Origin of the sequence: Clostridioides sp. GD02404 (genome assembly GCF_045898275.1) — a bacterium.
Lineage (GTDB): Bacteria > Bacillota > Clostridia > Peptostreptococcales > Peptostreptococcaceae > Clostridioides > Clostridioides difficile_A.
This window is the reverse complement of sequence record NZ_JBJOCA010000021.1, coordinates 1-57671: the sequence shown is the minus strand read 5'-3', so window position 1 is coordinate 57671 and position 57671 is coordinate 1. Positions and strand designations below refer to the sequence as shown.

General features: G+C 29.0%; 61 protein-coding genes and 4 tRNA genes (1 of these 65 running past the window's edge). 17 read left to right on the top strand and 48 right to left on the bottom strand.

Annotation, left to right across the window (positions count from 1 at the left end):
* From Q3287_RS13325 to Q3287_RS13285, 9 genes are all read right to left on the bottom strand, one after another.
* On the bottom strand, nt 1-291 hold the beginning of the coding sequence (locus Q3287_RS13325) for a PTS ascorbate transporter subunit IIC (RefSeq protein WP_054272056.1). 981 nt of this gene lie to the left of the window's left edge; the window shows 291 of its 1272 coding nt (coding positions 1-291); the start codon lies at nt 289-291; its stop codon lies off the left edge, out of view.
* Between the two features lie 26 nt (nt 292-317).
* On the bottom strand, nt 318-605 hold the full coding sequence (locus Q3287_RS13320) for a PTS sugar transporter subunit IIB (protein ID WP_054272057.1): 288 nt from the start codon (nt 603-605) through the stop codon (nt 318-320).
* A gap of 14 nt (nt 606-619) precedes the next feature.
* Nucleotides 620-2707, bottom strand: coding sequence for a BglG family transcription antiterminator (locus tag Q3287_RS13315; protein WP_407815030.1), 2088 nt, complete (start codon nt 2705-2707; stop codon nt 620-622).
* A gap of 479 nt (nt 2708-3186) precedes the next feature.
* The gene (locus Q3287_RS13310; protein WP_407964187.1) at nt 3187-3714 is read right to left on the bottom strand and encodes a cysteine hydrolase family protein; all 528 of its coding nucleotides are present in this window, start codon (nt 3712-3714) and stop codon (nt 3187-3189) included.
* A gap of 273 nt (nt 3715-3987) precedes the next feature.
* Nucleotides 3988-4836 carry a hypothetical protein gene (locus Q3287_RS13305; protein WP_054272059.1) on the bottom strand — a complete coding sequence of 283 codons (849 nt, stop codon included), beginning with the start codon at nt 4834-4836 and terminating at the stop codon, nt 3988-3990.
* Between the two features lie 36 nt (nt 4837-4872).
* Nucleotides 4873-5385 (bottom strand): DUF1097 domain-containing protein, encoded by a 513-nt coding sequence (locus tag Q3287_RS13300; RefSeq protein ID WP_054272060.1) that lies wholly within the window; start codon nt 5383-5385, stop codon nt 4873-4875.
* Nucleotides 5378-5587, bottom strand: coding sequence for a hypothetical protein (locus Q3287_RS13295; RefSeq protein ID WP_407964186.1), 210 nt, complete (start codon nt 5585-5587; stop codon nt 5378-5380). Before Q3287_RS13295 ends, Q3287_RS13300 begins: the two co-directional genes overlap by 8 nt.
* A gap of 48 nt (nt 5588-5635) precedes the next feature.
* A complete protein-coding gene (locus Q3287_RS13290) occupies nt 5636-6592 on the bottom strand; it encodes an NAD(P)H-dependent oxidoreductase (RefSeq protein ID WP_219674270.1) in 957 nt (318 codons plus the stop codon).
* Nucleotides 6593-6618: 26 nt separating this feature from the next.
* Nucleotides 6619-8007 (bottom strand): LVIVD repeat-containing protein, encoded by a 1389-nt coding sequence (locus Q3287_RS13285; RefSeq protein ID WP_407964185.1) that lies wholly within the window; start codon nt 8005-8007, stop codon nt 6619-6621.
* Nucleotides 8008-8277: 270 nt separating this feature from the next.
* Between Q3287_RS13285 and Q3287_RS13280 the strand changes: the two genes are divergently transcribed.
* Nucleotides 8278-9159 carry a LysR family transcriptional regulator gene (locus Q3287_RS13280; protein ID WP_219674272.1) on the top strand — a complete coding sequence of 294 codons (882 nt, stop codon included), beginning with the start codon at nt 8278-8280 and terminating at the stop codon, nt 9157-9159.
* Nucleotides 9160-9266: 107 nt separating this feature from the next.
* Here the strand turns inward: Q3287_RS13280 and Q3287_RS13275 are convergent, their stop codons facing one another.
* Nucleotides 9267-10160: a helix-turn-helix domain-containing protein gene (locus Q3287_RS13275; protein ID WP_407964184.1), complete on the bottom strand. Its 894-nt coding sequence runs from the start codon at nt 10158-10160 to the stop codon at nt 9267-9269.
* Between the two features lie 168 nt (nt 10161-10328).
* Between Q3287_RS13275 and dpaL the strand changes: the two genes are divergently transcribed.
* On the top strand, nt 10329-11546 hold the full coding sequence (dpaL, locus tag Q3287_RS13270) for a diaminopropionate ammonia-lyase (protein WP_407964195.1): 1218 nt from the start codon (nt 10329-10331) through the stop codon (nt 11544-11546).
* 169 nt (nt 11547-11715) lie between these two features.
* Here the strand turns inward: dpaL and Q3287_RS13265 are convergent, their stop codons facing one another.
* The 6 genes from Q3287_RS13265 to Q3287_RS13240 all read right to left on the bottom strand — a co-directional run bounded on the left by Q3287_RS13265 (nt 11716) and on the right by Q3287_RS13240 (nt 17498).
* Nucleotides 11716-12339, bottom strand: coding sequence for a hypothetical protein (locus Q3287_RS13265; protein WP_407964183.1), 624 nt, complete (start codon nt 12337-12339; stop codon nt 11716-11718).
* Nucleotides 12340-12359: 20 nt separating this feature from the next.
* Nucleotides 12360-13289, bottom strand: coding sequence for a ParA family protein (locus tag Q3287_RS13260; protein WP_407964182.1), 930 nt, complete (start codon nt 13287-13289; stop codon nt 12360-12362).
* 150 nt (nt 13290-13439) lie between these two features.
* Entirely contained in the window at nt 13440-13919 is a 480-nt protein-coding gene (gene rlmH, locus Q3287_RS13255; RefSeq protein WP_054272067.1) for a 23S rRNA (pseudouridine(1915)-N(3))-methyltransferase RlmH, read from the bottom strand.
* Nucleotides 13920-13986: 67 nt separating this feature from the next.
* A complete protein-coding gene (locus Q3287_RS13250; protein ID WP_054277829.1) occupies nt 13987-16086 on the bottom strand; it encodes an EAL domain-containing protein in 2100 nt (699 codons plus the stop codon).
* 12 nt (nt 16087-16098) lie between these two features.
* Nucleotides 16099-16896 carry an MBL fold metallo-hydrolase gene (locus tag Q3287_RS13245; protein ID WP_407814379.1) on the bottom strand — a complete coding sequence of 266 codons (798 nt, stop codon included), beginning with the start codon at nt 16894-16896 and terminating at the stop codon, nt 16099-16101.
* A gap of 137 nt (nt 16897-17033) precedes the next feature.
* Complete coding sequence (locus tag Q3287_RS13240; protein WP_054272069.1) at nt 17034-17498, bottom strand: GyrI-like domain-containing protein; 465 nt, start codon at nt 17496-17498, stop codon at nt 17034-17036.
* A gap of 335 nt (nt 17499-17833) precedes the next feature.
* Between Q3287_RS13240 and Q3287_RS13235 the strand changes: the two genes are divergently transcribed.
* On the top strand, nt 17834-17995 hold the full coding sequence (locus tag Q3287_RS13235) for a MerR family DNA-binding transcriptional regulator (protein ID WP_407964181.1): 162 nt from the start codon (nt 17834-17836) through the stop codon (nt 17993-17995).
* A gap of 263 nt (nt 17996-18258) precedes the next feature.
* On the opposite strand, the gene Q3287_RS13230 is transcribed toward Q3287_RS13235, so the two are convergent.
* On the bottom strand, nt 18259-19722 hold the full coding sequence (locus Q3287_RS13230; RefSeq protein ID WP_054277830.1) for a M1 family metallopeptidase: 1464 nt from the start codon (nt 19720-19722) through the stop codon (nt 18259-18261).
* Nucleotides 19723-19846: 124 nt separating this feature from the next.
* Between Q3287_RS13230 and Q3287_RS13225 the strand changes: the two genes are divergently transcribed.
* Nucleotides 19847-20905, top strand: a complete 1059-nt coding sequence (locus Q3287_RS13225; protein ID WP_407964180.1) for a DnaD domain protein — start codon at nt 19847-19849, stop codon at nt 20903-20905.
* A gap of 8 nt (nt 20906-20913) precedes the next feature.
* A complete protein-coding gene (locus Q3287_RS13220; RefSeq protein WP_054277831.1) occupies nt 20914-21906 on the top strand; it encodes an ATP-binding protein in 993 nt (330 codons plus the stop codon).
* 348 nt (nt 21907-22254) lie between these two features.
* Here the strand turns inward: Q3287_RS13220 and Q3287_RS13215 are convergent.
* The 19 genes from Q3287_RS13215 to rstA all read right to left on the bottom strand — a co-directional run bounded on the left by Q3287_RS13215 (nt 22255) and on the right by rstA (nt 35090).
* A tRNA-Thr gene (locus Q3287_RS13215) sits at nt 22255-22329 on the bottom strand.
* Between the two features lie 32 nt (nt 22330-22361).
* A tRNA-Val gene (locus Q3287_RS13210) sits at nt 22362-22437 on the bottom strand.
* 4 nt (nt 22438-22441) lie between these two features.
* Nucleotides 22442-22516 (bottom strand) — tRNA-Glu (locus tag Q3287_RS13205).
* Nucleotides 22517-22520: 4 nt separating this feature from the next.
* A tRNA-Lys gene (locus Q3287_RS13200) sits at nt 22521-22596 on the bottom strand.
* 327 nt (nt 22597-22923) lie between these two features.
* Entirely contained in the window at nt 22924-24213 is a 1290-nt protein-coding gene (locus tag Q3287_RS13195) for an adenylosuccinate synthase (RefSeq protein WP_231301229.1), read from the bottom strand.
* Between the two features lie 81 nt (nt 24214-24294).
* A complete protein-coding gene (locus tag Q3287_RS13190) occupies nt 24295-24603 on the bottom strand; it encodes a hypothetical protein (protein WP_054272074.1) in 309 nt (102 codons plus the stop codon).
* Nucleotides 24604-24807: 204 nt separating this feature from the next.
* The gene (dnaB, locus tag Q3287_RS13185) at nt 24808-26136 is read right to left on the bottom strand and encodes a replicative DNA helicase (RefSeq protein WP_407964194.1); all 1329 of its coding nucleotides are present in this window, start codon (nt 26134-26136) and stop codon (nt 24808-24810) included.
* An 18-nt stretch (nt 26137-26154) separates the two neighbouring features.
* Nucleotides 26155-26604 carry a 50S ribosomal protein L9 gene (rplI, locus tag Q3287_RS13180; RefSeq protein ID WP_054272076.1) on the bottom strand — a complete coding sequence of 150 codons (450 nt, stop codon included), beginning with the start codon at nt 26602-26604 and terminating at the stop codon, nt 26155-26157.
* Nucleotides 26605-28599, bottom strand: coding sequence for a DHH family phosphoesterase (locus Q3287_RS13175; RefSeq protein ID WP_054272077.1), 1995 nt, complete (start codon nt 28597-28599; stop codon nt 26605-26607).
* Between the two features lie 10 nt (nt 28600-28609).
* Entirely contained in the window at nt 28610-29566 is a 957-nt protein-coding gene (locus Q3287_RS13170; protein ID WP_054277834.1) for a YybS family protein, read from the bottom strand.
* Between the two features lie 7 nt (nt 29567-29573).
* Nucleotides 29574-29894: a MazG-like family protein gene (locus Q3287_RS13165; RefSeq protein ID WP_054272079.1), complete on the bottom strand. Its 321-nt coding sequence runs from the start codon at nt 29892-29894 to the stop codon at nt 29574-29576.
* A 142-nt stretch (nt 29895-30036) separates the two neighbouring features.
* On the bottom strand, nt 30037-30264 hold the full coding sequence (gene rpsR, locus Q3287_RS13160; protein WP_003420527.1) for a 30S ribosomal protein S18: 228 nt from the start codon (nt 30262-30264) through the stop codon (nt 30037-30039).
* Nucleotides 30265-30282: 18 nt separating this feature from the next.
* Nucleotides 30283-30717 carry a single-stranded DNA-binding protein gene (locus tag Q3287_RS13155; RefSeq protein ID WP_021386628.1) on the bottom strand — a complete coding sequence of 145 codons (435 nt, stop codon included), beginning with the start codon at nt 30715-30717 and terminating at the stop codon, nt 30283-30285.
* A 36-nt stretch (nt 30718-30753) separates the two neighbouring features.
* The gene (gene rpsF / locus Q3287_RS13150) at nt 30754-31032 is read right to left on the bottom strand and encodes a 30S ribosomal protein S6 (protein ID WP_003420522.1); all 279 of its coding nucleotides are present in this window, start codon (nt 31030-31032) and stop codon (nt 30754-30756) included.
* 216 nt (nt 31033-31248) lie between these two features.
* Nucleotides 31249-32445 carry a PLP-dependent aminotransferase family protein gene (locus Q3287_RS13145; RefSeq protein WP_054272080.1) on the bottom strand — a complete coding sequence of 399 codons (1197 nt, stop codon included), beginning with the start codon at nt 32443-32445 and terminating at the stop codon, nt 31249-31251.
* Between the two features lie 102 nt (nt 32446-32547).
* Nucleotides 32548-32733, bottom strand: a complete 186-nt coding sequence (locus tag Q3287_RS13140; RefSeq protein WP_021386561.1) for a DUF951 domain-containing protein — start codon at nt 32731-32733, stop codon at nt 32548-32550.
* A 14-nt stretch (nt 32734-32747) separates the two neighbouring features.
* Nucleotides 32748-33011, bottom strand: a complete 264-nt coding sequence (locus Q3287_RS13135; RefSeq protein ID WP_054272081.1) for a DUF3343 domain-containing protein — start codon at nt 33009-33011, stop codon at nt 32748-32750.
* A gap of 79 nt (nt 33012-33090) precedes the next feature.
* Entirely contained in the window at nt 33091-33693 is a 603-nt protein-coding gene (gene yedF / locus Q3287_RS13130) for a sulfurtransferase-like selenium metabolism protein YedF (RefSeq protein ID WP_407964179.1), read from the bottom strand.
* Between the two features lie 104 nt (nt 33694-33797).
* Nucleotides 33798-35090 carry a toxin production/motility transcriptional repressor RstA gene (rstA, locus tag Q3287_RS13125; RefSeq protein ID WP_054272083.1) on the bottom strand — a complete coding sequence of 431 codons (1293 nt, stop codon included), beginning with the start codon at nt 35088-35090 and terminating at the stop codon, nt 33798-33800.
* Nucleotides 35091-35349: 259 nt separating this feature from the next.
* Between rstA and Q3287_RS13120 the strand changes: the two genes are divergently transcribed.
* Nucleotides 35350-35925: a GerMN domain-containing protein gene (locus Q3287_RS13120; RefSeq protein WP_054272084.1), complete on the top strand. Its 576-nt coding sequence runs from the start codon at nt 35350-35352 to the stop codon at nt 35923-35925.
* Between the two features lie 103 nt (nt 35926-36028).
* Here the strand turns inward: Q3287_RS13120 and Q3287_RS13115 are convergent, their stop codons facing one another.
* From Q3287_RS13115 to rpmH, 12 genes are all read right to left on the bottom strand, one after another.
* Nucleotides 36029-37174 (bottom strand): aminotransferase class V-fold PLP-dependent enzyme, encoded by a 1146-nt coding sequence (locus Q3287_RS13115; RefSeq protein WP_054272085.1) that lies wholly within the window; start codon nt 37172-37174, stop codon nt 36029-36031.
* 32 nt (nt 37175-37206) lie between these two features.
* Complete coding sequence (locus Q3287_RS13110; RefSeq protein ID WP_054272086.1) at nt 37207-38070, bottom strand: ParB/RepB/Spo0J family partition protein; 864 nt, start codon at nt 38068-38070, stop codon at nt 37207-37209.
* 1 nt (nt 38071) lies between these two features.
* Nucleotides 38072-38845 carry a ParA family protein gene (locus Q3287_RS13105; protein WP_054272087.1) on the bottom strand — a complete coding sequence of 258 codons (774 nt, stop codon included), beginning with the start codon at nt 38843-38845 and terminating at the stop codon, nt 38072-38074.
* Nucleotides 38846-38981: 136 nt separating this feature from the next.
* Nucleotides 38982-39767 carry a nucleoid occlusion protein gene (noc, locus tag Q3287_RS13100; protein WP_054272088.1) on the bottom strand — a complete coding sequence of 262 codons (786 nt, stop codon included), beginning with the start codon at nt 39765-39767 and terminating at the stop codon, nt 38982-38984.
* Between the two features lie 162 nt (nt 39768-39929).
* Nucleotides 39930-40649 carry a 16S rRNA (guanine(527)-N(7))-methyltransferase RsmG gene (rsmG, locus tag Q3287_RS13095; protein WP_054277837.1) on the bottom strand — a complete coding sequence of 240 codons (720 nt, stop codon included), beginning with the start codon at nt 40647-40649 and terminating at the stop codon, nt 39930-39932.
* Nucleotides 40642-42537 (bottom strand): tRNA uridine-5-carboxymethylaminomethyl(34) synthesis enzyme MnmG, encoded by a 1896-nt coding sequence (gene mnmG, locus Q3287_RS13090; protein ID WP_407964178.1) that lies wholly within the window; start codon nt 42535-42537, stop codon nt 40642-40644. The genes rsmG and mnmG overlap by 8 nt, the downstream gene beginning before the upstream one ends.
* A gap of 92 nt (nt 42538-42629) precedes the next feature.
* The gene (gene mnmE, locus Q3287_RS13085) at nt 42630-44009 is read right to left on the bottom strand and encodes a tRNA uridine-5-carboxymethylaminomethyl(34) synthesis GTPase MnmE (protein ID WP_054272091.1); all 1380 of its coding nucleotides are present in this window, start codon (nt 44007-44009) and stop codon (nt 42630-42632) included.
* Nucleotides 44010-44119: 110 nt separating this feature from the next.
* Nucleotides 44120-44749, bottom strand: coding sequence for an RNA-binding cell elongation regulator Jag/EloR (gene jag, locus Q3287_RS13080; protein ID WP_054272092.1), 630 nt, complete (start codon nt 44747-44749; stop codon nt 44120-44122).
* A complete protein-coding gene (locus Q3287_RS13075) occupies nt 44718-45425 on the bottom strand; it encodes a YidC/Oxa1 family membrane protein insertase (protein WP_021386599.1) in 708 nt (235 codons plus the stop codon). The genes jag and Q3287_RS13075 overlap by 32 nt, the downstream gene beginning before the upstream one ends.
* A gap of 31 nt (nt 45426-45456) precedes the next feature.
* Nucleotides 45457-45708, bottom strand: a complete 252-nt coding sequence (gene yidD, locus Q3287_RS13070; protein WP_021386578.1) for a membrane protein insertion efficiency factor YidD — start codon at nt 45706-45708, stop codon at nt 45457-45459.
* Between the two features lie 32 nt (nt 45709-45740).
* Nucleotides 45741-46085 carry a ribonuclease P protein component gene (rnpA, locus tag Q3287_RS13065; RefSeq protein WP_003420486.1) on the bottom strand — a complete coding sequence of 115 codons (345 nt, stop codon included), beginning with the start codon at nt 46083-46085 and terminating at the stop codon, nt 45741-45743.
* A 77-nt stretch (nt 46086-46162) separates the two neighbouring features.
* Entirely contained in the window at nt 46163-46300 is a 138-nt protein-coding gene (gene rpmH, locus Q3287_RS13060) for a 50S ribosomal protein L34 (protein ID WP_003420485.1), read from the bottom strand.
* 658 nt (nt 46301-46958) lie between these two features.
* Here rpmH and dnaA point away from each other — a divergent pair.
* The 11 genes from dnaA to Q3287_RS13005 all read left to right on the top strand — a co-directional run bounded on the left by dnaA (nt 46959) and on the right by Q3287_RS13005 (nt 57588).
* Complete coding sequence (gene dnaA, locus Q3287_RS13055) at nt 46959-48278, top strand: chromosomal replication initiator protein DnaA (RefSeq protein WP_054268626.1); 1320 nt, start codon at nt 46959-46961, stop codon at nt 48276-48278.
* Between the two features lie 241 nt (nt 48279-48519).
* The gene (gene dnaN / locus Q3287_RS13050) at nt 48520-49626 is read left to right on the top strand and encodes a DNA polymerase III subunit beta (protein WP_021408963.1); all 1107 of its coding nucleotides are present in this window, start codon (nt 48520-48522) and stop codon (nt 49624-49626) included.
* A gap of 137 nt (nt 49627-49763) precedes the next feature.
* Complete coding sequence (gene yaaA / locus Q3287_RS13045; protein ID WP_003420479.1) at nt 49764-49970, top strand: S4 domain-containing protein YaaA; 207 nt, start codon at nt 49764-49766, stop codon at nt 49968-49970.
* Nucleotides 49971-49986: 16 nt separating this feature from the next.
* Nucleotides 49987-51102, top strand: coding sequence for a DNA replication/repair protein RecF (gene recF, locus Q3287_RS13040; protein ID WP_054275543.1), 1116 nt, complete (start codon nt 49987-49989; stop codon nt 51100-51102).
* The gene (gene gyrB, locus Q3287_RS13035) at nt 51103-53004 is read left to right on the top strand and encodes a DNA topoisomerase (ATP-hydrolyzing) subunit B (RefSeq protein ID WP_054268628.1); all 1902 of its coding nucleotides are present in this window, start codon (nt 51103-51105) and stop codon (nt 53002-53004) included.
* Between the two features lie 19 nt (nt 53005-53023).
* Nucleotides 53024-55450: a DNA gyrase subunit A gene (gene gyrA / locus Q3287_RS13030; RefSeq protein ID WP_054268629.1), complete on the top strand. Its 2427-nt coding sequence runs from the start codon at nt 53024-53026 to the stop codon at nt 55448-55450.
* 68 nt (nt 55451-55518) lie between these two features.
* Nucleotides 55519-55815, top strand: coding sequence for a YtxH domain-containing protein (locus tag Q3287_RS13025; protein ID WP_054268630.1), 297 nt, complete (start codon nt 55519-55521; stop codon nt 55813-55815).
* Nucleotides 55815-56075, top strand: coding sequence for a hypothetical protein (locus Q3287_RS13020; protein WP_021386594.1), 261 nt, complete (start codon nt 55815-55817; stop codon nt 56073-56075). The genes Q3287_RS13025 and Q3287_RS13020 overlap by 1 nt, the downstream gene beginning before the upstream one ends.
* 11 nt (nt 56076-56086) lie before the next feature.
* The gene (locus tag Q3287_RS13015; RefSeq protein WP_054268631.1) at nt 56087-56404 is read left to right on the top strand and encodes an STAS domain-containing protein; all 318 of its coding nucleotides are present in this window, start codon (nt 56087-56089) and stop codon (nt 56402-56404) included.
* A gap of 3 nt (nt 56405-56407) precedes the next feature.
* On the top strand, nt 56408-56815 hold the full coding sequence (locus Q3287_RS13010) for an ATP-binding protein (protein ID WP_021386612.1): 408 nt from the start codon (nt 56408-56410) through the stop codon (nt 56813-56815).
* Nucleotides 56815-57588, top strand: a complete 774-nt coding sequence (locus tag Q3287_RS13005) for a SigB/SigF/SigG family RNA polymerase sigma factor (protein ID WP_021386626.1) — start codon at nt 56815-56817, stop codon at nt 57586-57588. The genes Q3287_RS13010 and Q3287_RS13005 overlap by 1 nt, the downstream gene beginning before the upstream one ends.
* Nucleotides 57589-57671: the final 83 nt, after the last annotated feature.

Genomic DNA, 57671 nt, shown 5'->3' with positions numbered 1-57671 from the left:
TAATGTACATGAAACTGCAAAACCGTATGTACTTTGTGCAAGTGCTGTAGCTGCTTCTGGTGAAGCTATAACACCAGTAATTCCAAACCCCTGCTGGAACAATTTATTGAAATTTTGAAGTGCGCCAGTCATAGCAGATGCACCAATACCAAATATTAGAAAACCAATAAGTGTTTTTGAAGACCCAGTAAATACTTCCACTGCTGATTTCTTTTGAAGAATCAGTCCTATACATGCAACTACACCAAGCAAAACAGCAGGTGTACTCAACAAACTAATAATAAACTCCATAAACATTCCTCCCTATTTTCTTAAATTTATTCCTCTTTTGAAGCAAGAAATTTTTCTAGCGCTGTCTTGATTTCGTTGCGGTCAACAATATTACGAATTCCAATTATATCAAATCTTAAATTTTTCTTTTCTAATTCTTCAGCAACATCAATTAATGTTTCTACAGCATCTCCATTGAATCCATTTAATGAATCTAATGAACCATGTTCTACTTCGATTGGAAAGTTATTTTCTTTAATGATTTGTTGAGTCTTTATTTTTAACATTAAACTTGAGCCAACTCCTGCTCTACATGCGATTAAAATTTTATACATAATTAAATCCTCCTTTATAATTCGTGTTTTTTTATAAAATCAATAATTTCTTTGCCTTCTTTAGCAGTATCTAACGCTCTAAAGAATTCATCTTGCTCCAATAATTCAACCAGTTCAGACATAGCACGTAAATGACTATTATTATCTACTGCACTTAAACAAAATACATATTTTACTGGGTCATTTTCATCATTTCCAAACTCAATAGGGCTATCTAAAGTAGCAATACCTATCGCAATTTCTTTTGACCCAGCTTCTGGTCTAGCATGAGGAAGTGCTACATGTTTTGTAATTACTATGTATGGCCCAGATACCTTTGCTGAGTCAATCATTGCATCTACATATCCCTCAGTTACTTTATTGTTTTCAACTAAGGCAGAAGCTGATTGTCTAATAGCATCCTCCCAGTTCTTAGCTTTTACCTTTAATTTTATTAGTGTTTCACTAGTAATCTCACTTAGCATAGGCCCCTCTCCTTCCTTGGATGTAAAATTCTCTATTTGTGCAAAATAAGCTAATAACTCACTTGAAAGCATACTTTCAGAAGTTACTTTTGCATATTTTTTTATTATATTCATAACCTCATCTATTTTAGGTTGTCTTAAGAAAATATCTCCCAATTGAATATACACTTCACGTGTAATCTTATACTTTTCTTTTGTGGTCATAACAGGACTTACTTTAATCACTGGCACATCTGTCTTTAAACCTTCTGTGTTATAATTAGTAGTAAATACAATGTCTACAGGTTCACTGATATTTTCTAATCCAACCGATTCTGACATTGGTATAAAATGTAAGTCAGGAAATAAGTTTGTAAGTTCTGCATGTAAAATAGCTGAACTCCCAACACCATTTGAACAAACTATTAATGCTATTCTTTTTCTAAAATCATCAAACTCTTTTTTATTTGAGAAAAGAGTTGCAAAGTGCATTGTTAAGTATGCTAACTCCTCTTCTTGAATTTCTTCTCCAAATAAGCCACAGAATTCTTTCATTGCATTACTTACAATTCTATAGACTAATCTATATTCTTCTTTTACCTTTTCACAAATTGGATTATAAATAGGTAATTTAAATAAAAGTCTGTAATAAGCTGGTCTAAAATGAGAATATAATTGTTTAAATATCTTTTCTTGACTTATATAATAAACCCCACTTAAATACCCAAATCTTGTCATCATTTTATTTACAATTTCTGAAATTACAGCCTTATCTTCTGTGTCTTCTTCATAATTTCCTACTGATATACCTAAAATCCAAGCACTAATATACATTATATTATGAGGTCTTATATTTTCTTCACTTTCATATACTTCTAACAATTCCTTAGCAAATTTATATTCCTTCATTGAACTCATGACTGCAATACTAGGGATATCTATATTTTCTTGAGTAACTATTCTAGTTGAACACATTCTTGCCTTTAGAAAGATAAATATATAAATAAATTCTATTAATCTATCCTCAACAAAATTAATTTCATATCTTTTTATAAGCTTTAATATAATCTTTTTGGCTTCTTCAAATTTATCTAGATTATATTCTTCTATAAAAATATCAAATACTCTTGAACTTTTCTCATTAGACAAAGTTTCTATAATATTCTTAATAAGTACTCTCCTAATTTCCATCTCATTTCCAACTAAATAATAGCCACTTATACGATTATTCTTGATTTCAATACCCTTTTTTTCAAGATTTGGTATTAAATCTTTAAAATCAAGATTTACAGTAGACCTACTCACTTTTATAGAGTTTGTAAAATGGTTAATTGAGATATCCTCCATATTAATAAAAAGCATTAGGTACATATATAAAAGTCTTTCTTCTTTACTAAAGTAATAAGTATTCTTAGAATAATTTTTTTCTAGAATTTCTTTAATTGCTTTTTTGGTTTCTTTTCTAACGATAATATCTTTATCAGCTCTTAAACATATAAGTGGTACTTTTTTTACTTTAAGCATGTCATTGATTTTATTTATTCTATAAGTAATTTGTCTTTTTGAAGAATTAGATTCCTCTTGTAATCCATTAGTTGTAATCAATGTGCTATTTAATAAAATCTGGAGAATCGATACAATTTCTTTGTCCACTACCATTAATCCCTACTTTCTTATTAAGATTAGTCTTCATATTATCATTGGATTCTTTCATCACCTCCACAATATTTATTTTATTGGAGAATTTTATTGTTTTCAATTTCATTTAAGTATAACTTTTGTTTTAGATTGAGACAAAAATTATACTTATCTAAAATAGATACTGTAGTACAATTGTAGATTTTATAAATAAAAAAGGTTTCTTTAGTAAAGAAACACAAGAAAAGTAATTTAAATAATAAAAATCATATTAACTTTTAATAAATTGTTCCACCTAAAAAAGCACATTAATTTAAAATAAAATTGATGTGCCTTATTTTACTTGTACCATTCTAATACATTAGATTTGTTTATTAATTGTACTCTAGTATCATTTTTCTGAAATTAATTTATCTAAATACAAGATTCAGTAACTTATACCTCTTATGACTTTAATATTTTAAAACCAAGTAGGTTAAATTTTCTTTATTATAAATAGTCTATATTTGTTTCATTCTTTTAAGTGTTTCGTCCAGTGAAATGCATTCTGCGTATCTCCCATTCCATATGAATTCATTGTAGTATTTATATGATTGTTCTGCTGACATAAATAAATTATCAACAGTTGTATTTGAATAAGCTGGAACTATCATATTAAAACCATGCTCAAACCCACATTTTATAGTTGCATCAATACAATAATCTGTTTGAAGTCCAACAACAATTATATCTTTTTCACCCTTATTTGTTAAGTATTCTAATAGACCAGTTTCCTTAAAAGCACTGTTTACTTTTTTATCAAATATTTTTTCTTTATTGTATGGTTTAAATTTTTCATATATCTCAAAACCATCTTTACCCTTAGTCAACTCATTTTCAGTCCCATCATCATGGCGTACATATATTACCTCTATGTTATTCTTTCTAGCTATATCAATTAAGTTTTCTATATTTGCTACAAACTCATTAAAATTATATAACTTTTCGTTTGTTATTAGTTTTTGTGTATCAACTACCAATAAAATCATATTTACTCCTCCTTAGATGTTATTTTAAAATTTCTTTATATTTTACCATAAAAAGTGAATACAATATTATTGAGTTTTTCTTTGTAAAAATTCTACTAATCTAAATCTAGGTATACCTGAGTAAACATAGTATTCACAATCTTTTGATATTTTGTAGACATAAAAATATTCCCTTTATGATAACAGTTTTATTATTTCAACTCTATATCATAAAAGGAATGTCTTAATCTTTAAATACACCATAAACACTTTTTAATAAATATCTTATAACTTTTATCTCATTGGAATATATCCACGATACTGTGAATATGCATCCATCGTTGCTATATCACCTAAAAATACTGATGCGATATTGAATTGTGGCTTTAGATATGGAAACTCCTCTTCTTGTGCCCATGCTGGTTTTTTAATAAATGATTTTGCATCTTCAACTACAGCTTTATACCACTCTTCTTCTCCTTCAAACCATAATTCTACTACACGGTCAAATGCAGTTGCACCATAGTTAATCATGATTTTACTGCTTACAAAGCGATTAACATAGCAACAGTTTGTAAAGTATGGAACTATCTCATCATAGAACCATTTTTCTCCTTCTTCTTTAGAAATACCCTCTGGATACTTAATCATAAATTGCCAGCGATAATTTGGCCCATCTTGTACAGTACGTCCTTTTCCTCTAAAATCTTCTTCCCAGTTTATTGGGACAAAAGCAAATATAAATGGTGGACATCCATTATCACCACCTACTGCACGCCCTGCATCTCCACTTTCTGCATTCTCATGAACCTTTTTATTCTCCACATCTGGTATGCATCCTTGCCAACGAAGAACATCCATAGGCATGTATTCTGTCATAATTCTATTTGCCATCTCAGGCATATGTTCATCTACAAGCCAATAATGCTCTGTTAATTGCATCTTACGTACACCAAAACGTTCCCCTTCATTTGGTGTAGGATATGCCTGATAAAAAGCATATTTAGTGCAATATGGCCCAAAATTACTAATACTATCTGGAATATGATAGCGATATAACCAATCCATTAATTTGGGTCTATACTCTTCCTTAGCAAGTCCTACATATATTAAACTCCTCATTATTTTAAATTCAAACCCCATAAACACCCTCCCATAATCAAATTATATTCACATGCTTCAATTTCCCATTGTTTTGTCTTTGTTTAAAATACCCCTAGTAAACAAATCTACACCTGCTCCCACATACCACACTCCTACTGCCATAGCTACAGCAATTTGAATACAAATGCTCTGTAAGTTAATAAGGCTTTCACCTGTCATAATAGTTAGACCTATAGCCCAGCCACAAAGCCATGATGGTAAGAAAAGTATTTTTTCAAATAAAGATGCGATTATAACTGCAAAAAATCCTAATATACTAAGTGTTAAAAATAATTCTAGGTTTTGATTGAAGTTTATATGTTCCATAATTAAAATTGCCAATACTGCCCACAAATCTCCACACCAAAAACCAAACATTATTTTTAATCCATCTTTTTGTTTATTGCCATTGGTTACATATAATCCTGCACAAATTAATGCTACAGCTCCAGTCTTTATCCCTATGTAAGGTGCTAACACTGCCCATAAAGGAGGTAATAAAGCAATCCCTATGGACAGTGTTAATATTTCTTTTTTCTTTCTATCCATTTTCCATATTGTAATTAGCATATTCTCTAGATTGCCTTATCTCTACCAACCTGGTTGCTACTGGATTTACAATCGTAGATACTACAAAATAAATTAAGTATAGTGGCATTATTAGTGCTACAACTGACCTTATAAAGACTATAGAGATATTTCTTACTGTATTAACAAATATAATTTGTCTAAAACTTGATTTCTTTTTCATATAATAGGCCTCCTATAACACTCCTTAAAAATAGCCTTTATATTTCAATTATTCTCCTAATGAAACTTCAACTTGCTTTTCTTTAATCAATGGTTCTATAAAATTATAAGCTACTTTTCTTTCTTTAAATTCTGTTGTTTTACGAACTTCTGCATAATGACCTTCCATTCGTTTAATATCATCACCATGTATAAACTTACCTGGTAAAGTGTCATGAGCATGTCCTAATTGCTCTTTTGGAAAACTAAATATAGTTTTTCCACTTGTTGTGTCTAATTCTCCAACTATGCCACATAGAGCACATATTGACTTTTTAGTACCTGGTTCAAGGTAGAATAACCTATTATGGCAATGTGGACAGACTCCTTCTTCTCCTTGGTATGAAGCTTTTTCGAAATCTTTTGCTGCTTCAACTATATTTATCCCTATTTGACTAACTTGAGCAAGTTTTTCATCATTCATGACTAGTTCCTTTGCCCATGGAAACCAAGCATTATCTATCACTTTCCACATTGGTATTAGGGCTAACATAGCATGTTCACATTGAACTCTTGTCCCCCAGTCTGAACCACCTATTCCCATAAATGATACTACTTTATCTTTAAGTATTCTTGGGTCTGGAATTTTTCCCCCCGTAGCTTCTGCAACTTTTGTTCCTATAATATTATTTCCCTTGTCTACTCTTGGCCCAAAACGGTCCATTATGGTATGAAATAATCCTGATGCTCCTTCTTCGAATATTGGGTCTGAGAATACTATCCCATCTGCGTCTTTTATTTTATCAAGTAACCATTCAAAATCATCTTTTAGTATACACATACTACCTTTTCCAGATAATAAAGTCTTAACGCATGCACAACACCCAGTGCAATGTTTAATATTAAGAGATGACATTTGAATAAATTCTACTTCAGCTCCAACTTCTTGAGCTCCTTTAAGTGCCACTTTGCACATTGTGTCATTATTTCCATTTTTCGTTCCAAAAGAAATACCTAATATTTTCATATTTAACTCTCCCTCTTTAGTGTTTATTAATCTTCTTTCATTTTTAATATATAGAACCCATCATCTAGAGCATCTATAATGATGTATCCTCTATCATCAACAATAATATCTTCTGTTACTGCTAAACGTGGTCCAGGGAATCCTGGGAAATAAGACTCTTCTTGTGCTTTATTTGGATTTGGTGGTATAAAATATGCTAATTCTTTGATATAATATGGGTCTGATACATCGTAAACTCTTAAACCTGCATGGAAATAACAGCAATACACTCTATCTCCTCTTTGCTCTAACCATGGCTTATTATCCATTGGTTCGTGAAGGTTATGTGGTCCAAATGGTCCTGGTTTTCCTAGCCCTGCAACATTAAAATTAGGATAGGGAAAATCTTTTGGTACTTCAGGATATGGAAACTGAGCAATTAATGTCGGTTTTGTTGGATTGCTAACATCAACCATATGTATATTATTCATAGCTTGGACATCTGTAATATTCTCTGGTTTAAAAAACTGAAAACGTTCTCCTTCGTTTTGAACAACAGCCAAATCCCTTCCTGGTAATGGTAGTGCTGTATGCGTTCTTGCTCCTGCAAGTCTGCTAGAAAACGCAGGCATAAATGGTAATTCGCCCAAACATCTTGGTCTTGTTAAATCCTCAACATCTAACACAACTAAACCGGCTCCTCCATAACCACAATAGGCTTTTTTATTTCTTACAAATGGAGGTCCATGAAGCCATCCTTTATCCATAAATTCTGGACAATGAGGTGCTCCTGGATCAAATGTTCTATTTGGATATCCATCTGCATATTGGTCTGGTCTCCACCACTTACCTATTTCTACTGGATTAGTTGGGTCTATTATATCTATAATTCTATAAATCATTCCTTCAAATCCAACGCAGTCACTTGATAAGTGTACATATCTTCCACCATTATACATAAATCTATGAACACCCATTACATGCTTTAATCCACAATCCCAATATCCTAAAAACTTAGGATTTAGAGGGTCCTCTTTTAAACTATATATTCTAATTCCTGCTTCACACTTAATACTTGATAATTTAGCTTGGTCAACAAGTGCTCCTGGTCCACTTCCACAGCTCATGGCTACTATCATTAAATCATCTGCTATTTGAATTTTTGGAGTTGTTGTTGTAGGATATTCTTTTGGATCTAACACTTGAAAGTGTTTAATAAATTCTGGATTATAAGGATTTGTAATGTCACTAATCATTACTCCATTTTTCTTACTTCCACCGAAACAACACCCATATAAATAATATTTCTCGTCTCTTTTATAAAGCGCCATTTGAAACATTCCACAAGTTCCATCTAAGTTGTTAAAGGAACAAACTTCAAGGTTTTTGATATACCCGTTATTACCTTCACCTTTTGCATAAAATTTATCTTCCATTTTTTCTCCTTTCTTATCTAGGTTATTATCAATTGATATACTTTCATTTTATGGGATAAACTCAGTCAAATCCAATATCGTTTTTATGGGAATATATAAGTTATTCTTATTAATAAATTTATAAAATTTAATGTAAATGCACATTTAAACATATATTTTTATACAAATATTTTCTAATATTATTTAAAAGTAAGTTTCCTTATACTATAATAAGTTTTAATTATATAACTAATGTTTACAAGCAAGATAAGTTTAAAAAGGGGTGATTCTTTGAATACTAAACAATTGGAATATTTTATATCTGTAGCAGAAAATTTAAGTTTTACCAAAACAGCAGAAAAATTTTATATTTCTCAAACTGCTGTTACACAACAAATTAAAGCCTTAGAAGAACAGATACATGTAACTCTGTTTACAAGAAGCAAACGACACGTTGAGCTAACTCCAGCCGGAAAAGTTTTTTTATCTGAGGCACGCACTATAATAAAAAATATCAATGACGCTATTGCAAAAACACAAAAGTTTGCAAATGGTTTTTCTGGAACTTTAAGCATTGGAATTTTAATCGGATATGAAAAAAACAAACTTCAGCAATATTTAAAAGAATTTTCTCATACATACCCTAACATATCTATGGAACTCTGTACTAACGAGATGACTGAGCTTTTAAACTTAGTGAAAAATAATTTTATGGACCTTGCTTTTGTTATTAATCCGGAAAATCAACCATTAAAAGGTTTTGAATATAAAACTGTAGCAAGATATTCTTTAGTTGCCCTTTTACCCCCTGGACATCCTCTTTACAATAAAGAGTGTATCGATTTAATTGAGTTACAACATGAGAAATTTATTTTTGTAAAGGAGACAGGAGATGAATATGGTCAAAAATCTATGATACAAGATAGATATCGTGAAGCAGGATTTGTACCTAATGTGGTACAACGTTCAAATGATCTCAATACTATTGAATCTCTAGTAGCCTCTAATATGGGTGTATCCATATTACCTTCATTTTGTGCTGTAGGTAATATGATAGAGCATGATATTTCAATTGTTCCTATAAAGGAAGTACAGAATAGAATTGAAGTTGTAGTTGTATGGAATAAAAACAATACAAACCCAGCATTAGAAAAATTTATTTCTATAATATAAAATTAATTAATATTGATTATAAAAATAGCATTAGCCATTTTTCATGGTTAATGCTATTTTTTATTCTTTATTTTTTAAACTTTATTCTATATAAAAATAATATCTTATTAAAAACTGGTCTTTTGTCTTCTATAAATAGATGGTGATACTCCTGTTTTCATTTTAAATTTTTCAATAAAATAACTAGTACTACCAAATCCACACTGATAAGCTATATCTGAAATAGAATCATTAGTTGAAATTAATAAATTTGAGCTAGCTACCAAGCGGTAATTAATAATATATTCAAAAATAGTGCAATTCATATATTTTTTAAATTCACGACAACAAGTACTTTTAGATAAATTAACTTCTTTTGCTAAATCATTAAGTTCGATTTTCTCCATATAATGGTCACATATATAGCCAATTATATTTCTTATATGCAAACTATTATTTCTAGCATTATCATTAGGAAATGATACAAAATAAGATTTTATTAAAATATTCCATACTTCTATTAATAATATAAATATATGTAATTCAAATCCCATTTCCTTTTTATTATACTCTTCATAAATTTTAAAGATATTGTTTAGTATAACCGATTTCCAGTCAATATCATTTTTCAAAATACAATAATTAATTCTAGAATTATCTATATAAGGTTGTATATATTTTATATTTATGAGACTTCCTGCAAAGCTAGATATAAAGTCTGAATTAAAAACTACACTTATATAAGAGCAATCACTTCCTTTATAATTTTTTGCCTGATGTAATTGCTTTGCATTTATGAATATCCCTTCCCCTTCAAATAAAATTATTGAATCTCCATCAACATTAAAATTAATATTACCTTTTGTTACAATACAAAATTGTAACTCTTCATGCCAGTGCCAATCAATATATCCCAAAATATTTTCACTTATTTTAGTCTTATAGACTGTAATTGGGAATTCAAATGAACCTTGTTGTGTTACTTCTTTTTTATTTTTATTAGTAACAATATTATCCTTCATAAATCTAGTCTCCTTTTACTAATTTCGATTTTTTTTAATCATACACAACTTGATAATATAACGATATTTATTGCCTATATTATTATATATTTTTTGCTAATTAGTCAATATAATTATAATTAAGAAATAAATAATAAACAATTTTAGGAGATAAAAACTATGAGAAACATAAAAGATATTAAATATATACAAAATGAAAATGCAAGAAATTTACACAAATCTAAAGTAAGTGTAAACTTTATTAACAAAGAACAAATAGAAAAAATTAGAAACTTCCATAGAAGCTTTTCAGAGTATAAAGTAACTCCTCTTCACAGTTTAAGTGAATTAGCTAATGAATTAGGTGTTAGTGATATCTGGCTAAAAGATGAGTCATATAGATTTGGACTTAATGCATTTAAAAGTCTTGGGGGTTCATATGCGGTTGGAAAATATATAGCAAAAAAATTAAATATGGATATTTCTAGTCTTTCTTTTGAAATGCTAAATAGTAAAAATATAAAAGAAAAGCTTGGAGACTTAACTTTTGTAACAGCCACTGATGGAAATCATGGAAGAGGGATTGCTTGGTTTGCAAATCAAATTGGACAAAAATCAGTAGTATTTATGCCAAAAGGGTCTTCTGAGATAAGATTAAATAATATTAGAAAAGAAGGTGCAGAAGCATCTATAACAGACTTAAATTATGATGATGCAGTAAGATTAGCTACTAAATATGCTGATGAAAATAATGGTGTTATAATACAAGATACTGCTTGGGATGGTTATGAAGAAATTCCAACTTGGATTATGCAAGGATATGTTACTCTTATCGATGAAGCTATAGAGCAAATAAATTCTTTAGATAATGGAATCCCCACTCATGTATTCCTTCAGGCAGGGGTTGGCTCTTTTGCTGGAACTGTACAAGGATATCTAGAATATGTATTTGGCAACAATAGACCAATAACTACTATAGTTGAACCAAATGAAGCAGCATGTATATTTAAATCAGCAGAAATAAATGACCAAAAACCACATGCTGTTACAGGTTTTATGGAAACTATAATGGCAGGGCTTAATTGTGGTGAACCTAACACTATAGGTTGGAATATTTTAAGAGATTATTCTGATATGTATATTTCTTGTCCTGATTATGTAGCTGCAAGAGCAATGAGAATACTTGCTAACCCACTAAAGGGAGACCCTTATGTTGTATCTGGAGAATCTGGTGCGGTAGGTTTAGGGATTTTAAGTTTGATTTTAGAGGAAGATGGATTAAAAGAAATAGCTGATAAGCTAAACATAAATAAAGATTCAAAAATACTTGTTATAAGTACAGAGGGTGATACTGATCCTGAAAATTATAAAAGAATAGTGTGGGATGGCGCTTATACGTCAATTTAATAAAGTAAGGTAGATTAGGTAATGAATACCTAATCTACCTTACTTTATTTATTCTGTTATATCACTTACTTGTGATACGGTTCCCCGTTATACCTCCAAAGGAGGTTGATTTTGGGCGAAATAAAAAAGTATAAACTACCATGATTGTCCAGTTCATACTTTTTTTATATTATATTTTTTTTCTTATTGTATATGATCTTATTTTAGCCTCTACTACTGACTTTATTATATGCTCTACAATAATTTCATATGATGATTCCCTATCTATGAATACATTCAATTTTTTTGCTAATTTTAGTATATTAGTTTTATTTTCAACAACCTTAGATTTAGCTATTAATGTTCTAGCTTCTTCAACATCCATGATATTTTCTAGTTTATTAGCTATATCAGATATATTCATTTGAATATCTTCTGCTTTTTCTACTCTATATATTATATTTTCTTTATTATCATCTACATATTGAATAATATTATTTACTATAGTATCATTAGTATCTTTTACTTTAAAATCTATCTTATAATATTTACAAAAATCAAGTAACTTAGATTTTGTAGATAAGTATTTATTTTCTTTTATAAAATTTATTTTTTTATCTAAATCATCTTCAGTGGCTAGGTGATATATTATATTATAATAAGCTTCTTTTTTATCATTATCTATACCTTTTTCAAAATATCGTATATCTGCCGTCCCTTTAATCAGACTATTATATTGTTCTTCTGATAGATTATTTATTAAATCCATAAATAACTTTGTAACAATAGCAAAATCTTTTTTAGAGTTAGACATGGTTATCACCTCCTCATTAACTAGATCCCAGTCTTTTGAACTAATTCATCTATAACGTATTCTATTTCTCTTCTTATATCTAAATATAAACCATCAACATCTTTAAGTACTACTGGAACACCATATTCCGGTGGGTTTGCAAACATAGTACTATTATTTCTTATGAAGTTTTCAAAAACAGTATATCCTGCTCTTCTTACTTGATGCATATATGCATTTTGTGCTTGTATTGGGTCTTGATTATAAACAGTAATCATCGTAAACACTACTCCCGATAATTTAGGATCTATAGTAGCCCATCTATTACTATCATCTTGTTCTACATATGTATTATACTTTTCTTTTAATGCATCTATATGTCTTACTAATTGGTCTATACCTAGTGTAGACAGAAAATCTGCTTTTGCAGGAACTACATACATATCACTTGCTATTATAGCATTTTGTGTTACTATATTAAAATTAGGTGGACAATCTATTAATACTAAGTCGTAGTCATCTTCAACTTCTTCTAATCCTTTTTTTAGTCTTGAAAACAATCTTAAAAAGCTACTTCTTATAGTCCTCTCAGAGTTACCTCCATATCTAGTTGCTAACTCCATATCTAAATTAATAAGTTCTAGATGGGAACTTATTAAATGGACACATCCACTCGCACCCATATTACTTATTTTATTATTAACTTTATCAGGTATAATTATTAGATCTTTTAATGATTCATCTAAATCTGCATCTAAAAATTCATCATACCAATGTTTTATAGTCTTTCCATTTGTATCTAGTTCTCTCCATTTTTCTATATCTATAAATGAAAGAGTTAAGTTAGTTTGTGGATCCAAATCTACAACTAGTACCCTCTTATCTCTAAATGCTAGTTCTGATGCCACATTTGCTGTTAATGTTGTTTTCCCTACTCCACCTTTATAGTTTATAAATGATATTATATCCATATTAATCCCCCTTAAACTTTATATGAATATTATACCATTTTTTTAGTTTTATTTAATCATCATATTTACATAAATAATAAAAGCCATACTACATTTCTAATTAATGCAAACTTATCATTCTTAAATTTATTTTTAATAAAACCGTAGCATTTACTTGTGATACGGTTCCCCATTATTTATCCTATATGCTCTATAAATCTGCTCCAACAATATCAACCTCATCATCTGATGAGGAAAAGTCATCCTAGAAAAAGATAACCTATAATCAGCTCTTCCTAGGACTTCATCAGAAAGCCCTAGAGAACCTCCAATTATAAAACAGAGACTACTATTACCTCTAACTGCTAAATCACTCATGGTCTTAGCAAGCTCCTCAGAAGACAAATTCTTTCCATCAATGGCTAAAGCTATAACATAACTATTGTGCTTTATCTTCCCTAAAATTTTCTTACCTTCTTTATCTTTTATAATTTCCATTTCCTTAGCACTCAAATTCTCTGGAGCTTTCTCATCGTCCAACTCTATAATTTCCAACTTACAGTACTTAGAAAGTCTTTTTTTAAACTCATCAATACCTAATTTTAAATATTTCTCTTTAATTTTACCTACCACAACTATACTTATATTCATATGTTTCTCCTAAACTTAATTTTGCTACACATTTATATCCTAATATAATCTATAAACTCTTATAAAATTATCTCACTCTTTCTTGATTTGCATACTCTATAAACTCTTCAAAAGTTACAGCTTTGCTATAATAATATCCTTGATATATCTCACATCCTAATCCATATAGCTTATCTCTTTGACTCAAATTTTCAACATATTCAACAACTATGTCAAACTCCAAATTTTTTGAAAGATTTACAATAGACATTATAATTTCACTACTTCTTTTATTTGTAAGTATCTCTTTAACTAACGAACCATCCAATTTAACTATATCAAAATTATTATTTTGAAGATATATGAGTGAGCTATGACCCATACCAAAATCATCCATAATTAGCTTTATTCCTAAGTTATGTATCGCATTGATACGTTCTATAATTATTTGCGAACCTGATAATGCAACCTGTTCTGTAATTTCTATACCTAACATATTAGGATTTATATCATTCCTATTAATGATATTTTTTATTTGCTCTGGTAATTTAGGGTCATCAAGTTGGTCTGGAGATATATTTACAGAGAATTTAACAGGATTTCTCAATAACTTCTCACTCTTCTTTAAGTCAATACATGCTTTATCAATAATATACTCTCCAAGCTCATCTAAGAACCCTTCTTCTTTAGCTAAAATTATAACTAATGGTGGATAAATGAATCCTCCTATTGAATGTTTCCATCTAAGTAATCCTTCTGCTCCTACAACACTTCCATTATAATTGACTTGAGGTTGATAAAAAAGTTCTATCTCTCCTCTTTTCATGGCGAACTTTAAATCTGAAGCTAACATTTTTGAAATTGACCCTATTTTACCACTGTAATTTAAAAGATTTGGCTGTTCACCTGTTAACTCATACCTTTTTACTAAATTTGTTAAGTTTTCTATATTATTTTTAAACATATATGTATATCTATTTTGCGACATCTTTATAAATGGTATATAAATCATAACCCCAATACATAGATTAAACAATTGTAACATACTTCCTCTTATAGAGCCTGTAGCCATATAACCACTTAAAAATATAGGCGATGTCCATTCTACAGGAGAAACTGTACATGGAACAAACCCTATAGACATAGCTATATAACTTGTAATAGTCAAGATTATAGGCGTAATTACAAAAGGTACAAACATAATATGGTTAAAAACAATTGGTATTCCAAAAACTAACATCTCATTTATATTAAAAAGAGCTGGTATGGAAGCAATTTTGGCTAGCTTTCTTACATTTATACGTTTTTCACTAAGAAAAATCGCAATTACTAGACATAGCAAAGAACCGCATCCACCCAACAAGACCATTGTATCAAAAAAAGTCTTAGTAAAGATTTCTGTTGGCAATTGATTATTATTAACTAAATTGATATTAATTGCCATACTATTTTCAAATAAACTTTTTGCAACTGTATCTAGAACATTACTCCCATGAATTCCAAAAAACCACATAAAATGCATCAAGAAAATAAATAATAAGGCACTCATGAGATTTCTTCCCATTTTGCTAAATACATTTGAAAATAAATCGTAAAATATATCTTGAAAGTTTGAACTACCAATTAAACTTATCATTATTACTCTAAAAATAGAAAATAAAAATACTACAATTATAAATGGAACTATAGCTGAGACTACCATATTAAAGTCTGCATCTGCTCCCTCTGTATGAAACTTTACACTTGTGACAAAAGATTCTGTAAGTTTTACAAACAATACAGATGATGTCATAGCGACAATAATAGCTGTAAATAGCCACTTTGTGTTAAATACTTCTATATAATTAAGTTCATTGCCACTTGAAAACACTAAAAAAGAGCACATTGCAACTATAGGAACAAGTACTGTATACTTGCTCCCATATATTTTCCCATAACTATAACTTATTGTTAATAATATTATTAATGAAATTATTCCTAAAGTAGAGCCATTTATAAAGTTAAGAATCTTTGTGATTTCTCCATTAAATAAATTTGATAAACATTCTTGATACGCCCTTATTGGAAGATTTAAAATGACAAGAGCAGTTGAGCCAGTCATAATAGCAGGTATGGCTAAAATCATTCCTTGCTTTATAGAATATAAAATTTTATTATCTTCAACATTTTCGAAATTTCTTTTTAGCAAAGTTATTCACCTCTACTTCATTTCATAAACATTAGAAACATCATTTCGTGATAGTACATCTAGCTTCACATCTTGTCCAACTACTATATCATTTGATGCTAATACTCCTTTTGAAGTCTCATATGCCAATTCTGGAAAGTTATTTTCTTTACTTAAGTGAGCTAATAATATAGATTCTGTACCTTCATTAATCAGCTCAACACAGAAATTAGCAGCATCTTCATTAGATAAATGTCCAGTGTCTGACATTACTCTTTTCTTTAAAGCATATGTATATGAACCCATCATAAGCATATTAGGGTCATAATTTGATTCTAATACTACTAACTTAGATTTATATAGATGTTTTTTTATATTTTGAGTTATACATCCTATATCAGTAGCTATAGATATCTTTTCATCACTCTCTGTATAGAAATTATATCCAACTGGGTCAGATGCATCATGTTCTATTGAAAAAGGTCTCACTATAATATCTCCTAGTGAATAAGTTTTATCATTTTCAAAAACTTTCATATTTTTATCTTTGACATCTCCTAACTTATCCTTCATAGAACACCATGTCTTTATATTAGCAAATATTGGTATATCAAATTTTCTTGATAATATACCTGCCCCTTTTATGTGGTCAACATGTTCATGTGTTATAAATATTCCTTTTAATTTATCTGCATCTACATCAATGTCTTTAAGACCTGTAGTTATTCTCTTTCCACTTAACCCTGCATCTACTAGTATATTAGTATTTTTATACCCTATATAATGGCAGTTTCCACTACTGCCACTTCCAACTGAACAATACTTTAGCATTCCTTCACCTCTTTTTCTGCCTTATAAATTATATTATACCAAAAAAACAGGAGTTGTCTCGAAATTGATTTTTTCCAATCAAATTTTAAGTTCAACTCCTGTTTTAAATTTTCATGTTTTATTTTTGATACTTCATATTAACGAATAGGCAACATCATTTTAGTCAATAGTTCATTTGTTGGGCGATTTGGTGTATTTAAGTATTGATAATAAATTTCTCCAAGCATTTCATAGGGGCTACTCTGTACCCATGCAAACAATTCTTCTAATGTAGGGTCTTGCAAAATATAATCACCTTGGTCAATTGCAGTAACTATCTTTTGTGCAGGTATTTCTATACCCTGAATATCATCTACGCCTTCCATCTTAGTTGCAGTAGGAAAGCCTATTTCAATATTTAAGTTTTCTAAGTCCATATTGTGAAAGCAGACAATAGGTGCTCCTGCTACAAAAGTATTTTTACTTTTTATATAGTCCATGATTTTGGCATATCCTTCAGCAGAAAACTCTTGAAATTCAACCATGAAGTTAATTGTTTTCTTTATTACTAAAGCATAATATGCACTCTGTTCGACCACAGTAATATCTGTTATTCTTGACATTTCATTTCCTCCAATAAGTTTATTTTATATTTATAGTTAACATGATATCATCTAGCATATATTGTGGCTTGTCCTACAATGCTCTTTTCAAGCCCCAAAGTAATATTTATTAAATTGCATAAGCATATTTGAATACTATATACAATGTTCTCAATATGCAAACCATAAAGCAAATTACTTTAAAAAGATATTATAAATTGCTAGGAATATTAACTCTATATTCCATAAGACATTATATATAAATAGTTTATTGTATAGCTATCTTTAATACGTTATAATTTTCCTAACATTCCAGTGCAGAGGATAGTTTACAATTAAAATCAAAGGAGGTAATTATGTATAGAATAAGTCAGTTTTCTAAAATATCTGGTTTGACTGTAAAAGCTCTACGTTATTACGATAAAGAAGATATTTTAGAACCATCATTTAAAAATGAAGAAAATCAGTATAGATACTATGATGATGAAAAAAATTTGGGAATAGTACAAGTCATATAAACTCTGCTAAATAAGAAACTATTGTTGTAGCTATAAGGTAAATATGCACCCAAATAAAGTATAAGGTAAATATGCACCCAAATAAAGTATAATGATATAATACTTATTTTGAAACAACAATTAGACATGATACTTTTCTTTTTTTAAGAACAATTATCCTGTAGACTAGAGGTTCTTAAGAACCTCCATTTCTATTTTTCTGTTCTTTACATAAAAAAGGAAATGCTCCAAATTCTTATTTTGAAACATTCCCTATACAAAATTTACTTGTATTCACTTATAATCTTATTTATATCTACCCCTTTATTGCTCCATATCTCCACAAAAGCTCTTCCATTAGCATTTTTATGTTTATATTTATTATAGTATTCATTTAAAGTCTCAAAGAATACTTTATCACCAACTTCTTTTCTCACTTCATTAAACGCTATTGCACCTTTTGTATAAACATTCAAGCTATATTCAGTAGAATTTTTATACTCATTTGCTGGTTTAAATATATTCTCACTCAAATAACTCTTTGTCTGTATCTCCATAGTTTTTAGAAGTTTATTTGCCATCTCTTTACCATATTTTTGCTCAAAATACACTATTGTAGAATATTCAGTAAGTGCTTCATCTAACCAAGGTTCACTTATTTCATCATTTCCAACAGCAGAATACCACCATTGATGTGCTGTCTCATGGGCAATAACATATTCAAGTAGAAATTCATTTTTCTCATTATATAAGCTTTGGTCTATCATAACGAGCATAGGATATTCCATCCCACCTATAAAAAAGTCACTCGCTACGACAGAGTATTCTTTATATGGATATTTCCCAAATAATTCACTAAATATATCAATTGAATCTTTTGCCACTTCAGTTGCTTTTTTAGAAAGTTTTTTATTTAAATTGTATGTATTAATTGCTATTCCTTTTGAATCTACCTTAGTCACATCAAATTTACTACTTAATATAAATGCGAAATCCCTAACACTTTCAGCTTCTATTTCATATAGCATCTTTTTATTGTCATGCTTGTCATTAATAAGTTTTCCTGTGTGAGCAATCTTATACTTATTTGGAATTAATAGTTTCACATGAAAATCGCTAGTCTCACTATAGAATGGGTCACCAATTGTTTCATAACTCTTTAGATTCCAACCTCTTTCATCATTAACACAAGCTATAGGAAACCAGTTAGTAACGTTTATAGTATTTTCCCCATATCCAAATCTTCCAACTGAATTTGGTATTTTTACATTATATTTTATATCTAATGAAATTCTTTCATTCGGTTTTAATTCTTTCCCTAATTCTATTTCTAATATATCATTTTTATCCCCTTTAATTTTATACTCCATTTTACTATTCCTATTTAATATATTCTTTATATCTATGTACCCTTCATTGAACCCATTAGGATAAGCTTTTGTCATTTCCTCTTTTTCAAAAGGAGCAAACTCTTTTTTTGAAAAAGCATTTGGATATATATGAAAATATATTTTATCCATGTTTGATTTTGTATTATTTATGTACTCAACATTCTGATTACACATTAGCCTCTTCGTTTCATCATCAAATATAACATCCATATTATATTGATTTATCTTTGAATTAGTTTTTTCTTTATACGCTTCTAAACTGTCATCCTTTTCTATAAAGCAACCTATTATTAATACCATAAATAAAATTGCTACTGATAATGTTCTTCTTACTTTTTGGTTGAATTTTATAACCAAAATATCTCCTCCCTTTCAAAATGAATCTTTCTAGAAAATATTTACATGCTAATCTTGCGACCTTTTATTTGTTTACAGACAAATATAATATAAAAAATGATATAATTTAATCTGAGGTGATAAAATGTTTTTCAAAGAAAGCAATGAAATAGATTTAGGTGAAATCACTATTCCCAATATCTTTATAGATATATTTATGCCAATGGCGGACGGGTTATACGTAAAAGTTTATCTTTTAGGCTATAGACAAGCATGTGATATTACTTCTAATCCTAAGTTCGACAATAATTCAATAGCCAAAAACCTAAATATACCTTTGTCTGATGTGTTATCTGCTTGGAAATTTTGGGAGGAAAAGAAGATTATAAAAATACATGACAATGGAGAATATGATAATTTTAATTATTCAATAGAATTTTTAGATTTAAAAAATTTCTATATTGAGAATATATTAGGTAATAATTCATCTATAAAATCTAATACAGACCAAGTTGTATCTACTTCTGAAAATCCAAGTATTAGAAAAATGTTCAATTCCATAAATAAAATAGTTGGCCGCTATCTCGACCCAAGTGAAAAGATAAGTATCATAGATATAATGAATAAATACAATATGAGTCCTGATATGATACTTTGTGCTTATGAATATGTAAAAGATAAAACTGGTACATCAAAACCAGTTAAATACATTGAGGGTATTATCAGGAATTGGTATGATTCAAATTTATATACACCAAAAGATGTTGAAGATAGCTTTTTAGTTAGAAGTGAAAGATATATTTTATACAAAACCATTTTCAATGAATTAGGATTTTCAAGACAACCATCAAAGTCAGAAAAAGAACTTATGGACACTTGGTTTGATAAATTTGGTATGGATATGGACTTAATAATAAATGCTTGCTCTAAATCTAAAAATATTTCAAACCCAAGTATATCTTATATAAATGGCATAATTAAAAATTGGAATGAAAAAAATATAAAAAATTTAAATGATTTAAAGCAAAAAGAGGAAGAACGTATAGTTAAGGAGAATATTAATAAGAAGCAGATTAATACTACTCAAAACAACAATACTTACAAGAAAACTAAGTTTCATAATTTCAATGAGACATTCACTCAGTATACATCTGATGAACTCGATGAGATTATTAAAAAAAGTCAAAAAGAAAAGTTTAAGTAGGTGATTAAATGAATGAAGATAAAATAAGAAAAATACTTGCTAAATATGATAAGAGAAGAGATAATAGCGAACTCTTATTAGAACATAGAAAAAATGAGGTATATAATAGAATTCCTGAAATAAAATCTATAGATGATGAGATTTCTAAAATAGGCCTTAGTCTAGCTAAAATAGTACTTTTAAATCCTAAATCTAAAGATGAGATTGTAAATAAATCTAAAAATACTATAGAATCTTTAAAAGTAAAGAAGGAGGAACTTTTAGCTGAGAATAATATCCCTCTTGATTACTTAGAAATAAAGTTTCAATGTACTTCTTGTAAAGATAAAGGTTTTTTACCTAATGGGGAAAAATGCTCTTGCCTTAAACAAGAAATTGTAAATGAAGCTTATAAAATGTCTAATTTAGACAGGATTTTAAGTCAGGAAAATTTTTCGAATTTTAACTTGAATATATTTTCTCCTAAGAAAGGCTCTGATGGAGAAATATCTCCTAGAGAAAATATGCTAAATAATTTAAGTGTCTGCGAAAATTTTGTTCATGATTTCAAGGAAGATAATGATGAAAATCTACTGTTTTATGGTTCTACTGGACTGGGAAAAACATATATGTGCAATTGTATTGCAAAGGAATTATTGGACAAAGGAAATGTTGTAATTTATCAAACTTCTTTTAGAATATTAGATATTCTTGAAGACTATAAATTTAGAAGAGACACAAATAATCCGATAAGTGAAGATAATTATAAAAACTTGTTTGATTGTGATTTATTAATAATAGATGACCTTGGTACTGAACTTAATAACTCTTTTACTAGTGGAGAAATCTTCAACATTGTAAACACAAGACTTGTTACTGGTAAAAAAATTATTATCTCAACCAACTTAACACCATCCCAAATAGGAAATACTTATACTCAAAGAACTCTTTCTAGAATTTTAGACAAATTTAGGATTTTAGAATTTACTGGTGATGATTTGAGATGGGAAAGATTTAAATAAAGTAGCCCTTAAAAAACATTTTTTTATTTTTAAATAGAGAGGTAAGACAAACTTGCTTCTCTGTTTAAAACTTATACTAAAGAAACTAGTCTCTCTACTATAAGTACATTTCTAAAGTATCTTTAATACATCTAATTCTTTATATTACTTATAATTTATCAATATTGTAAACTTAGCAGATTATATAATACTATTCTAAAAATACTCTAAATTTTAATCTTATAAATTATATCATTACAAATAACTTAATACTTTATTGTAATTAAATTTAATTTTTCAATCAAAAAAAGATACTTAAAAGTATCCTGTAACGTAGAAAATTATATTAATTTGAATTTATGTACTTTGTGGAGCTGGTGATAGGAATCGAACCTACAACCTGCTGATTACAAGTCAGCTGCTCTACCGTTGAGCCACACCAGCATATAATCTAGTATTTATCTCTAATTCAAAAATGGTGGGACTAACAGGGCTCGAACCTGTGACCCCCTGCTTGTAAGGCAGGTGCTCTCCCAGCTGAGCTATAGTCCCATACTGGTGACTCGTAGGGGAATTGAACCCCTGTTACCGCCGTGAAAGGGCGGTGTCTTAACCTCTTGACCAACGAGCCATTTTGGTGATCTATCCGCGACTCGAACGCGGGACACCCTGATTAAAAGTCAGGTGCTCTACCGACTGAGCTAATAGACCACATTTTTTTCGACTTTTTTCGTCGTTTCTTTCACTCACAAGTTATATTATAACTGCTGTACAATTTTTAGTCAATAGTTTTTTTATTTTTTTTAGCATATAATTATAATCCTCTTGAACTACTTATTTTCAACAAGTATTTTGAATAAAATATTTAATTAGAATACAGAAATTCAACTTTAATTACACATAGAACATACATAAATAATTTTAACTGAATAAAGACTTAATACAAATCTAACACAAAAGAGTATCTCTAATAACTATAATCATTATCTTGAGATACTCTTTCCTTATTATTCACAATTTAAATTGTTTAATAAAATATTAAGCAAATATATTTTTTCTTATTATTGTTTGAGCTCTATTAGGCCCAACAGAAACCATGTCTACACTTACTCCGACCAACTCTTCTATTTTAGCTATATATTTCTTTGCATTTTCTGGAAGATTATCAAAATTATCTACTTGAGTTATATCTTCATTCCATCCATCTAATTCTTCATATATAGGTTCACATTTTGCTAAGTCGTCTAATGATGCAGGGAAATCTGTTATTATTTTATCACCCATCTTATAAGATGTACAAACTTTTATCTTATCAAATCCAGTTAAAACATCTAGTAACATAAATGAGATACTAGTTAAACCATTAACCCTAGCTGCATACTTAACTATAACTGCATCAAACCATCCACATCTTCTTGGTCTACCAGTAGTTACTCCAAATTCATGACCTTGCTCTCTTATTTTGTCACCAGTTTCATTTATTTGTTCTGTAACAAATGGACCTTCTCCAACTCTTGTAGTATATGCTTTTACTATCCCAACAACATCTTTTATCATGTTTGGTCCTATACCTGCACCAATTGCAAATCCACCAGATGTTGGGTGAGAAGATGTAACAAATGGGTATGTTCCTAAATCTAAATCCAATAAAGTACCTTGTGCTCCTTCAAATAATACTTTTTTACCTGCTCTCACTGCATCATATACAATAACTGATGTATCTGCAACGTATTTTCTTATTTGTTCTGCATATCCGATATATTCATTATATATTGTTTCAAAATCAAATAATTCTTCTTTTCCATATATATTCTTAACTATTTCATTTTTAGCATCTATCTGAGCTTTTAATTTTATAGCAAATTTGTCCTTGTCCATTAAATCACAGATTCTTATTCCAGATCTCTCTGTCTTATCCATATAGCAAGGTCCAATACCTTTTTTTGTTGTGCCTATCTTTAAATCGCCTCTGGCTTCTTCTGACAATGCATCTAGTTCTTTATGATATGGGAATATAACATGGGCTCTATCGCTTATTTTTATATTTTCTGTATTTATATTATCCGCTTTAAACATTTCCAATTCTTCTAAAAATCCTTTAGGGTCAAATACTATACCATTTCCTATTATATTCACTGTTTTTGGATTTAATACTCCAGATGGAATTAAATGTAGTGCATACTTCTTACCTTCTACAACTAATGTATGTCCTGCATTATTTCCACCTTGTCCTCTTACTACTACATCTGCTTGAGTAGCAAGATAATCTATAACTTTACCTTTACCTTCATCTCCCCATTGAGAACCAACAATTGCAACTGTTTTCATGTAATTCACCTCTATATTTTATATATTCTCGAACGCTTTACTTATTTATTCTATCAAACATTCGTATTTTTTTCAACTTTTTTAGCGTTCTCCAATATTTAACAGATATTTTTCTATTTTTGAAAATTCATCTTTCTCTATGATTTCTTTTTCATAGTTTATAACTTTTTCCATAAATTTATCCACATCTAGAAGTTTTTCTAACTTACATATGTTAGTTATATTTCCAAAGTTTGTGTTAGTCATATTTATATAATATTGACTATCCACAATACTAGCATAGACAACAATTGATTCCTTTAGGTTATTATCAATTACTCTAAATAAGTTTATTTCATCAAGTACTTTAATTATATTGGGATATATACACGTTAAGCTTATTTTCTCCATATTATTCCTCCTAATAATTAATATCTATACACAGATAAAGCAAGCTAAAAGCTTGCTTTATCTACTTATTCACACTTATCAACAGGCTATCTGTGGATACTGTGGATAATTTTTTAGCTATATTTCAAGGTTTAGACATATTTAGTGACATGTATCCACATTTTTCCTGTAGAAAGAAAGAATGTTCTGTGGATATTCGTTAGATTATAGGTCTCTCAACTTATCCCCAAATCGTTGAACTTCACCAAGCCAAACTAGTTCTACAGAACCAGTTTCACCATGTCTATTTTTTGCTATTATTACTTCTCCTATATTTTTACTCTCAGAATCAACATGATAATATTCATCCCTATATAAAAACATGACTATATCTGCATCCTGTTCTATCGCTCCAGATTCTCTTAAGTCAGATAACATTGGTCTATGGTCTGCTCTTTGTTCTGGTGCACGTGATAACTGAGATAATGCCACAACAGGACAGTTTAATTCTTTTGCTAGTATCTTTAGTGACCTTGATATTTTAGATATTTCTTGTTGTCTGCTTTCGTTATTACCTTCTCCTTCCATAAGTTGAAGATAATCAATAAGCACTAAATCTAGACCTTTTTCTATCTTTAACTTTCTACACTTTGACCTTAATTCTGATATTTTTATACCAGGAGTATCATCTATGTGTATTTTCGCATCTGACAACACTGCCATAGCATCTATAATTCTAGGCCAGTCATTATCATTAAGTGTTCCAGTCTTTATCTTTTTTAATTCTACACTAGACTGTGAAGATAACATTCGTTGTACTAATTGTTCTTTAGACATCTCTAGACTAAACACAGCTACAGACGCATCACCTTTTAAGGCGGCATTTTGTACTAAGTTTAAAGAAAATGCAGTTTTACCCATTGCTGGTCTGGCTGCAATTAATATTAAATCAGTCCTTTGAAGACCATTTATTTTTTTATTTAAATCTTTAAAACCAGTAGTTATGCCAGTTACATCACTCTTATTAGTGTATAATTTTTCTATCATATCATAGGCGTCCATCAAAACTAAGTTTATAGATTTAAAATCATCACTAGTTTTCTCCTGTGATATATCAAATATGCTCTTTTCAGCTTGTTCTAAAACATCTTCAATTTTAGTTGCTCCACTATATCCTAGATTTATTATTTCATTAGAAGCTTTTATAAGCTTTCTAAGCACAGACTTCTCTTTTACTATGTCAGCATAGTATTTTACATTTGAAGTCGTAGGTACTATAGTAGAAAGACTTGTAATATAACTGATTCCTCCAATATCATTAAGATGCCCTTGTTTTCTTAGTTCTTCTGTCAGTGTTATCAAGTCTATAGGCTCACCTTTATTACTTAAAGTTATCATACATTCATATATTATTTTGTGAGCCTCTTTATAGAAATCATCAGGCTTTATAGTTTCTGTAACTGTTATTATAGCATCTTTATCTAGAAGTATAGAACCCAATATTGATTGTTCTGATTCTACACTATGAGGAGGAATTCTCGTCATATCTTCCATCTTTATCACCTCTAGTTATTACTGTTTTTCTTTTACATCTACTCTTATTTTAGTAGTTACTTTTTGATGTATTTTTATTTCTACAAATGTTGAACCTAGAGTTCTTATTGGTTCATCTAATAATATTTTTCTTTTATCTACATCTATATCTTTTTGTTTCTTTAATTGCTCAGCAATCTCTTTAGCAGTTATTGAACCAAAAAGTCTTCCACCTTCTCCTGCTTTTGAGTATATTTCTATATTGATTTCTTCCATTTGTTTCCCTAATAAAACAGCTTCTTCATATTCTTTTTTCGCTTTTATCTCTTTAGACTTATTCTTTTCATTTAACTCTTTTATTGCTACATTATCTGCTTGCACAGCCATCTTTTTAGGAAATAAGAAATTTCTTGCATATCCATCACTTACTTCTTTCATTTCCCCTTTTTTACCAGTTCCTTTTACATCTTTTAATAATATAACTTTCATCTATTCTTCCTCCTCCAAATACTCCTCTATTATTTTATTTACCATCTTATAAGCTTCTTTTAGAGAAACATCTTTTAACTGTGCTCCAGCTATATCTATATGTCCCCCGCCTCCTAATTTCTCCATAAGCACATGTACATTTATTTGTCCTAAAGACCTCGCACTTATAAATATCGTATCATCTTTTTCACCTAATACAAAGGAAGCTTCTACTTCTTTTATGTTTAATAACTCATCAGCAGTTTGAGCTATTATAACATTTATACTATCTATCTCTGTACTTGAATATGCTAAGCATATTCTATTGTTAATTATTTTAGTACTTTGAATTATTTCAGCTTTTATTATGAAATCTTTCACATCAGAATTGAAGAATTTTTTGACCTCAATAGTATCTGCTCCAACTTTTCTAAGATAAGAAGCAGCTTCAAAAGTCCTAACACCTGTTTTGAATGCAAAGTTTTTAGTATCTAGACTTATTCCTGCTAAAAGACCTTCAGCTGTTAGTTTATTTATTGTTACATCTTCATCCATATATTGAACTAATTCTGTAACCATTTCACAGGTTGAAGATACATATATCTCATGGAATAAAAGTACTGCATCATTTATGAATTCCACACCTCTTCTATGATGGTCTATTACCACTATCTTCTCTGATAGCTTTAATAGCTCTTCACATTCGGTATAATTAGGTCTATGAGTATCAACTACCACGACCAACGTGTTTTTAGTACAGTTGTCAATAGCATCTTCTTTTCCAATAAATAGTTTCTTATAATAATTATTTTCATTTATTTTATTTATAAATATTTCTATAGATTCATTTACCGATTGTAAAACTATGTTTGCTGTTTTGTTACAGGATTTACATATGTCATAAACTCCAACTGCAGCTCCCATAGCATCCATATCTGGATATTTATGTCCCATTATATAAACTTGGTCACTTTGTTGTATAACCTCTCTTAAGGCATGACCTATCAATCTAGATTTTACTTTGGTTTTCTTTTCTACAGCTTTAGATTTTCCTCCATAAAATACAAATTTATCTTTTGTTTTTACAACGGCTTGGTCTCCACCTCTACCAAGTGCTAAATCAAGTGCACCTGTAGCAAGTTTTAGGTTCTCATTTAATGTATCTCCATCTATACCAATTCCTATACTTATAGTAACAGGAAGATTATTTCCATAATCAATATGTCTTATTGTATCTAAAATAGAGAACTTCTCAGTTTCTAATTTCTTTAACTCTTTTTTATGCATTACCAAGAAGAATTTATCTTTTGAAGTTCTTCTCAATGCACCATTTGAGTTTAATTCTAAAGCAGAAAGTATTTTTTCTACTTCAACATTAATTAAAGCTCTCTTGTCTTCTGCTGCACTTTTTAATACTTCATCATATCCATCTACTTGTATTAGCATCATTGCATTTTTTTCGTCATCATAATCTTGTTTTACTTTTAAATATTCTGTCTTGTCTATCCAGTATAATATCATCAAATATTTAGGATTCTTTTCTTGATCATTTTTTATAACATTATAAATTATTGTATATTCTTTTTCTTTGTAGTTTATTTCTGTGTACATCTCTTTATTTTCATTCAATACTTTTCTTAAATTAAGATTTTTAACTATCTCTTCTATATTTTTATCAAGTAAATCTTTTTGACCAATCATATCATAGAACTTTCCATTATACCACGATATATTTCCATCAAACTCCAAGATACACAGTGGTATTGGAAGATTTATTATGGCTTTCTTGGTTGTTTCATCTATGTCTAAAGATAAATTTTGAATATACTCTGTCCATTCATGACGTCTAATATTAGTTGTTCTCCAATTGTGAAAAACCATATATACAAAAATACAGAAAAATAAACACCCTACATACAAGTTGTAATAAAGCAAAATTATACTAGAAATACCAATAACAATTATATATAAATTTATTTCTGGCATATTTAATTTAAAGGTTTGTTTATTACTCATTTCTATCCTCCTAAGTGGATTTATAACTTCTCACCTTTCTAAAGTCAATTATACTATCTACCATACCAACAAAAGATATTCCCATAAATCCAAATAAACATAAAATTATCCCTGAAAGAAACATAATTTTATTTGGTCCCTGTCTTATCCATTTCTTTAAAAAATAAATACAAACTGCTATACCTTGAATTACAAACATTAAATTAAAAACTAGCTGTAAATTAGTCATTATTAATTCTGTATATAGTTTTGAACCAATAATTTGAATAAATAAGACTAACAAATAAAGTAAGAAAGTTGTGAGTATAGCATTTCCTGGTAAATAAAAATCTGCAAATTTAGGAAATCTTATATCCATCTTTGTAATTCTTTTGATAAAAAATACACTTAAATAATATGTTACAAATGCTGATAATAACCCTTGTAAAAATAGCATCATTGGTAACATGTTTGTAAAATAGCTTACAATCTCATCTGGCTTCATCTTCTCAAATATTTTAAGTTCAGTTGCTGAAAAACTATTCTTTTGGATGTTTACAATTTCTGCTATCATCTTAGAAACTTCATCTAATAAATTTACATTTAAAAATGTTTTTAATACAAAGAAATATACAAGCATTGAAAGTACAAATATTATTGTTCCACCATATATGGGTTCAAATTTATTGCTATCTTCTTGTTCAAAACTTCTCTTTAACATCTTTCCTATTGCTATACCTGGTAAAGAATACATTATACATATATTTAATGCATAAGAAATGTCTGCAAATAGAATTAGTACGCAAAATGTAATCAAAATAGATATAAAAGAATACCTTCTATCAGTAATAGCACCTATAATTACATATGGAACAGCTGCTAATATACTAAACATCCCTAGCATTGGAATATAGGCTATTACTAAAGCGATTATTATAGCTAAAACTATTATATGCATTGCTTTAGATAGTCTAATTTTATTATTCAATTTAATATCACTCCCTATTATCCATATGTTTTTTTAAATTAGATAAATCTCCATACCATCTTTCAACACTATGCTCTTCATCTATACCAATTTTTATTTTTTCTTTGACTTTATAATCCACATCTCTAAAACTAATTCCTAATCTCTTTGCTAAGAGATATGTTATCATTATTATATTTGCTAGAGTATCTTGAATTGCTTCATCTAAAGGTTTTACCCCTTTAAATAATAAGTTAAACAAATCACTTACACTCATTAATATTTCTGTTTTCATCCATTCTATTATCTTTATGTTTCTCGTTATCTCAGAACCTTTATCTATTTTCACGTTTACAACCCTCCTTAATATATAATATTATATCATAAATAATAATATATTTAAGTATATAAACAAAAAAACGAGCTTTATAGCTCGCTTCATTTAGATATATAAATACCTATAATAAAAAATGAGCACAAGGCTCATTTTTTTAGTCTAATGTATATGGTAAAAGTGCTATATTTCTCGCTCTTTTTATAGCAACTGTTAATTCTCTTTGATGCTTAGCACAAGTTCCAGATATTCTTCTTGGTAATATCTTTCCTCTTTCAGTTATATACTTTTGTAATCTTTGAGTACTTTTGTAATCTATTTTAGCGTTTTTGTCAGCACAGAATTGACAAACTCTTTTTTTCTTACGTCTTTTTTTATTCATCATGACTTTTTTCCCTCCTTTTTAAAATGGTATATCGTCATCATCTATAGCTTGGAAACCTTGTGGGTCTAGACCTTGAGGTTCAAAGCTTGGCTCAAAAGCTGGAGCACTTTCTCTATATGAATTTTCCGATTTATTCTTACTATCCAAAGCTTGTACTGATCTAGTACTTACTTTTGTAAAAGTTCTCTTTTCACCTGATTGTGTCTGATAATTGTCTACTCTTATAGATCCTTGCAATGCAACTAATCTACCTTTAGTTATGTAGTTAGCACAAAATTCAGCAGATTTACCCATTACTTCAACAGGTATAAAATCAGTTTCTTTAGATCCATCTTTTTTTACATAGTCTCTATCAATGGCTATTGTAAAGGATGCCACTGGTGTTCCTGTACCTGGGATGTATCTTAATTCAGGGTCTTTAGTTAATCTTCCCACTAATACAACTTGATTCATAAAAACACCACCTATTTTTTATAATAAAACCAGTTATTAAGCAACAACTATCATGTGTCTTATTACGTTTTCATTTATCTTTAAGTTTCTGTCTATCTCTTTAGGAACGTCTACTGCTGATTTAAAGTTAACTAATACGTAAAAACCTTCTGTAAACTTAGCTATTGGATAAGCTAATTTTTTAGTTCCCCAAGTATCAACTTTAACTATTTCTCCGTCAGTTGCAACAACTTCCTTAACTTTGTTTAGTATAGCCTCTCTTACTTCTTCATCAGAGTTTGGCTTTACCACATAAACTAATTCATAATTTCTCACTATAATTCACCTCCCTTTGGACTTAACGGCTCTACACTCTTAGAGCAGAGAAATGAGACTAAAATCTCATACCTACACATTTTATCATTTATTCTCATTTATGTCAATTTAAATTTTGGACAAAGTTTAATATAAGGCAAATTATATATTCTTAAATTAACAAGGGATGGCAATAGCCATCCCCTATAATATATCTATATAAGTTATTATTTTTAATTAAGCTTCAACACCCATAGCTTCTTTTAAAACTGATGCTATATTTTTTATACCTTCTATTATTTTTTCTTCTGGCATATTTGAATAGTTAAGTCTGAAAGTATTTTCTCTACCACCATTAGGGAAGAATCCTCCTCCAGCAACATAAGCAACATTCTTTTCTAAGCATTTTGGCATTAATTCTTTAGCATTTAAATTACTTGGAAGCTCTACCCATGTAAATAATCCACCTTCTGGATGAGTAAATACTAGTCCTTCTGGGAATTCTTCTTCCATAGTCTTAAGCATTACATCTCTACGTTTAATATAAACTGCTTTAATTTTTTCAACGTGTGCATCTAAGTCATACATATCCATGAATTTACTTACTTCCATTTGAGATATAGTTGATGCTTGTAAGTCTGCACCTTGTTTTGCAAAGTTAAATTTAGATAATATTTCTGGAGAAGCACAAGTCCATCCTAATCTGTATCCTGGGCAGAATATTTTAGAGAAAGTTCCTAAGAATATTACTAATCCTTTTGTATCCATTGATTTTAAAGATGGTAAAGATTCTCCTTCAAATCTTAAATCTCCATATGGATTATCTTCTATTACTGGTATTTCAAATTTGTTTACTATTTCCATGAATTTTTTACGTCTTTCAAGTGGCCAAGTTCTTCCTGTTGGATTTTGGAAGTCAGGAATTACGTAAATCATTTTTATTCTATCAGTTGTTTCTAGTATTTTTTCTAATTCTTCCATTATCATTCCATCAGAATCAGTTGGAACGTCTATGAATTTAGGTTGATAAGATTTAAATGCATTTATAGCTCCTATGTAAGATGGGCTTTCACATAAAATTACATCACCTTCATCAATAAATACTTTTCCTGCAAAATCTAGACCTTGTTGAGAACCACTTGTAACTAATATATCGTCTTTGTCTACATTAGTTTGATTTTTCTCATTCATTCTAGCTGCTATTTTCTCTCTTAATGGTTCATATCCTTCTGTTGTAGTATATTGCATAGCTGATCTTCCATTTTCTTCAAGCACTGCAACTGATACTTTTTTCATTTCTTCAACTGGAAATAATTCTGGAGCAGGCATTCCACCAGCAAAAGATATTATTTGTGGTTGTTGAGTAAGTTTTAAAAGCTCACGTATTTCAGATCCTTGTAAACCTTCCATTCTTCTTGCATATTTAATTGCCATAATTAAAGCACCCCCATGAAAATGTTTTCTTCATTTTCTATTATACCAAAATTTCGGATATTAATATACGGTATTTGACATTTTTTAAATGTTAATTTTATATCATTCTTTTATTAGCTTTTTTACTCTCTTTTCTAAGGTCTCTCTATCAAGCATTATTAACCTTGAACATTTGGTACATTTTATCTTTATATCCATTCCAGTTCTTATAATTTCGAATTCTTTACATCCACATGCGTGTTGTTTTTTTAATTCGACAATGTCTCCTATTTTTAAATCCATTGGCATAAATAATTAGCCTCCTAATCTAGCTTCTCTGCTTCTTTCGAACCATCTTCTAATTTACTTATACAATAAATTCCTTTTATATCTACATTATTTTCAGTTAAAATTGTTTTTATATTTTCCATGTCTTCAAAAGAAAATTTAATTGATATCCCACAACTTGCTGTTATTTCTCTTGGTGTTGGAAGAGCCATTACCTTTAGACCATTTTCACCAAATAACTTTTCTGATCTTATTGCATGATGTGTCGAATTAAATGACACTATATACATCTGATTCATTGCTTAATCCTTTCTGACTATCTGTTTTTCTTTAAATTAATCATTATTATTAGTTTTTATATTATTAAACAAACGTACATTATATAGAAATAGTATTTGATGCATTCTTTAATGTTTCAACTATAGTATACATATTTGTAACTGAACCTACTTGTAGTTTGTCTTTTAAATTGTAGTAGTCTAAACAAGTACCACAAGATAAGACTTCTACGCCTTCATTTTCAAGTATTTTTAAATTTTCTATAGTTTCTTCATTTTCAGCACTTAGTGTTACTCCTCCATTAACTAAAAGTACATATTTAGGATAAGGCTTAGATTCAGTTAAAGTATATATAAATCCTTTTATTAATACTTTCCCTAATTCATCATTTCCAAGCCCCATTTTGTCTGAAGATATAAATATACATGTATCTTCTAGTTTACATTCTTCCTTGTCTACAATATCTTGTTTATCTAAGATATTTTGACCTTTTATAATTTCTATAGATATAAAATTTTCTTTTTCGTCAACAATATTTGCCTCACAATTTAAAGATTTAGCAAGTTTTAATACATTTTCTTTAGCTGTTTCATTGTCAACTGTTGTAACTACAATACCTTCTTCTATTTTATCTAATTCCTTTTTTGTATTTATAACTGGTTTAGGACAAGCAAGTCCTCTAGCATCTATTTTTATACTCATTGTTTGATTCATCTCCTTAAAAATATTCATACAATTTATATTTTATCATAGATGTTATCTTGCTTGTTATAGATTGTTTCTATAACCTTATAGGTTTATTTTTCTTACATTATTTCTAGATTTTTATACATAAATACACCTTTTTGATAATATTCTAACTCTTTTTCTTTTGAGATACTTGAATATAATTGACCTAAGTCTATATATAAATTAGCCAATATTCTACTATTTCCTAGGTCTGATACTATTTTTATACATTTGATTAAATACTCAATTGCAAGGGTAATCTCATTTTGATTCTTATACATATTAGAGTAGAATTTTAATGCTCTATATTCATTGAACTTATTTTTATTTTTTATTGATGAAGCTAAGGCTATCTTACAATATTTTCTAGCTAAATCATAATCCTCTTTATCTATATATGCTTCTATTATCTTGAATAATCCTGACATCATATATTCATCTTCATCATTTTTCTTTATGTCATATACCTTTTGTGAATATTCAAGTACTCTATCTGTTTCACCTATTTTTCTGTAAACATCACAAATTGTTAAATATACATTTGCCAATCCAGTTTTATTATCTTCATTTTCAAGTATCTTTAATGCTTTTTTAAAATAATCTTTTGATTCCTCATATTTTCCTATCTCAAGCATGTTATTTGCTTTTAACACCAAAATATCGACATCTTCTTTTCTATCATTTCTATTGTCTATTTCATTTATCTTATCTATGTACTTCAATGACATATTTGGATTATCTAATTTTATGTAACAATATGCCATCTTACTATATAGTTCCTTGTATATATTAACATCCTCAAATTTACTCTCTGACAAAATTTCCTCTGCAAAATTAAAGTGGCTTATAGCACCTTTATAAAAGTCTTCTTGCATGTATATCTTTCCTATATTTAAATAGCACTTAAGTATATTTTCACTATCACTATTTTTTATAAAGAAGTATAATGCCTTTTCAAAGTTTTCTATAGCATCATTATAATCAGATTTTTTTAGGTTAATATTAGCCATTAAAAAATTACATCTGCCATAGTTCTCCATTAAATCGTATCTCTTACATATATTTAAAACTTCTTTTATTTGGTCCTCAGCCTTGTTTAACTCATTTTCTTTTATGTAGATTTCGCTCTGTAGTATTAAATTATCAGTTATCTTTTTTGACTGCATTTCTTTGGTTTCTAATAAATACTCTACACTTACATCTAACTTATCGCCTAGATATTCCAACAGTTCATAACTAGTATGAGATTTATCTCTCTCTATATGGCTTATTTGTGCTGCTGTTATCCTATCTCCAGCTAATTCTTTTAATGTCATGTTTTTTTCTTTTCTTAATTTTTTAATCTTTTCTCCTAAGCTCAAAATTTCCATACTATTCCCACCTTTTGAAGACATTTTTTTATAATATAATTATAACTTATATTTATTTTAAAAACACTACTTTTATTTTACAATATTTTCTGTGTACATTAAATGATTTCCCATAAAAATGACTAAAATTTAGTTTATTTTGGATTTAATTAATTTAAATAAATCATTTTTTAAATTTGTTACTATTTTGTATTCATATATTTGCTCATAACGACTATAATTATATATAAGAATAGTTTTTATGAGAGGAGAAATTTTTATGAAAAATAAGAAAATAATGTTAGTGTTAAGTATATTATCTATATCTATATTCGCAATTGGTTGTACTAATGCTCAAGTTGGGAATGATACACCTAAAAAAGAAACTAAGAGTAATACAAATGTTGAGCAACCAAAAGAAGAAAATAATGCCGAGAAAGAGGTTCCTAATAAAAAAGCTACTTCTACTCCAAAAGAGGAAAATAAAACTCAATCAGCTATTATTTACTCTTTCGATGTAGACCAGACAGATTTAATAGAAAACAAAGTTGACCTAAGCAAAGTTGATGAAAATACTTTATTTGAGGAGCTTCAAAAACTTAAAGTTGTTCCAGAATCTGCAAAATTAAACTCATTTACTACAAAAGACATTGATGGTGTAAAAACTGGTATATTAGATGTTAATTCTGATTTTACAAAGTCAAACTTAGGTAGTGATGCAGAAACTTTAATGCTTGATTCAGTTGCTCGTACTTACATAAAAAATATGAATGTTGAACAAATAAAACTTACTGTTGATGGTGCTAATTATGAAAGTGGCCATATAGTTCTTGAAGAAGGAGATTACTTAAAGTAATTTTTTAGGACACACTTTAAGATACATTTAAGACATACTAAAATAGTGTAGATTATATAATCTACACTATTTTTTATATTCTTTAATTCTATAATACTTAATATTACTTATTATTTTTTGAAATTTTCTTTAAAGCTTCTACTGCTTTATCTATTTCATCTTTTGTATTGAAATATCCTATGCTAAATCTTACTGCACCTTGTTTTAAAGTGCCTAAAGTGGTATGTGCTAGTGGAGAACAATGTATTCCTGATCTAGTTGCTATATTATAATCACTGTCTAGTAAAAAAGTAACCTCTCCAGAATCCATGTTTCCTATATTTATAGCTATTACAGACGCTCTTTTTTTACTATCTTTTGGTCCATATATCTTTATATCTGGCACTTCCTCTAACTTGTCTATCATATATTGACATAATTCTTCTTCATGTTGTCTTATATTGTTGATTCCTCTTTCAAATATAAATAATACACCTTGGTTAAGACCTGCTATACCTGGAGTATTATGAGTCCCTGACTCATATTTATCTGGGAACAATTCTGGTTGAACCATTTCTTCTGACTTACTTCCTGTTCCACCTTCTTTTAATATATTTAGATTTAAACCATCCCTTACGTATAGTATACCTGTTCCTTGAGGTCCAAATAAGCATTTATGACCTGGCATTGCCAACATGTCTATATTAAATTCATTTACATCTATATCATAGACACCTGCTGTTTGTGATGCATCTACTAAAAATAATATATTATGTTTTTTAGCTATTTCTCCAACCTTCTTTATATCTATTAAAGTACCACATACATTAGATGCATGTGTCGTTACAATCAATTTAGTGTTTCCCTTTATTGACTTCTCTAATTCTTCATAATCTAGAAAGCCTTCATAATCGCATTTTACTACAGTATTTTCAATACCTCTTTTTTCCAATGCTTTTATAGGTCTTATTACTGAATTATGCTCCATAGATGTTGTTATTACATGGTCACCATCCTGTAATACACCTTTTATTGCTAGATTTAAAGAATCTGTAGCATTAGATGTAAATACTATATTCATAGGATTGCTCACATTAAATAACTTAGCTATATTCTCTCTTGTATCATATATTTCTCTAGCAGCTCTCATAGCAAGCTTATGTCCAGCTCTACCTGGATTTGCACAGTAGTTCTTCATACAATCTAAAACAGCATCATACACTCTTTCTGGTTTTGGATATGTAGTTGCAGCATTATCTAAATAAATCATAACAATCTTCCTCTCAGTTTTATAGTTTTGTTTTATTCAAGAAGCATTGATACAATACTGTTTAAATCATCATCATTGTAGTATTCTATCTCTATTTTACCTTTTTTCTTTCCTTTAGAAATATTTACCTTCGTCCCAAATATATTTCTAAGTTTATCTTCTACATCTAAGATAAATACATCCTTAGGCTTAGATTTTTTTGGTACTTCTTCTTTGTTTTCAGATATTTTTTTAGCTATATTTTCGACTTCTCTTACAGAAAGCTCTTCTTCTTCTACTTTTTTTGCTATTTGTAGCTGTAAATCCTTATCTACAATTCTCAACAACGCCTTACCATGCCCTGCTGTAATTCTACCACTATCTATCATATCTATAACATCTTGTCCAAGATTTAAAAGTCTTAGAGTATTAGTTATATGAGGTCTGCTTTTACCAACAGCTTCTGATATTTCCTCTTGAGTTACATTATAATGTTCTATTAAGCTTTTATATGCTAGGGCCTCTTCTATTGAGTTTAAATCTTCTCTCTGTAAATTTTCAATTAAAGCTATCTCCATTATGTCTTTCATATCTATATCTTTAATTATAGCAGGTATTTGACTTTTATTTGCAAGTTTTGATGCTCTAAATCTTCTTTCTCCTGCTATTATCATGTATTTGTCATTTTCATCCATCTTAACTACTATTGGTTGTAATACACCATAATTTTTTATAGAATCAGATAATACTTTTATTTTTTCTTCATCAAACTGTTTTCTAGGCTGAACTTCGTTTGGATATATTTTGTCTATATCGATGTTGATTATCTCTTTTTCTGAAGTTTCTCCTTTAATTTCTGGTATCAATGCACTAAGACCTCTACCCAATCTGTTACTTCTTTTAGACTTATTCTCCATACTAATATTCCTCCTCTTCTAAATCTATAAATTCTTCTGCTAGTTCCAAATAAGCTATAGAGCCCCTACACCTTTTATCATAGTAAATAACAGGTTTTCCATGACTTGGAGCTTCTGCAAGCCTTACATTTCTTGGAATTAGAGTTGTATATACACTTCCTTTAAAATATTTTTTGACTTCTTCAACTACTTGTATTGATAGATTAGCTCTCCCATCAAACATACTTAAAACAACACCCTGAATCTCTATGTCTGCATTTAATCTTGATTTTACCAATTTTATAGTCTCCATCAATTGACTAACTCCCTCTAAAGCATAATATTCACATTGTATAGGAATTAAGACACTATCTACAGCAGTTAGACAATTTATTGTAAGCATCCCAAGTGAGGGTGGACAATCTAAAAATATATAATCATATTCATCTGCTACTGCTTTTATGGAATTTCTTAAAATATACTCTCTATTACTTTTAGAAGTAAGTTCTATTTCTGCACCTGATAACTCAGTAGCTGATGGAACTAAATCGATATTTTCAAACTCAGTATTTATTATTGCTTCTTTAATATGTAACCCATCTAGCATAATTTCATAGATTGTATTTTCTACTTCATTTTTATTAATACCATATCCACTAGTTGTATTTCCTTGAGGGTCCAAATCTAATACTAATATTTTCTTTCCTAAGATTCCTAAACTAGCACTTAAATTTACATTTGTTGTAGTTTTTCCGACTCCACCCTTTTGATTGAATACAGCTATAACTTTGCCCATGATGTTCCCCCCCTTTAAGAATTAAATTAATTTTAAATGTTGACTAGGTGATTTTATAATTACAAATAATGTCTATAAATCAATTTATATTACAAGGCTTATATTACAAAAAAAGATTACTGGTAAGCAGTAATCTCTATTTTTTAGGAATTTTTACAACGACTTCCATGTAATCTCCCTTATCTATTTCATTATACTTAGCATCAATTCCTGTATTTGATATAGCATCAAAGGCCTGCTTTATAGTATTTATGTAAATTCTTATACTCATAGCACCCTTTATATTCTGTTTTTTATCAGGCTCTTCTTGAATTTTGGTTTCTTCTAATATCTCTTGTATCAATTTCTCTGTTTTTTTAACAGTTAATTCATTCTTTATAACTTTATCTAGTACATTTTGCATTAAATCTTCACTTGGTAGTTTAAGGAATGCTCTAGCATGTCTCTCTGTTAAGTTATTCTCTATCAGCTTCATTTTTATGTTGTTTGGAAGCTTTAATATTCTAAGCTTGTTTGCTACAGTAGATTGATTTTTGCCCAATTTCTCTGCTAGTTGCTGTTGAGTGAAAGCATGTTCTTTTATTAAGTTTTCATAACCAATTGCTTCTTCAATGAAATTTAAGTCTTCTCGTTGCAAATTTTCTAATAACGCTAGAACAGCAGAAGATTCATCGTTCATATTATTTATAATTGCTGGTACAGTTTTAAGTTCTGCCAATTTAGCTGCTCTTAATCTTCTTTCTCCAGCAATTAGTTCATATTTACCATCTTTTGCTCTAACTGTTATAGGTTGAATTATACCATATACCTTTATAGAATTACTCAATTCCTCCAATGAAACTTGTGAAAATATTTTTCTTGGTTGGTATGGATTTGGAACTACATCTTCTATAGGTATCTCCATAACTCTTTTATCTTCCATAACATACCTCTCTTATTTTAGATATAAATATTTTTGTTCTCTATATGTACATACAAATTTATTTCTGCATCCACTTTAATAATTCCTTTATTTTTGTTTTGTTTAAGATAAGCTTAATTATTTCCTGAGAAATAATTAAGCTTACCTATAATAATCTTTTAACTATATAATAGGATTCTTAGCTGGTTTCCCAGCCTTTCTAGGGTACTTAACTGGTGTTTCTTTTATTTTTTTAAAAACTAATATATTATGATTTAAATCTATTTCTGGCAATTCCACATCTATTTTTTCAACAAATTCTAGCCCCAAAATATCAATAGCTTTTTGTGATTCTTCTAGTTCTAAATTAGCATTTGGTCCCTTTAGACAAATGAAATATCCTCCAACCTTTACAAATGGTACACAAAATTCCATAAGAATTGGTAATCCAGCTACAGCTCTAGCTGTAGCAATATCATATTTTTCTCTATACTTTTCATCTTTACCAAAATCCTCAGCTCTTCCATGTATAAATTTAATATTAGCTAGCTCTAGTTCTCTACTAACTTCCTCTAAGAAGTTTATTCTTTTATTTAAAGAATCTAATAAGGTAAGCTCTAAATCATCTAAGCATATTTTTAATGGTAGACCAGGAAACCCAGCACCTGTACCAACATCTATTATAGACATACCATTTTTTATATATCCATTTTTTACAGCTGAAATAGAATCTAAAAAATGCTTCACATATACCTCTTTTTCATCTTCTATACCAGTAAGATTCATTTTTTGATTCCAATCAACTAGTATTTCTCTATATTTTTTAAATTTTTCTAGCATACTCTCATTAGTAATTATGTTAAAACCTTCAATCCCATTTCTCAGAAGTTCTATGTTATTCACCTTTGCCACCTCTAGTTCTTCTGACTTGTTCTAGATATATAAGCAAAACAGATATATCAGCTGGAGAAACTCCAGATATACGAGAAGCTTGTCCTATTGAAATAGGTTTTATATCATCCAACTTCTGTCTTGCTTCTAATCGAAGTCCTTCTATAGATGCATAATTTATTTTCTCATCTAACTTTTTATTTTCAAGTTTCTTAAATTGATCTATTTGTTTTAATTGTTTTTCTATATAACCTTCATATTTAGTTATTATTACACATTGTTCTTTGACTTCCCTTGAAACATCTTCGCCAGCGCCTTTTCCTAATTCTTCAAGTAATTCATAAGTAACTTCTGGTCTCTTTAAAAACTCGTATAACGAAATTCCAACCTTTATTGGTGTCGCTCCTTTTGCTTCCAACAGGCTATTTACTTCTTTCGGTGTAACTCTTTCATTTTTTAATCTTTCAAATTCTTTCTCTACAGCAGTCTTTTTATTTATGAATCTTTCATATCTATCTTTTTTAACTAATCCTATATCATAACCTTTTTGAGTTAGTCTCATATCTGCATTATCTTGTCTCAAATACAATCTGTATTCTGCTCTTGATGTCATCATTCTATAAGGCTCATTAGTCCCTTTAGTCACAAGGTCATCCAATAAAACACCTATATATGCCTCTGAACGGTCTAATACAAAAGGTTCTTTTCCTTCTATCTTTCTAACTGCATTGATGCCAGCCATAAGCCCTTGAGCTGCGGCCTCCTCATATCCAGAAGTCCCATTAAATTGTCCAGCACTAAATAAGTTCTCAACTCCCTTTATTTCCAAACTTATTTTTAGTTGTGTTGGGTCAACACAATCATATTCGATGGCATATGCAGGTCTCATTATCTTACAGTTTTCAAGTCCTTTTATCGTCTTGTACATATCTAATTGTACTTCAAAAGGCAAACTAGTTGAGATTCCTTGGATATACATCTCTTTAGTATTTAAACCTTCTGGTTCTATAAATAGTTGATGTGATGTTTTATCACTAAATCTCACCACTTTATCTTCTATAGAAGGACAATATCTTGGCCCAGTACTTTCTATTACTCCACTATACATAGCAGACCTTTTTAAATTTTCCAATATAACCCTCTGAGTTTCTTCAGTAGTTCTTGTTAAATAGCAAGGCTCTTGTTCTTTTTCTATATTTTCATTCATAAATGAGAAAGGAGTTACTTTTTCATCACCTTCCTGTAAAGACATTACAGAAAAGTCTATACTATCTCTATGAACTCTAGCTGGAGTTCCTGTCTTAAATCTTCTCATTCTCAGACCCAATTCAACTAAACTATCTGTAAGGTATTTTGCATATCCTAATGCATTAGGCCCTTCATAAAATGCAACCTCACCCATATATATTTTTGAATTTAAATAAACTCCAGTAGCTAGTATTACAGCTTTAGATTTAAATGAACATCCTAGCTTAGTCCCAACTCCTGTTACAACATTTCCTTCATGTAAAATTTCCACAACTTCATCCATAGCTATATCAAGATTTGGTTCATTTTCTAATGTCTTTTTCATTTCTTCATGATATTTAAATTTATCTGCTTGAGCTCTTAAAGAGTGCACTGCTGGTCCTTTGGCAGTGTTTAACATTCTACTTTGTATATATGTCTTGTCTATATTTAATCCCATTTGACCACCTAAGGCATCTATTTCCTTAACTAATTGACCTTTACCAGTTCCACCAATTGATGGATTACAAGGCATCAATGCTATAGAGTCTAAAGACATTGTTATTATCAAAGTTTTATATCCCATTCTTGCAGTAGCCAAGGCAGCTTCACATCCAGCATGTCCTGCCCCAACCACTATAACATCATATTTTCCTGCTTCAAACTTTATCATTTATAATTCCTTTCTTTTAAATTAATGTTTCATGAGAAACACTATAATTTTTTAAAACCTCTATAATCAAAAAATCAAATTTGTTTTACACCTTACTTACCTATACAGAAGTTATGGAATATATTATCTAATAAATCCTCTGTTACTGTATCTCCATTAATATAACCAAGATAATCCCATATATTTTTTAAGTCTACTTCTACAAAGTCAAATGGCATGCTTTGTTCTAAAGCAATTAAAGCATCTGTAGCAGATTTATATGCTTTATTAAGTGCATCTTTATGTCTAGAATTTGTTACTACTAAACTAGAGTTATTTTTAACACTACCTTTATATACCATAGACTCTATTTTATCTTGTAATTCTTCTATACCTTCTTGCTGTAAAGCTGATATTTTTATTATACTATTATTTTCTACATATTTAAGTATTTTTTCTTCTTCAATTTCCTGTTTTAAATCATTCTTATTTAATAGTACTATTGTTTGCTTATCTCTAAGATTTTCTAATATCTCTATATCTTCTTCTGATAGCTTCCTAGATGCGTCTAAAACCATTATAATCAAATCTGCACTAGTAAATGATTCTTTAGACTTTTCAACACCTATTTTTTCAACTATATCATCTGTATCTCTTATACCTGCTGTATCAACAATTTTTAAAGGTATTCCTTTTATATTTACAAACTCTTCTATAACATCTCTAGTAGTTCCTGGTATATCAGTAACTATGGCTCTATTCTCTCCTAAAATAGAGTTAAGTAATGAAGATTTACCTACATTTGGTTTCCCAACTATTACTGTTTTTAGACCTTCTCTAAGTATTTTTCCACTTTCAGCTGTATCATATAATTTTTTAATTTCCTTTTTAAGTTCATCAGTTTTTTCCTTAAGAGTCTGATATGTTATATGTTCAATATCTTCCTCAGGATAATCTATAGCAACTTCTACATGGGCTAATATCTCAGTGACTTTATCTCTTAGTTCCCTTATTCTTTTTGATAAAGAGCCTTCTAATTGGTTTTGAGCAACTTCATGAGCTATATCTGTTTTAGCCTTTATAACATCAATTACTGCCTCTGCCTGTGATAAATCTATTCTCCCATTTAAAAATGCTCTTTTAGTAAACTCTCCAGCTTCTGCTAACCTAATATCTTTTGATAATATTAATTCTAATATTTTCTTTACTGATATAAATCCACCATGACAATTGATTTCTATTACATCTTCTCCTGTATATGAATTTGGACCTTTCATATATGCCAATAAAACTTCATCAATTACATTTTCATCGTCTACTATATTTCCATATATTAATGTTCTCTTATTATATTCTTTAATACTCTTTCCTGACATAGACTTAAAGATTTCTTCTGCAACCTTTAAGGATTTTTCTCCACTTATTCTAAGTATTCCTATACCACCTTCTCCAGGTGCTGTAGCTATTGCTGCAATTGTATCATCTATAAACAAATTTATCACCTCTTAATTTATAATTTTTTACATATAGATTTACTTTTGGCTAATCACAATAATGTAATAATATTAAAAAATAAAACCCCCTAATGTTTAGGAGGTTGATTTTATCTTTTACACTCAATTACTAATCTTCTATATGGATCAGTACCTTCACTATATGTAATTACATATTTGTCGTTTTGAAGAGCTGAATGTATTATTCTTCTCTCATACGGATTCATATAATCTAATTTTTTAGTTTTTCTTGTTTTCGCTACTTCTCTAGCAACTTTATTAGCATATCTTATTAAAGATTCTTCTCTTTTTGATCTATAGTTTTCTATATCTACAAGTACTCTTGTATGAGAATCCTTATTTATTTTATTAAGAGCTAATCCAGTTAAAAATTGAATAGAATCTAAAGTTTCCCCTCTTCTACCAATTAAACTTGCAGCTTCTTTGCCTTCAATATCAACCATGATTAAATTATCTTTTTGAGATACATTGACTTTGGCATCAACATTTGCATTTTTCAACATTACCTCTATAAAATTTTTAGCTACATCTAGTTCCCTCTCGATAACAAAAATTTCATAAGTACCATCTTTAGCACCTATAAGACCTAAAAACCCTTTGCTTGGATTTTCAAGTATTTCAACTTCTATATCCTCTGCTTTTAAATTTAACTCTGCTATAGCCTTACTTATAGCTTCTTCCTTGCTTTTACTTTTTATTAATTTTAGGCTTTTTCTCATTAACTTTTTCCTCCTTAGAGTTAGCAGCCAGTTTAGCTTTTAAAGGATTCATTATTAAGTAATATTGAGCTATTGAGAATAAGTTACTTACTGTCCAGTACAATGTAAGTCCTGCTGGGAATATAAATCCCCAATAGAAAGACATACCTGCCATTACATATGTCATTACTTTCATAGAGCCTTGTAATTGATCTTTTGGAGTCATTACTTTTTGCATTACATATGCACTTGCTCCTGAAAATACTGCTAGTACATAATCTGGTGCTGTTAAGCTTTTTATCCATAAAAACCCATTATCAGCTGCTAAAAATGCAGCTTGATTTGCAAAAACGCCATGAGCAACTGGCTCTCTCAAAACGCTAAATAATCCTATTAATATAGGAAACTGTATTAATAAAGGTAAACAACCAGATAGTGGATTAATTTTAGCCTCTCCATATAACTTAACAATTTCTTCATTTTGTTTTTCTGGCTTATTTTTATATTTTTCTTGTATCTCTTTTATACGAGGTTGTATATCTTGCATTGCCTTTGTTGACTTAGTCTGCTTAACTGTTAATGGTAATAAAATAATCTTTACAAGAATAGTAAAAAGTATTATAGAAATACCATAGTGGTTAACAAATTCAAATATTACCTTAAGAATCATTCCTAAGAAATTTCCTATTATATTCAATTTTTTTATACCTCCTAATAGTTACTCTCTTTTATTTTAGAGGATCGTAACCTCCTGGATGAAAAGGATGACATTTTAAAACTCTTCTTACTGTTAAATACATACCTTTTACAAATCCATATTTCTTAAATGCCTCTATTGAATATTGTGAGCAAGTTGGATAAAATCTACAGGTAGGTCCCTTTAAGGGAGATATATATTTTTGATAAAATCTCACTAAATAAATACATAAATTCGATAAATGCTTACTTATTTCCTTTAATATATAAATTATTTTATTCAAAGTTATGAACCTCCATATTTATAGCATACAATTTAAATAGAAATATCCGTTCTTTTAACTAAGTTTTTTATAGACTTGTCTATGTCTTTAAAAGTAGCATCTTTACTAGATACTCTTGCTATAAATACTATATCATATCCAGGCTTAATTTTTTCATCAATATTTAATCTGTAGACTTCTTTTATTAGTCTTCTTACTCTATTTCTAGTGATGGCTTTTCCTACTTTCTTCGAAACAGAAATACCCACTCTACTATAATCTGATTTATTTTTAAGTATATATATTACTAAATATTTGTTTGCAAAAGATTTGCCGTGTTTATATACTTTTCTAAAATCAGAGTCCTTTTTTAACCCTTTAGTCCTATTAAAGTCCATAGTTAACCTCCATAAACACAGCTATGAATTGTAATTATTTACACAAAAAGGCCACCTTTGCAGCGGCCCTTTTGTAATTAATGAGTTAATCTATTTCTTCCTTTAGCTCTTCTTCTCTTTAACACGTTTCTTCCGTTAGACGTCTTCATTCTTTTTCTGAAACCATGTTCTTTACTTCTTTGTCTCTTTTTTGGTTGATAAGTTCTTTTACTCATTATTTTGCACCGCCTTTCAGATTTCATTTTCCGTTTATAAAAATAATAACTTTACCCTCAAAGTAAACATAACACATATAATTATAAATACTTTTACCACTGTTGTCAACGAGTTTTTGGGACGCTTCTATCACAAAATCTACCATATATATATTATGTATTTTTTTTATTGAAAATACTAGTAAAAATCTATTTAATTTTATTCTAAATTATTTTTTTCAATTATATACACAAATAAAGTAATTTTAACATGTTTATATTTTTATCAACAATTAGTTAATATTGTGGATAAATTAGTTACAAATCATTGAAGTTTGACATATATTTTGATATTATAAATATACTTGTTGATAATGTGCATAAATGTTATCAACTTATTAAAAATTATTCACAGCTTGTGGATACTTTTGTGTATAACTTTTAAGATTACTGACAATACTCTAGTTATAATCACCATTTATTGTATGTTTATGTTATTTATAACTTTATCTACATATTGTTTATATCTTTTCATATTTTTTTAATAATTTATACTATTATTAATTTATCAACACCATTATCCATAAATTTAGTTATTCTGTAAAATTTATATATGTTTTTGCTTTTCTGTTAATAACTTTGTGGAAAATATTAATTATTCTGTTCGGAGGTTTATATTATGGATATAGTTTCTTTATGGGACAAAACCCTACAATTAATAAAAGGTGACTTAACTTCAGTAAGTTTTAATACCTTTTTTAAAAACATCGTACCATTAAAAATACATCTTAATGACTTAATACTATTGGCTCCTAGTGATTTTAATAAAGATATCTTAGAAAACAGATATCTGCATTTAATTGAAGATGCCATAAATCAACTGTCATTAAAAAAATATAATATTAAATTTGTATTGAGCGAAAAAGAGGTTGCTGACCTAAATTCTGATAGTACAGATTTAAATTATAGAGTACTTTACCCTAACCTAAATCCAAAATACACATTTGATACGTTCGTTATTGGTAATAGCAATAGATTTGCTCATGCTGCATGTGTTGCGGTCGCTGAATCTCCTGCTAAGGCTTACAATCCACTTTTTTTGTATGGAGGAGTTGGGCTAGGTAAAACCCACTTGATGCACGCTATAGGGCATCACATTGTTAGTCAAAAAAAAGACTCAAAAGTTGTTTATGTTTCTTCAGAAAAATTTACTAATGAACTTATAAACTCTATAAAAGATGATAAAAACGAAGAATTTAGAAATAAGTACAGAAATGTAGATGTATTATTAATTGATGATATTCAATTTATAGCGGGAAAAGAAAGAACTCAAGAGGAGTTCTTCCATACGTTTAATACTCTTCATGAGGCAAATAAACAAATAATTATATCTAGTGATAGACCACCAAAAGATATACCTACACTAGAAGATAGACTAAGATCGAGATTTGAAATGGGACTTATAACTGATATTCAAGCACCAGACTTTGAAACGAGAATTGCTATACTTAGAAAAAAAGCTCAATTGGAACGCATCGAAGTACCAAATGAAGTTATGTCATATATAGCAAAAAATATTAAGTCAAACATAAGAGAACTAGAAGGCGCCTTAACTAGAGTAGTTGCCTATTCTTCTCTTAGTAATAGAGTGATATCTTTTGATCTTGCTACAGAAGCTTTGAAAGATATTATAACTACATCTAAAAATGAAGAAATAAATGTTCTTAGAATAAAAGAAAAAGTATCTTCTGTATTTAGTATAAAAATGGAAGATTTTAATTCTAAAAAAAGAACACGCTCAATAGCTTATCCTAGACAAATAGCTATGTATTTAACGCGCGAACTTACTGATTTATCCCTTCCTAAAATAGGAGAAGAGTTTGGGGGTAGAGACCACACAACAGTAATTCATGCTCATGATAAGGTATCTAAAGATATAGCAGAAAGCGAAGAAATTAAGACTAAAATAGAGAAAATCATATCAGATTTAAAGGGATAATTTATACACAATTGTCTGTTTATATCTATTGGATAACTTGTTAATATTTTTTTTGAATAAAAATTATTAACAAATAATTAAGTCTCTAATAACAAAGATATTAACATTTTATACACATGTTGATATCTTTGTATTTATAACGTTATAAGTACTTATTAACATTATCAACAACACCTACTACTATTACTACTATGATTTTAACTTATTTTTTTATATAAAAGACCAAAGGAGGTTATCCACATTGAAAATAATTTGTAACCAAAAAATCCTAGCAAATAGAATTGGGATTGCTCAAAAAGCTATTAATGGAAAAACAACTATAGAACTATTAAAAGGTATACTTATATCTACAGAAGAAGGTCAATTAAAACTTACTGGATATGATGCTGAGATAGGAATAGAAACGTATGTACAAGCAGAGATTATAGAAAAAGGTGATGTTGTTGTAGATGCAAGATTATTTGGAGATATAATTAGAAAATTACCAGATTCGTTTGTTGAGATAGAAACAGATTCAGAAAATAATATTTACATAAATTGTGTAAATTCAAGATTCAAGATTAAAGGATATGCAGCTAAAGAATTTCCTAAGCTACCAGAATTAAACGAAGAAGATTTATATAGCATACCTCAAGAAATTCTAAAAAATATGATTAAACAAACCGTATTTGCTATTTCACAGGACCAAACAAAACCTATTTTAATGGGAGAACTTTTAGAAATTGTGGATAGAAATTTGAATTTAGTAGCTATTGATGGATATAGATTAGCTGTAAAAAGCTGTTCAGTGGATAGTTTAACTGAAAATATAAAAGTTATAATTCCAGGAAAGACACTTATAGATGTAAATAGCTTACTTTCTGGAGAAGATAATGTTAAGGTTGGATTTAATGAAAAAAATGCTATTTTTATAATTAATGATACAAAAATTATTACGAGATTGCTTGAAGGAGATTTTATCGATTATAAAAAATTATTACCAAGGGAACATAATAGCAGAGTTAAATTAAATACTAAAGAACTTTTAAATAGTATAGAAAGAGCATCTTTATTGTCTCAATCAGAAAAAAATAATCTTATAAAATTATCTATCAGAGATAAAGTAATGGCAATTACTTCTAATACAGAAAAAGGAAATGTATATGAAGAAGTTGAGATAGATTTAGATGGAGATTATTTAGATATAGCTTTCAATTCTAGATACTTTATTGAAGGTTTAAAAAATATAGATAATGAAGAAATATTTATAGAATTTACTACAAATGTAAATCCTTGTATAATTAAACCAACAGATGATGTTAATTATATTTACTTACTACTTCCAGTAAGAATATCATCAAATATATAGCAGACATGAAGGAGTTGTCTTTTGTAGAAAAATTTTTCTAATATTAGACAACTCCTTTTATAAGCACATTTATGGTATAATATACTTTTAGTGTATCAATAGGGGTTTACCTAAAATAGTGACAAGGAGGAACTATTATGACTGAAATAACTATAGAATCAGAATATATAAAGTTGGACCAATTTCTCAAATTAGCAGAGATTGCATCAACAGGAGGCCATGCAAAATTTTTAATTCAAGAAGGTTTAGTGACAGTAAATGATGAAATAGAATTAAGAAGAGGAAAAAAGATAAAATCAGGAGATATAGTTGAAATAGAAGGAACTAAAATAAAAGTATTGTAAAAAAGGAGAACTTTTTGTGAAACTTAAAAGTTTGCAACTTGTTAATTTTAGAAATTATGAAAAGTTGCATCTGGAATTTAATGGAAAAGTAAATCTTCTTGTTGGGAAAAATGGTCAAGGAAAGACAAATATAGTAGAATCTATTTATATGCTCTCTTTTGGTAAATCATTCAGAACCAACAAAGATAAAGAAATGGTTAGATTTAATAGTGAAAATTTATATATTGGAGGAAGTTTTTCAAAATATAATAAATATAGTCTAATAGAGCTAATTATTGGAAAAGATAAAAAGGGGATACGAATAAATAAAGTCCCTTTACAAAAAATACAGGAATTACTTGGCAACTTAAATGTTGTCATATTCTCTCCTGAAGATTTGAGACTGGTTAAAGAAGGACCTAAAGAGAGAAGGACATTTATAGATAAAGAGATTAGTCAGATTATGCCTAAATATTATAAATATCTTACCAATTATAATAAAACACTTTCTCAAAGAAGCAGAGTGCTTAAAGGCATGCATGTTGATGAGGCTTTATTAGATGTATATGATGATACATTAGCAAAGTATGGAAGTTATATTTATATTTTACGTAGAGATTTTGTAAAAAAGATAGCTAATATATCTGAAAATATGCATATGAATTTGACTAATGGAATTGAGAAATTGTCAATTAGATATAAGAATCAAATAAATATAACTGATGAAGATACTATAGAGACAGTATATAATAAATTTTTAGCCAAGTTGTCATCAAATAGACCTAATGATATAGAATCTAAGACTACCAGATATGGTATACACAAAGATGACTTAAATATATTCATAAATGATTTAGATGCAAGACTTTTTGGTTCACAAGGTCAACAAAGAACAGCTTCAATATCATTAAAGCTATCAGAAATAGAATTAATAAAAAATGAAGTTGAAGAATATCCAATATTAATTTTAGATGATGTTTTTAGTGAGTTAGATGAAGCACGACAAAAACTTTTAGTAAACAATTTAAGCAATGTTCAAATGTTTATAACAAGTGCTGAGGTTTCACATAAAAAAATATTTGATGAAAAGGATGTTACAATATTTAATATTGAAAATGGCGATGTTATTAGCATAGAGAATGGAGGAAATTAAATGAAACAAGAATACGGTGCAAGTCAGATACAAGTATTAGAGGGATTAGAAGCCGTTAGAAAAAGACCAGGTATGTATATTGGTAGTACAAGCCCTAGAGGTTTACATCACTTAGTTTATGAAGTTGTAGATAATAGTATAGATGAGGCTTTGCAAGGATATTGTTCAGACATATATGTATCTATCAATGAAGATGGCAGTGTTTTAGTAAAGGATAATGGAAGAGGTATACCTGTTGAAATACATCCTAAGACTGGTAAATCAACTTTAGAAACAGTATTAACTAATCTTCATGCAGGAGGAAAGTTTGGAGGCGGAGGATACAAAGTATCTGGAGGTCTTCATGGTGTTGGTGTTTCTGTAGTTAATGCACTGTCAAAATGGATGCTAGCAGAGGTTTATTTAAATGGAAAAGTATACAAGCAGACATATGAAAAGGGATTACCAACATCTAAACTTGAAGTAGTTGGAGAATCACAAGATAAAGGAACAATGATTCAGTTCATGCCAGATGAGACAATATTTGATGAAATAGAATTTAAATATGAAACATTGGAGTATAGACTTAGAGAACTTTCTTTTTTGAATAAAGGTATAAAAATAGTATTTGAAGACAAAAGAGAAGGTCAAGAGAAAAGAAAAGAATTTCACTATACAGGTGGCTTGGTGGAATATATTAAGTATTTAAATAAATCTAGAACTGGTATACATGATGACATAGTTTATATAGATAAAAAGGTCGATGATTGTTTTGTCGAATTAGCTATGCAATATACAGATGGTTATACAGAGAACATATATTCTTTTGCAAATAATATAAATACACATGAAGGTGGTTCTCATTTAAGTGGATTTAAAGCTGCTCTTACTAAAACGGTAAATGATTATGCTAAGAGAAATAAATTTTTAAAAGAAAATGATGTTAACTTACTTGGTGAAGATATAAGAGAAGGTCTTACAGCAGTAGTATCAGTTAAATTACCAGAGCCTCAATTTGAAGGCCAAACTAAAACAAAACTAGGCAATAGTTTTATGAGAGGTTTAGTTGATAGTGTAACAGTTGATGAACTTGGGTCCTTCCTAGAAGAAAACCCAGCAACAGCTAGAATAATAGTCGATAAAGCTTTAAGAGCACAAAGAGCTAGAGAAGCTGCAAAAAAAGCAAGAGAGTTAACAAGAAGAAAAAGTGTACTAGAAAGTACATCCTTACCTGGAAAACTTGCAGATTGTGCAGAAAAAGACCCTGCCAAAAGTGAAATATTCTTAGTCGAAGGGGATTCAGCAGGAGGTTCAGCTAAACAAGGTAGAGATAGAAATAGCCAAGCTATACTTCCATTAAGAGGGAAGATACTTAATGTTGAAAAATCAAGACTAGATAGAATATTATCTTCAGATGAAATAAAAAATATGATAACAGCTTATGGTTGTGGTATTGGAGAAGATTTTGATATAGATAAAGCTAGATACCATAAAATTATAATTATGACCGATGCCGATGTAGATGGAGCTCATATAAGAACTTTATTATTAACATTCTTCTTTAGATATATGAGACCTCTTATAGATGAAGGTTATGTTTATGCAGCGCAACCACCTTTATATAAAGTAACAAAGCAAAAAAAGGAACATTATGTTTATTCAGATAAAGAACTAAATATCTTGTTAGATGAAATTGGAAGAAATGGTGCGGAGCTTCAAAGATACAAAGGTCTTGGAGAGATGAATGCAGAGCAATTATGGGATACAACTATGAATCCTGATACAAGAACATTGTTACAAGTAACAGTAGAGGATGCGGCAATAGCAGATGAAGTATTTTCAATGCTTATGGGTGATAAGGTTGCTCCAAGAAAAGAATTTATAGAAGAAAATGCAAGATTTGTTAGAAACTTAGATATATAGAGAGAGGGGATTAGTATACATGGAAGAAAAAAACAAAATACTCCCTATTGAAATAGCGGAAGAAATGAAAAAATCATATATTGATTATTCTATGAGTGTTATAGCTGGACGTGCTCTTCCTGATGTTAGAGATGGTTTAAAACCAGTTCATAGAAGAATATTGTACTCAATGAGTGAATTAAATTTAACTCCAGATAAGCCTTACAGAAAATCAGCCCGTATTGTTGGGGATGTTTTAGGTAAGTACCATCCTCATGGAGATACTGCTGTTTATTATGCAATGGTAAGAATGGCTCAAGATTTTTCAACTAGAGCACTTTTAGTAGATGGTCATGGTAACTTTGGTTCTGTTGATGGAGATTCACCAGCAGCTATGCGTTATACAGAAGCCAAAATGAGTAAATTATCATTAGAGTTATTAAGAGATATAGAAAAAGAAACTGTAGACTTTAAACCAAACTTTGATGAGTCATTAAAAGAGCCTTCAGTATTACCAGCAAGATATCCTAATTTATTAGTGAATGGTTCTAATGGTATAGCTGTTGGTATGGCAACTTCAATACCTCCACATAATTTAGCTGAGGTAATTGATGCAACGATATATTTAATTGATAATCCAGAGTGTAGTGTAGATGATTTAATAAAATTTGTGCAAGGTCCAGATTTTCCTACAGCTGCGATTATAATGGGAAAAGAGAGTATAGCAGAAGCATACAGAACTGGGAGAGGTAAAGTTAAAGTTAGGTCTAGAGCTTTTATAGAAGAGCTTCCAAAGGGAAAACAACAAATAATAGTTACAGAGATACCTTATCAAGTAAATAAAGCTAAATTAGTTGAGAGAATAGCTGAGTTAGTTAAAGAAAAAAGAATAGAAGGTATATCAGATTTAAGAGATGAAAGTAATAGAAATGGTATGAGAATTGTTATAGAATTAAAGAGAGATGCTAATGCTAATATAGTATTAAATAATCTGTATAAACATTCTCAAATGGAAGATACTTTTAGTATAATAATGCTTGCACTTGTAGATGGACAACCAAGAGTTTTAAATCTTAAGCAAATATTATATCATTATATTAAACATCAAGAAGATGTTGTTACAAGAAGAACTAAATTTGAATTAAATAAAGCTGAAGCAAGAGCACATATTTTAGAAGGATTAAAAATTGCTTTGGATAATATAGATGCAGTTATAAGCTTGATAAGAGCTTCAAAAACAGGTCAAGAGGCTAAACAAGGTTTAATAGATAAATTTAATTTAACTGAGATTCAAGCACAAGCTATATTAGATATGAGACTTCAAAGACTTACAGGTCTAGAAAGAGATAAGATAGAAGCTGAATATGAAGAGTTAATTAAGAAGATAAATAGATTAAAAGAAATTTTAGCTGATGAAAGATTACTTTTAAATGTAATAAAAGACGAAATTACAATAATAAAAGAGAACTATGCTGATGAGAGAAGAACTGAGATAAGACATGCTGAAGGCGAAATAGATATGAGAGACCTTATAAGCGATGAAGAAATAGCAATAACTCTTACTCACTTTGGTTATATAAAGAGACTTCCATCGGACACTTACAAGAGTCAAAAAAGAGGTGGAAGAGGTATTTCAGCACTTACAACTAGGGAAGAAGATTTTGTAAGACACTTAATAACTACAACTACTCATAGTAGACTGTTATTCTTTACAAATAAAGGTAGAGTATTTAAACTAAATGCATATGAAATACCTGAAGGTAAAAGACAAGCTAAAGGTACTGCTATAGTGAATTTACTTCAATTATCAGCAGATGAAAAAATTGCTACATTGATACCTATAGATGGAAATGATGAAAATGAATATTTACTACTTACAACAAAAAAAGGTATTGTTAAAAAGACTAAGAGAGAAGAGTTTAGAAATATAAATAAATCTGGTCTTATTGCTATAGGTTTAAGAGATGATGATGAACTTATTGGAGTAGAACTTACAGATGGAAAACAAGAAGTACTTTTAGTCACTAAAGATGGTATGTCTATAAGATTTGATGAAAATGATATAAGATATATGGGTAGAACAGCAATGGGTGTAAAAGGTATAACTTTAAGTAAAGACGATTTTGTTGTGTCTATGAACCTTTGTAGTAAAGGTACGGATGTATTAGTTGTAAGTAAAAATGGCTTTGGAAAAAGAACAAATATAGAAGAATACAGAAGCCAAATAAGAGCTGGTAAAGGAATTAAAACTTATAATATATCTGAAAAGACTGGCACAATTGTAGGTGCAGATATGGTTAATGAAGATGATGAGATAATGATTATAAATTCTGATGGAGTTCTTATTAGAATAAGAGTTAATGAGATATCACTATTTGGAAGGGTTACAAGTGGTGTTAAATTAATGAAAACTAATGACGAGGTCAATGTAGTTTCGATTGCCAAAATAAATATTGAAGAAGAATAGGATAAATATCCTATTCTTTTTGTATAATGTACTTAGATAAAAATTTAAAATTGAAAGGAGTAATTGTTATGTGTAATAAAAAAAGTTGTAAAAAAGGTGGATTTTTATTAATAGGAGCTATTTTAGGTTTTGTATTTGGTCTGTTTTTTGCACCAAAAAAAGGTTCTGAATTAAGAAAAGAAACAAAAGAGAAGTTTAATGATGTGAAAGAAAATCCAAAAGAAGTTCTACATGAAACATTTAATGATGTCAAAGAGAGAATAATAAATTTAGTAGATGATGATAATAATGAAGAAGATATAAAGATTTCTGAAGAAGACATAGTAATAAGTAAAAGCTTTGATGAGGAGGGAGATGTTAACTAATGAATGCATGGGGGTGGCAGATTGGAGCAGTGTTAGTAGGTAGTTCTGCTCTTATAGTAGCAATTTATTTAGCAAAAACTCTAAATAGTCTAAATAAGGTTGTTGAAAAGGCTTATAAAATTGTAGATTATAATGAGAGACACATACAGGATATTGTTGAGAATGCGTCATCAATATCAAAGGGAATAGACGATATAGTTTATGTAATTAACAAAATAATGAGTATAGGAAATATATTTAAAATTATTAAGAGGAAATAGGAGGTTTTTACATGTCTATGAATATAGATTCAAATTTAGATTCTCAAAATAAATTTTGGAATGTTTGTCTTGATGGAGAACTTGATGTTTCTACAGCAGATAAACTAAAGGAACATTTGCATAACTTGATAGAAAAAAATATGTTAGATGTAAAAATTAATCTTAAAGATTTAGATTATATAGATTCAACAGGTTTAGGAGCTATGATAGGTGTATTAAAAAAATTAAAAATAAACGAAAAAGAGATATACATAGTAAATCCTAAGAGTAATGTCAGAAAGATTTTTACTATAACAGGTCTAGATAAAATATTTAAAGTGGAGGGATAGACTTTGGCTTGTGAGACTATAAAGATGGAAATTACTACAAATCCGGATTATGTTAGTATAATAAGATTAACAGCGTCTGGAATTGCTAATAAAATGGGATTTCCAATAGATGATATAGAAGATATAAAGGTAGCAGTATCAGAAGCGTGTACAAACGCAATAAAGCACAGTAAAGATGATGTGTTCAATATAGTATTTAATATCTTAGACAATGCAATTAATATAGAAATTCAGGATAATGGAAAAGGATACGATGTTAGCTCAATAAGTACACCAGATTTAGAGAATCCAAAAGAGAGTGGTCTTGGACTATTTATAATTAGAACTTTAATGGATGATGTAGATATTGAATCGGAACACAATCAAGGAACAAAAATAAAAATGACTAAATATTTAGGAGTTGATATTTAATGAAAAATGTAGCTAATGCTACACATTACCTAAATATGGATACAAAAGAGCTATTTAATTTATATAATAAAAATAAAAATGTAGATATTAGGAATATTCTTATTGAAAGGCATCTGTATTTAGCAAGATTGTTAGCTAAGAAGTATATAAATAAGGGTGTTGATTTTGAAGATATATATCAAGTTGCTTCATTAGCGTTAATTTATGCTATTGATAGATATGATGTTGAAAAAGGATTTGAATTCTCCAGTTTCGCGACACCAACTATAGTAGGAGAAATAAAAAAATATTTTAGAGATAAAGTATGGACACTTAGAGTACCAAGAAGAATACAGGAACTAAGTAAAAAGATAAGTGATGCAAAGATTAAATTGGAGCAAGAAAATAAAAAGCATCCGAAAGTAAAAGATATAGCTGATTATATAGGAGTTAGTGAAGAAGATGTTCTAGAGGCTATGGAAGCTTCTTACGGGTATCAACCTATGTCTTTAGATTCATCAAGTAATGATGATTCAGAAGATAAAGATATAACTCTTATTGACAAGATAGGAAAAGAAGAAGGTAATTTTGGAAGTATAGAGTATGAAGATTTTATTAATAAGTTTATTAAAACTTTGAATGAATTGGAAGTAAAAATATTTAAAGATAGATTTTTCTTTGATAAAACACAATCTAGTATAGCTAAGGAATTAGAGATATCTCAGATGACTGTTTCTAGACTGGAGAAAAAAGTAGTAGAAAAGCTAAAAAAAGAATATGAAAAGAATTTATAAAAAAATATAAAAAAAGTATTGACCTACTGTTTTAAAGGTGGTATAGTATTACTTGTCCTTGAAAAAAGGAAAAAGAAATAAAT

Bases quoted from the DNA above. Each gene is read 5' to 3' on its own strand.
- Q3287_RS13275 (WP_407964184.1), bottom strand. From the start codon at position 10,160: ATGAAGGATAATATTGTTACTAATAAAAATAAAAAAGAAGTAACACAA.
- Q3287_RS13145 (WP_054272080.1), bottom strand. From the start codon at position 32,445: ATGGCAATTAAATATGCAAGAAGAATGGAAGGTTTACAAGGATCTGAA.
- Q3287_RS13120 (WP_054272084.1), top strand. From the start codon at position 35,350: ATGAAAAATAAGAAAATAATGTTAGTGTTAAGTATATTATCTATATCT.
- Q3287_RS13225 (WP_407964180.1), top strand. From the start codon at position 19,847: ATGTTTTTCAAAGAAAGCAATGAAATAGATTTAGGTGAAATCACTATT.
- gyrB (WP_054268628.1), top strand. From the start codon at position 51,103: ATGAAACAAGAATACGGTGCAAGTCAGATACAAGTATTAGAGGGATTA.
- rpsR (WP_003420527.1), bottom strand. From the start codon at position 30,264: ATGATGAATAAAAAAAGACGTAAGAAAAAAAGAGTTTGTCAATTCTGT.
- Q3287_RS13175 (WP_054272077.1), bottom strand. From the start codon at position 28,599: ATGAGTAATAAACAAACCTTTAAATTAAATATGCCAGAAATAAATTTA.
- Q3287_RS13265 (WP_407964183.1), bottom strand. From the start codon at position 12,339: ATGTCTAACTCTAAAAAAGATTTTGCTATTGTTACAAAGTTATTTATG.
- jag (WP_054272092.1), bottom strand. From the start codon at position 44,749: ATGAGAAAAAGCCTAAAATTAATAAAAAGTAAAAGCAAGGAAGAAGCT.
- dnaA (WP_054268626.1), top strand. From the start codon at position 46,959: ATGGATATAGTTTCTTTATGGGACAAAACCCTACAATTAATAAAAGGT.
- Q3287_RS13285 (WP_407964185.1), bottom strand. From the start codon at position 8,007: ATGGAAGATAAATTTTATGCAAAAGGTGAAGGTAATAACGGGTATATC.
- Q3287_RS13105 (WP_054272087.1), bottom strand. From the start codon at position 38,845: ATGGGCAAAGTTATAGCTGTATTCAATCAAAAGGGTGGAGTCGGAAAA.
- rnpA (WP_003420486.1), bottom strand. From the start codon at position 46,085: ATGGACTTTAATAGGACTAAAGGGTTAAAAAAGGACTCTGATTTTAGA.
- dnaB (WP_407964194.1), bottom strand. From the start codon at position 26,136: ATGGAAGATATGACGAGAATTCCTCCTCATAGTGTAGAATCAGAACAA.
- Q3287_RS13005 (WP_021386626.1), top strand. From the start codon at position 56,815: ATGAAAAATGTAGCTAATGCTACACATTACCTAAATATGGATACAAAA.
- Q3287_RS13020 (WP_021386594.1), top strand. From the start codon at position 55,815: ATGAATGCATGGGGGTGGCAGATTGGAGCAGTGTTAGTAGGTAGTTCT.
- mnmG (WP_407964178.1), bottom strand. From the start codon at position 42,537: ATGATAAAGTTTGAAGCAGGAAAATATGATGTTATAGTGGTTGGGGCA.
- Q3287_RS13240 (WP_054272069.1), bottom strand. From the start codon at position 17,498: ATGTCAAGAATAACAGATATTACTGTGGTCGAACAGAGTGCATATTAT.
- Q3287_RS13235 (WP_407964181.1), top strand. From the start codon at position 17,834: ATGTATAGAATAAGTCAGTTTTCTAAAATATCTGGTTTGACTGTAAAA.
- Q3287_RS13155 (WP_021386628.1), bottom strand. From the start codon at position 30,717: ATGAATCAAGTTGTATTAGTGGGAAGATTAACTAAAGACCCTGAATTA.
- Q3287_RS13310 (WP_407964187.1), bottom strand. From the start codon at position 3,714: ATGATTTTATTGGTAGTTGATACACAAAAACTAATAACAAACGAAAAG.
- Q3287_RS13190 (WP_054272074.1), bottom strand. From the start codon at position 24,603: ATGGAGAAAATAAGCTTAACGTGTATATATCCCAATATAATTAAAGTA.
- Q3287_RS13260 (WP_407964182.1), bottom strand. From the start codon at position 13,289: ATGGATATAATATCATTTATAAACTATAAAGGTGGAGTAGGGAAAACA.
- gyrA (WP_054268629.1), top strand. From the start codon at position 53,024: ATGGAAGAAAAAAACAAAATACTCCCTATTGAAATAGCGGAAGAAATG.
- Q3287_RS13315 (WP_407815030.1), bottom strand. From the start codon at position 2,707: ATGGTAGTGGACAAAGAAATTGTATCGATTCTCCAGATTTTATTAAAT.
- Q3287_RS13245 (WP_407814379.1), bottom strand. From the start codon at position 16,896: ATGCTAAAGTATTGTTCAGTTGGAAGTGGCAGTAGTGGAAACTGCCAT.
- rlmH (WP_054272067.1), bottom strand. From the start codon at position 13,919: ATGAATATAAGTATAGTTGTGGTAGGTAAAATTAAAGAGAAATATTTA.
- Q3287_RS13135 (WP_054272081.1), bottom strand. From the start codon at position 33,011: ATGAATCAGATGTATATAGTGTCATTTAATTCGACACATCATGCAATA.
- rstA (WP_054272083.1), bottom strand. From the start codon at position 35,090: ATGGAAATTTTGAGCTTAGGAGAAAAGATTAAAAAATTAAGAAAAGAA.
- Q3287_RS13290 (WP_219674270.1), bottom strand. From the start codon at position 6,592: ATGAAAATATTAGGTATTTCTTTTGGAACGAAAAATGGAAATAATGAC.
- rpmH (WP_003420485.1), bottom strand. From the start codon at position 46,300: ATGAGTAAAAGAACTTATCAACCAAAAAAGAGACAAAGAAGTAAAGAA.
- rplI (WP_054272076.1), bottom strand. From the start codon at position 26,604: ATGAAAGTTATATTATTAAAAGATGTAAAAGGAACTGGTAAAAAAGGG.
- Q3287_RS13140 (WP_021386561.1), bottom strand. From the start codon at position 32,733: ATGCCAATGGATTTAAAAATAGGAGACATTGTCGAATTAAAAAAACAA.
- noc (WP_054272088.1), bottom strand. From the start codon at position 39,767: ATGGAAGATAAAAGAGTTATGGAGATACCTATAGAAGATGTAGTTCCA.
- Q3287_RS13195 (WP_231301229.1), bottom strand. From the start codon at position 24,213: ATGAAAACAGTTGCAATTGTTGGTTCTCAATGGGGAGATGAAGGTAAA.
- yedF (WP_407964179.1), bottom strand. From the start codon at position 33,693: ATGAGTATAAAAATAGATGCTAGAGGACTTGCTTGTCCTAAACCAGTT.
- Q3287_RS13220 (WP_054277831.1), top strand. From the start codon at position 20,914: ATGAATGAAGATAAAATAAGAAAAATACTTGCTAAATATGATAAGAGA.
- Q3287_RS13110 (WP_054272086.1), bottom strand. From the start codon at position 38,070: ATGGAGAATAAGTCTAAAAGAAGTAACAGATTGGGTAGAGGTCTTAGT.
- Q3287_RS13025 (WP_054268630.1), top strand. From the start codon at position 55,519: ATGTGTAATAAAAAAAGTTGTAAAAAAGGTGGATTTTTATTAATAGGA.
- Q3287_RS13305 (WP_054272059.1), bottom strand. From the start codon at position 4,836: ATGGGGTTTGAATTTAAAATAATGAGGAGTTTAATATATGTAGGACTT.
- Q3287_RS13015 (WP_054268631.1), top strand. From the start codon at position 56,087: ATGTCTATGAATATAGATTCAAATTTAGATTCTCAAAATAAATTTTGG.
- Q3287_RS13115 (WP_054272085.1), bottom strand. From the start codon at position 37,174: ATGATTTATTTAGATAATGCTGCAACTACATATCCAAAACCAGAAAGA.
- Q3287_RS13300 (WP_054272060.1), bottom strand. From the start codon at position 5,385: ATGGATAGAAAGAAAAAAGAAATATTAACACTGTCCATAGGGATTGCT.
- yaaA (WP_003420479.1), top strand. From the start codon at position 49,764: ATGACTGAAATAACTATAGAATCAGAATATATAAAGTTGGACCAATTT.
- Q3287_RS13295 (WP_407964186.1), bottom strand. From the start codon at position 5,587: ATGAAAAAGAAATCAAGTTTTAGACAAATTATATTTGTTAATACAGTA.
- Q3287_RS13320 (WP_054272057.1), bottom strand. From the start codon at position 605: ATGTATAAAATTTTAATCGCATGTAGAGCAGGAGTTGGCTCAAGTTTA.